The sequence below is a fragment of the Cohnella sp. GbtcB17 genome (assembly GCF_019091135.1).
In the GTDB taxonomy this organism is placed as follows: Bacteria; Bacillota; Bacilli; order Paenibacillales; family Paenibacillaceae; genus Cohnella.
Genome location: NZ_JAGXJW010000061.1, coordinates 1 through 47,068 on the forward strand (window position 1 = coordinate 1; position 47,068 = coordinate 47,068).

General features: G+C 58.9%; 30 protein-coding genes and 1 pseudogene. 6 read left to right on the forward strand and 25 right to left on the reverse strand.

Annotated elements, in window-relative coordinates; genetic code table 11:
* Nucleotides 1–240 (forward strand): annotated as a pseudogene (locus tag KVT38_RS26835) (NADP-specific glutamate dehydrogenase); the annotation flags it as partial.
* Between the two features lie 305 nt (nucleotides 241–545).
* Here the strand turns inward: KVT38_RS26835 and KVT38_RS26840 are convergent.
* The 15 genes from KVT38_RS26840 to KVT38_RS26910 all read right to left on the reverse strand — a co-directional run bounded on the left by KVT38_RS26840 (nucleotide 546) and on the right by KVT38_RS26910 (nucleotide 25,710).
* On the reverse strand, nucleotides 546–2,924 hold the full coding sequence (locus KVT38_RS26840) for a glycoside hydrolase family 95 protein (RefSeq protein ID WP_217596828.1): 2,379 nt from the start codon (nucleotides 2,922–2,924) through the stop codon (nucleotides 546–548).
* 173 nt (nucleotides 2,925–3,097) lie between these two features.
* The gene (locus tag KVT38_RS26845; protein ID WP_217596829.1) at nucleotides 3,098–4,726 is read right to left on the reverse strand and encodes a response regulator; all 1,629 of its coding nucleotides are present in this window, start codon (nucleotides 4,724–4,726) and stop codon (nucleotides 3,098–3,100) included.
* On the reverse strand, nucleotides 4,701–6,470 hold the full coding sequence (locus KVT38_RS26850) for a sensor histidine kinase (RefSeq protein ID WP_368859168.1): 1,770 nt from the start codon (nucleotides 6,468–6,470) through the stop codon (nucleotides 4,701–4,703). Before KVT38_RS26850 ends, KVT38_RS26845 begins: the two co-directional genes overlap by 26 nt.
* 15 nt (nucleotides 6,471–6,485) lie before the next feature.
* The gene (locus KVT38_RS26855; protein ID WP_217596855.1) at nucleotides 6,486–8,219 is read right to left on the reverse strand and encodes an extracellular solute-binding protein; all 1,734 of its coding nucleotides are present in this window, start codon (nucleotides 8,217–8,219) and stop codon (nucleotides 6,486–6,488) included.
* 119 nt (nucleotides 8,220–8,338) lie between these two features.
* Complete coding sequence (locus tag KVT38_RS26860; RefSeq protein ID WP_217596830.1) at nucleotides 8,339–9,754, reverse strand: family 43 glycosylhydrolase; 1,416 nt, start codon at nucleotides 9,752–9,754, stop codon at nucleotides 8,339–8,341.
* Nucleotides 9,755–9,784: 30 nt separating this feature from the next.
* A complete protein-coding gene (locus KVT38_RS26865) occupies nucleotides 9,785–11,983 on the reverse strand; it encodes a hypothetical protein (RefSeq protein WP_217596831.1) in 2,199 nt (732 codons plus the stop codon).
* A gap of 33 nt (nucleotides 11,984–12,016) precedes the next feature.
* Nucleotides 12,017–13,549: a carboxylesterase/lipase family protein gene (locus tag KVT38_RS26870; RefSeq protein ID WP_217596832.1), complete on the reverse strand. Its 1,533-nt coding sequence runs from the start codon at nucleotides 13,547–13,549 to the stop codon at nucleotides 12,017–12,019.
* A 94-nt stretch (nucleotides 13,550–13,643) separates the two neighbouring features.
* On the reverse strand, nucleotides 13,644–15,434 hold the full coding sequence (locus tag KVT38_RS26875) for a type 2 periplasmic-binding domain-containing protein (RefSeq protein WP_217596833.1): 1,791 nt from the start codon (nucleotides 15,432–15,434) through the stop codon (nucleotides 13,644–13,646).
* 45 nt (nucleotides 15,435–15,479) lie between these two features.
* Nucleotides 15,480–16,445 (reverse strand): carbohydrate ABC transporter permease, encoded by a 966-nt coding sequence (locus KVT38_RS26880; protein ID WP_217596834.1) that lies wholly within the window; start codon nucleotides 16,443–16,445, stop codon nucleotides 15,480–15,482.
* Nucleotides 16,442–17,356, reverse strand: coding sequence for an ABC transporter permease subunit (locus tag KVT38_RS26885; protein WP_217596835.1), 915 nt, complete (start codon nucleotides 17,354–17,356; stop codon nucleotides 16,442–16,444). Before KVT38_RS26885 ends, KVT38_RS26880 begins: the two co-directional genes overlap by 4 nt.
* 295 nt (nucleotides 17,357–17,651) lie before the next feature.
* On the reverse strand, nucleotides 17,652–19,511 hold the full coding sequence (locus KVT38_RS26890) for a beta-L-arabinofuranosidase domain-containing protein (RefSeq protein ID WP_217596836.1): 1,860 nt from the start codon (nucleotides 19,509–19,511) through the stop codon (nucleotides 17,652–17,654).
* Nucleotides 19,512–20,081: 570 nt separating this feature from the next.
* Nucleotides 20,082–22,520 (reverse strand): glycoside hydrolase family 31 protein, encoded by a 2,439-nt coding sequence (locus KVT38_RS26895; protein WP_217596837.1) that lies wholly within the window; start codon nucleotides 22,518–22,520, stop codon nucleotides 20,082–20,084.
* A 45-nt stretch (nucleotides 22,521–22,565) separates the two neighbouring features.
* On the reverse strand, nucleotides 22,566–23,387 hold the full coding sequence (locus KVT38_RS26900; RefSeq protein WP_217596838.1) for a carbohydrate ABC transporter permease: 822 nt from the start codon (nucleotides 23,385–23,387) through the stop codon (nucleotides 22,566–22,568).
* 1 nt (nucleotide 23,388) lies between these two features.
* Nucleotides 23,389–24,258 carry a carbohydrate ABC transporter permease gene (locus KVT38_RS26905; RefSeq protein WP_217596839.1) on the reverse strand — a complete coding sequence of 290 codons (870 nt, stop codon included), beginning with the start codon at nucleotides 24,256–24,258 and terminating at the stop codon, nucleotides 23,389–23,391.
* A gap of 84 nt (nucleotides 24,259–24,342) precedes the next feature.
* Entirely contained in the window at nucleotides 24,343–25,710 is a 1,368-nt protein-coding gene (locus KVT38_RS26910; RefSeq protein WP_217596840.1) for an ABC transporter substrate-binding protein, read from the reverse strand.
* A gap of 186 nt (nucleotides 25,711–25,896) precedes the next feature.
* On the opposite strand from KVT38_RS26910, the gene KVT38_RS26915 reads away from it, so the two are divergent.
* Nucleotides 25,897–27,744, forward strand: coding sequence for a sensor histidine kinase (locus tag KVT38_RS26915; RefSeq protein ID WP_217596841.1), 1,848 nt, complete (start codon nucleotides 25,897–25,899; stop codon nucleotides 27,742–27,744).
* 11 nt (nucleotides 27,745–27,755) lie between these two features.
* Nucleotides 27,756–28,517, forward strand: a complete 762-nt coding sequence (locus KVT38_RS26920; protein WP_217596842.1) for a response regulator transcription factor — start codon at nucleotides 27,756–27,758, stop codon at nucleotides 28,515–28,517.
* Between the two features lie 71 nt (nucleotides 28,518–28,588).
* Here KVT38_RS26920 and KVT38_RS26925 read toward each other — a convergent pair whose 3' ends face one another.
* The 3 genes from KVT38_RS26925 to KVT38_RS26935 all read right to left on the reverse strand — a co-directional run bounded on the left by KVT38_RS26925 (nucleotide 28,589) and on the right by KVT38_RS26935 (nucleotide 32,551).
* Complete coding sequence (locus tag KVT38_RS26925) at nucleotides 28,589–29,584, reverse strand: glycoside hydrolase family 43 protein (protein ID WP_217596843.1); 996 nt, start codon at nucleotides 29,582–29,584, stop codon at nucleotides 28,589–28,591.
* Nucleotides 29,585–29,602: 18 nt separating this feature from the next.
* Entirely contained in the window at nucleotides 29,603–31,126 is a 1,524-nt protein-coding gene (locus KVT38_RS26930) for a glycoside hydrolase family 43 protein (protein WP_217596844.1), read from the reverse strand.
* Between the two features lie 207 nt (nucleotides 31,127–31,333).
* Complete coding sequence (locus KVT38_RS26935) at nucleotides 31,334–32,551, reverse strand: Gfo/Idh/MocA family protein (protein ID WP_217596845.1); 1,218 nt, start codon at nucleotides 32,549–32,551, stop codon at nucleotides 31,334–31,336.
* A 132-nt stretch (nucleotides 32,552–32,683) separates the two neighbouring features.
* On the opposite strand from KVT38_RS26935, the gene KVT38_RS26940 reads away from it, so the two are divergent.
* Complete coding sequence (locus tag KVT38_RS26940) at nucleotides 32,684–33,598, forward strand: helix-turn-helix domain-containing protein (RefSeq protein WP_217596846.1); 915 nt, start codon at nucleotides 32,684–32,686, stop codon at nucleotides 33,596–33,598.
* A 716-nt stretch (nucleotides 33,599–34,314) separates the two neighbouring features.
* Here KVT38_RS26940 and KVT38_RS26945 read toward each other — a convergent pair.
* The 6 genes from KVT38_RS26945 to KVT38_RS26970 form a co-directional block, all read right to left on the reverse strand.
* Nucleotides 34,315–35,064: a DUF4367 domain-containing protein gene (locus tag KVT38_RS26945; protein ID WP_217596847.1), complete on the reverse strand. Its 750-nt coding sequence runs from the start codon at nucleotides 35,062–35,064 to the stop codon at nucleotides 34,315–34,317.
* A complete protein-coding gene (locus tag KVT38_RS26950; RefSeq protein ID WP_217596848.1) occupies nucleotides 35,045–35,608 on the reverse strand; it encodes an RNA polymerase sigma factor in 564 nt (187 codons plus the stop codon). Before KVT38_RS26950 ends, KVT38_RS26945 begins: the two co-directional genes overlap by 20 nt.
* 151 nt (nucleotides 35,609–35,759) lie before the next feature.
* Nucleotides 35,760–38,777, reverse strand: a complete 3,018-nt coding sequence (locus tag KVT38_RS26955; protein ID WP_217596849.1) for a right-handed parallel beta-helix repeat-containing protein — start codon at nucleotides 38,775–38,777, stop codon at nucleotides 35,760–35,762.
* Between the two features lie 139 nt (nucleotides 38,778–38,916).
* Entirely contained in the window at nucleotides 38,917–40,638 is a 1,722-nt protein-coding gene (locus tag KVT38_RS26960) for a type 2 periplasmic-binding domain-containing protein (protein ID WP_217596850.1), read from the reverse strand.
* 105 nt (nucleotides 40,639–40,743) lie between these two features.
* The gene (locus KVT38_RS26965; protein ID WP_217596851.1) at nucleotides 40,744–42,366 is read right to left on the reverse strand and encodes a response regulator transcription factor; all 1,623 of its coding nucleotides are present in this window, start codon (nucleotides 42,364–42,366) and stop codon (nucleotides 40,744–40,746) included.
* Nucleotides 42,363–44,129, reverse strand: a complete 1,767-nt coding sequence (locus tag KVT38_RS26970) for a sensor histidine kinase (RefSeq protein WP_217596852.1) — start codon at nucleotides 44,127–44,129, stop codon at nucleotides 42,363–42,365. Before KVT38_RS26970 ends, KVT38_RS26965 begins: the two co-directional genes overlap by 4 nt.
* Nucleotides 44,130–44,328: 199 nt before the next feature.
* Between KVT38_RS26970 and KVT38_RS26975 the strand changes: the two genes are divergently transcribed.
* Both KVT38_RS26975 and KVT38_RS26980 read left to right on the forward strand, forming a co-directional pair.
* Nucleotides 44,329–45,180, forward strand: a complete 852-nt coding sequence (locus KVT38_RS26975) for an ABC transporter permease (RefSeq protein ID WP_217596856.1) — start codon at nucleotides 44,329–44,331, stop codon at nucleotides 45,178–45,180.
* Between the two features lie 32 nt (nucleotides 45,181–45,212).
* Complete coding sequence (locus KVT38_RS26980) at nucleotides 45,213–46,091, forward strand: carbohydrate ABC transporter permease (RefSeq protein ID WP_217596853.1); 879 nt, start codon at nucleotides 45,213–45,215, stop codon at nucleotides 46,089–46,091.
* Between the two features lie 60 nt (nucleotides 46,092–46,151).
* Here KVT38_RS26980 and KVT38_RS26985 read toward each other — a convergent pair.
* On the reverse strand, nucleotides 46,152–47,068 hold a 917-nt coding region (locus tag KVT38_RS26985; RefSeq protein ID WP_306795366.1), incomplete at its 5' end, for an alpha-L-rhamnosidase-related protein.

Here is a 47,068-nt window from a genome sequence, read left to right on the forward strand (position 1 = left end):
GCCAAGGCGCCCAACGCCGGCGGCGTTGCCGTATCCGCGCCCGAGATGGCGCAGTACAGCGCCCGGCTGTCCTGGACGATGGAAGAGGTCGACGCCAGGCTGCAGACGATCATGCACAACATTTACCGCGAATGCATCAACGCCGCGGAGCGGCACGGCATCCCTGGCAATCTCGTCATCGGCGCCAACATTGCGGGCTTCGTAAGAGTGGCCGACGCGATGATCGCGCAGGGCGTATAAGAAAAAGCCGCCCGACGCGTTTGTGTTTGCTCGCAACCGCATGGCAGACAGACAGAGGATCCGTTATTCCGGTTCCGATCGCGATTTGCGGCGCGCCCGCGGACTCAGGGGACGCTATCGCAGGATTGCCGCCCTTTTTCGGACCGGATCCGGTGGAATAACGCCCTTCCAGTCCGCAGCTATTGCAATTGGGACTCAATTTTACGAAATAGCGTGTCCTGAGTCCGATACGCTCCTCTACGTTTCTATTAACACAAAAAAGCAAGCCGGCCGGCTTGCTTTTTTGTGTCGTTCAAGGCTGCGGACTATTGGATCCGGTAGCGCGCGCCCTTCCGGGCCGCAAAACGAACGATGCCGTCGCCGGCGGAAACCGTCCTAAAGGCCTCGTCGTCGCTGGAGAGCGCCATGCTTTCGGGCAGCCTGATTGCACAATCGCCCTCCGCGCCAGCGTGCAATTCCGCTGATTTTAACCTGCCGTCCGCCCATGCAAACGAGACCTCGAAGCCGCCTCTTGCCCGGAGGCCGCTGACGTCGCCCGCGGTCCATGCTTCGGGCAGCGCGGGTAAAAATTCGATATAGCCTTGATGAGATTGCAGCAGCATCTCCGCGATCCCCGCCGTAGCCGCAAAGTTGCCGTCGATCTGGAAAGGCGGATGGGCGCAAAGCAGGTTCGCATAGACGCCGCCGCGCTCGCCGTACATCGACCCGCCGCCGTCCACGAGCCGCAGCATGCAGTCGACGAGCGCAAGCGCACGATTGCCTTCTTTTAGCCGCGCCCACAGCGCGATTTTCCAGCCGAGACTCCAGCCGGTTCCGTCGTCTCCCCGAATATCTAGCGATCTCCTTGCCGCGGCAACCAGCTCCGGCGTATCGCGCTCCGTCAACTGCCGGCCCGGATAGACGCCGAACAGGTGCGAGACATGACGATGGTGCTCGTCCTCGTCCTCGAAGTCGACGGACCATTCCTGCAGCCTTCCCCGGCCGCCGACCTGCAGCGGCAAAAGCCGGTCCCGATGCCGCAGCACCGTCTCGCGGAACGCCTCGTCCTCGCCCAATATTTCCGAGGCTTCCGCCACGTTGGTGAAGAGATCCCAGATCAGCGACAGATCCATCGTCGAAGCCGGGCTCACGCTGGCCAATCCGTCCGGCGTACGGAACTTATGCTCGGGGGACGTCGACGGCGACGTCACGAGCCTGCCCGCTTCGTCCTCGAGCAGCCAATCCAGGCAGAACTTCGCCGCTTCCTTCATGATCGGATAAGCGGTACCGCGCAAATACGCCTCGTCGCCGCCGAACGCGAAATGCTCCCACAGATGCTGGCACAGCCAGACGCCGCCCATCGGCCAGATCGTCCATTCCGCCTGACCGTGGCGGCCGTAATCGCCGACCGGCGACGTCTGGCCCCAAATGTCCGTATTGTGATGCGCCACCCAGCCTTCGGCGCCGTAATGCCGCCGGGCCGTCTCCGCGCCGTTGCGGGCCAGGACGCCGACGAATCGCAGCAGCGGCTCGTGGCATTCGGCCAGATTGGCCGTCTCGGCCGGCCAATAGTTCATCTCCGCGTTGATGTTAAGCGTCCAGTTGCTGCTCCACGGCGGCCGGGTCTCGGCGTTCCAGATGCCCTGCAGATTGGCCGGCAGCGTGCCCGGGCGGGAGCTCGCGATCATCAGGTATCGGCCGTACTGGAACAGGAGCTCCGCGAGCCCCGGATCGTCGCCCTTGGCCTGCGCGATCCGGCGGTCGGTCGGCAGATCCGCGGCGCCATCCCGCCCGTTCGACTCCAGATTCAGGCGAACGCGTCCGAACAGGGCACCGTGATCGGCGACGTGGCGCGCCCGGAGCTCGTCGTCGCCGCGCGCCAGCGCCGCTTCCGCGGCGGCTGCGGCCGTCGCCGCGGCTGCCGTCGTGTCGCGGTCCGGCAGGCTGAACGAATCGCGGAACGTGGTCGCGGCGGCGAATACGAGCGTGACCGAGGTCGCGCCTGCGATATGCACGCCTTCCGGCGCGAGTGTCATCGTCCCTCCCTCGTGCCGCACGGCGAGCCGTCCGACAAAGCGCATCGCATCCGACGAGTCGAAGTCGCCATAACGAATCGGCTTGTCCTCGTCGTAATAGCTCGGGGACACATGCTCCGGCGCCAGCCCGAGCAGCTCCAGCTGCCCATCCCGGACGGCGGTCCGGCTGCGCAGCGGGCTGCTCAGCGCGGCGCGCAGGCCGATCGCGCCCGGCACGCTCGACGTCAGCCGCACAACGATGGCATTGTCGGGGTGCGAGGCGAACACCTCGCGCTTAAAAAAGGTTCCGCCGACGCGATATTCCGTCGTCGCGACCGCTTCCTCCAGATTCAGCGAGCGCGAGTATTCATGGGCCAGGTCGCCGTGCTCGAACTGCAGGCGCAGCTCGCCGAGCGGCAAGTAAGACTGCGTGTAAGGCCCCATCATATCTGCGGCTCGCAGGTCGGCCTCCCGGTAGCGGCCTTGGGCGATCAACGCGCGGACGTCTTCAAGCGCGTTCAGCGCCTTCGGGTTGTGCCAGTCCCGCGGCATCCCCGACCAGAGCGTCTCTTCGTTAAGCAGCAGGCGGTCGGATTCGACGCCGCCGAATACCATCGCCCCGAGTCGTCCGTTGCCGACGGGCAGCGCGTCCGTCCAGAACCGGGCCGGCTTTTCGTAATGCAGATTCAAAAGGGGTTCCGCCTTTCTATCGGATTTGCCAGCTTCAATTCGCCAATTCGCAAACGTATTGGAAACGTTCTCTATTCATATTAGCATCTGAAATGAAAACGCAAATGGCGTAAGCTTGCACATTTGTAGCTCATTTTGATATTTTGGCGTACGTGAACCGCCTAGCCGGTCCGTTATCTTCTGGCGACGTCCCGGTATTCCTGCGGCGTTACGCCGGTTGCTTTTTTGAAGAAACGTGTGAACGACTGGGAGGCTTCGTAGCCGACCCTCACCCCGATCTCCAATACCTTCAGGTCGTCGCCGCGCAGCAGCGTCTTCGCCCGTTCGATTCGCGCGGCTTCGATATACTCGGACAAATTGACGCCGCAAGCCTGCTTGAACAGCCGCGACAAATAAGACGGATTGAAGTGGATATATCCGGCGAGCCGGACGAGGGACAGGTCCTCGTCCAGATGCTCCTCGATGTAGGCGCGGACCTTGTGGATCGCTTCGGCGGCCCGGTTGCTCTCGCCGGTGCTTCTTAGCTCGAACAGCGCCCCGGCCGTCGCCCGAAGAAAGGCGAACGCGTCCTTCCAGGACGCGAATTCGTCGCGGCGCATGAGCGCAGGAAAGCGCTCGACCTGGTTTTCCAGCTCCCATCGGTTGATGTAGGACAATAGAATAAGGGAGATCGTATAGTACAGCTCCAGCAAATAAGGGGACCCGTTGTCCGGCTCCGATTCGGTCAGCTCGTCGAAAAGCTGGAGGAACTCGTCGCGTCTGCCCGCTTCCAAATGCGCGGATAACGCATCCGACTTGTCCCGCGGCGAACGCTCCTTCGCGCAGCAGGAAGTCTCCAGGCTGAGCGTCCGCACCATCTGCGCGCCGTCTCCGGCTCTCGTCTGCCGTTGGCTCCGCATCTTGTCGTACGCCGCGGACAGCTTCGTCCATTCGGAGGGCCGGTCCGCCAGCGTGACCGCGACGGACAGGTCCAGGCTGCGCAGGCAGGCTTGCTGGATCAGTTCGAACTGCCCGACCAGATACGAGGAAAAGGACGCCTCATCCGTCTCGTCCACCACGTCTGCGCCCGATTCCGCCCGATCGGCGGACGGCTGGATGAGCCAGACGACGTCGCCGAAGCGATCGATCATGCCGAGGCTCAGCACATGGCTGTCCAGCAAGCGCTCGGCCAGCAGCGTGACGGCCATCGCCGATTCATGCCGTTTCGCATAGGACGACGCAGCCGCAGCCGCGCTGGAGAGATCTCCCTGCGCCAGATAGACCGGCCGGTCGGCGTCGAGCGGAATGTTCAGCTTGCCGAAGTCCGCCGCCAGATTGGCTGCTTCATTCGCACCGTGCAGCAAATGTCTGAAATATTCGCCGCGCGCGAGCACCTCGAGCGTATTCAGCTTCTCCTGCGCCCGCTGGACGAGGTCGTTCACGCGCAGGCTGTCGTTCAGCTCCGCGACGGCTTGGCCGACCGCTTGAATAACCTTGGGGTACCCTTCGCTCTTGAGCAAATACTGGACGCCGGGCGTCTGAATCGCCTGGTACACGGCATCGAAGTCGCTGTAGCCGGTAAGGAAGATCAATCGGCAATGCGGCCAATGCCGCTTGATGGCGGACATGAGCTGCATGCCGTCGATGCCCGGCATCCGGATATCGGACAAGACGATGTCCACCCGCGTCCGATGCAGCCAATCGAGCGCCTCCCTGCCGGAGTACGCCTTGCACAGATCGAGATCGAGTCCGCAGCGGGACAATGTCTCGTACAGGCCGTCGGTGATCATCTCTTCGTCATCCACAATCAGCAACCGGTACATTCGCCTGTCCCTCCCCCGGAAAATATAGCGTCACTTGCAACCCGCCCAGCTCGCTTCGCGCGACCCGAACGCCGCCCCGCTCGCCGAACGTGATCGCGAGGCGCCGATGAATGTTGACCATCCCCGTCGTCTCGGCCGTATCGTCGCGATTGGCGAGCGTCTTCGCGAGCTCGAGCAGCTTCTCGTCGGACAGCTCGCTGCCGTTGTCCTCGACGACGATCCGGCATTCGCCGTCTCCGCCCTCGAAGCGCACGACGATTTTTCCGTTCTCCTCCTTGCGCTCCAGACTGTGCTCGAACGCATTCTCGATGATCGGCTGTACGATCAGACGCGGCACCTTCATCTCCGCGAACGCCTCCGGCAGCTCCTCGAATCGCGCGCGGATACGCCGGGAAAACCGAAGGAGCTGAATGTCCGTATACGTGCGCGCATGGTGGATCTCCTGTGCGAGCGAGATCTCGTCGGAGGCGCTGCGCGTCACGAAGCGAAAGTATTCGCCGAGCTGGATCGTAAATTGCTCGACCCGCTCCATGTCTCCCGTGCGGGCCATCGTGCTCAGGATAAACAGACTGTTGAACAGAAAATGAGGATTGATCTGCGACTGCAGCTGCTTCAGCTCCGAGCGCTGCGCCATCAGCTTCTGCCGGTAAGCTTGATCGATCAGAGACCGGAGATTGGCGACCATCTGATTGAACCGGCTGTACAAATAGCCGAATTCGTCCTTCGACGTATGCAAAATGACCTGCTCAAGGTCGCCGTTCTCGACGCGGCGGAAGCTCTTCACCAGCCGGAGCAGCGGCTTGTGGATGAACTTGTAGGTCGACATCGCATAGATGGCGACGATCACGAGCGCTGCCGCGGCGAACAGCCACGCCCATCTGTAAAACTTGTCGAGCGGCTTGCGAATGACCTGGGACGGGATGAAACGGTAAATGGCCGTATCCAGCTTGTCGGAGCCGGCGAAAATCGTGTAATACGATTGTCCGCCGAACGACCGCGCTTCGCCGTATTCGTTTCCAGCCTCCCGCTGCCTAACGTACGAAGACGCCTCGTCCAGAAACGACGTCACGGAACCGCTCGCCAGCCGGATGCCCCCGTTCGCCGTTACGAGCAGCGTTCCGCTGCCGGGATACGTATTGAACTGGGTCAACGCCTCCGTCAGCTTCTGCTGGTCCAGCTCGATCTCCACGACGAACAGCGGCTGTCCCATCCGGTTGGCGCTCGGCTTGGCCGCGCTGAGATACAGCCCGTTCTGCCACTCGTTAATCCGCGTGTTCCGGCTGCCGTAAACGGCGAGCACCGCATCGTAAAGCGTACGGTCGAGCGGATCTACGCCGTTGACGGACGAGATGATCCGCCCGATCGGCTGTATATATACGCTGACTTCCTTGATGTATTTGCTGCTGTTCTGAATCAGATAGAGCCGATTGCGCAGCGAATTGATCTTGTCGGTCTTCTCGATGACGCCCATCCGGTCCCAGAGCAGCGTCAGCTTGTTCAGGTCCTCGTCCTCCAGCAAGCCGAACTGCAGCAGCTTGATCCGCTCGATCTCGTTCTCGAGATCGGTCAGATAGAAGGCGGTCTGGGAGGCCGCCGTCTTGGAGATGTCCTCGCTCGCCGTATGGACCGACCACTGATACAAATAAACGCCGAGAACGATCAAGGGCGTCAAAATAAGCAAAAACGTAAAGATCAAGCGAAGAAACAAGGTGTTGCGAATCGAAAACATCGGCGTCTTGAACACGGCGGCCTTCACCCCCTACTCTGTCGAATCGATTCGGACCTTTCCCTTGACGCTTGCATAATACGCGTTGACTTCGCTCGTAATCTGCTCGCCGCCGAGCTTGTTCCAATCCTGCACGAACTTGTCGAACTCGCCGATCGGCGCGCCCAAGATGATGCGGACGAACACCTCGTTTTGCATTTTGTCCAGCGTCGTCTGCCGCTCCACCATCGTGGCGGTCGGCGGGCCTTCGAATTTATCGAATAAAAACTGCTTGTTTTTGTCGTATTGATCGACGACCCCCTCCGCGCCGTCCGGACCGTAGATGCGTTCCCAGCCCCAAAGCGCGAAGCCTGCCTTGGAACCGCTCGCATAAGCGTCCAGCTTCTGCTGCACGGCCAGCGCTTCGCCCGTCAGCATCTGCTTGTTCCCGGTGCGGCGCACTTCGTCCAGTGTCCGGAACAGCTCCAGATTTTTTTTCGTCGGCGCAGGCTGGACCAGTGACAGCTGCCACACGCTCTCCGCGTCCGGCGGGGCATAATAGTATTCGTTCTCCTGGGTTTTGCCCCAGTTTTTTTCGATATGCATGTTAAACAGCTTGATGACGGCTTCGGGATGCTCGGCGCCTTTACGGACGGCAAAAAACTTCGTCGTGCTGAATTTGAGCGGCACCTTCGCCGGGCCGCCGGATGCCGATACGATTGGAAAAGCGCGCCACTGCGCGTCCGGATCGGCGTTTTTATTCAACTGGAGCGGCCAGATCGAATTCCACTGCTGTCCATACTCCAGCCCGATTTTTCCTTTTGCGACGAGCTCCGACACCTTGGTGCCTTCCTTGACGCCGAACTCTTCGTCCAGCTCGCCGTTTTTGTACATCCCCTGCAGGGCGAGCAGCGCCTGCTTCATCTCCGGCTGTACGCTGCCGTAGACCAGCTTGCCGGAAGCGTCCTCCAGCCAGATGTTCGGGTACGCGCCGTAGCCGGCCGCGAAGCCCTCCAGTCCCATCGACCCGCCCCACAGGTCCTTGGTGACGGCGAGACCGTACGTATCCCGCTTGCCGTTGCCGTCCGGATCCCGCTCTGCGAACGCTTTCGAAATGGCAAGAATGTCATCCATCGTTTTCGGCGGCTGCAGCCCCAGCCGATCGAGCCAATCCGTGCGGATCCAGACGAACTGCGCCTGCTCGATCGCGGAGCCCGTCTGCGGAATGGCCATCAGCCTGCCGCCGAACGTGGCCGCATCGAACGGGCCGGTGCCTTCCTCCGACAAAATCTTCTTGAGCTCGGGCGAAGCGTAGCGCGCGTACAGATCGGTCATGTCCTCGATCTCGCCCGTGTCCGCGAGCTGCTTCAGCTGGGAGGCGTTGACCGGAATAATATCGGGCAGATCGCCGGAGGCCAGCATGACGTTCATTTTTTGCACGTACGGATCCGACGTATCGTTCCCTTTGACAACCCAGTTGTACTTGATCTTGATGCCGAGCCGGTCGGCGTAAAGCCGGCTCCACCGGTTGTCCTCGAACTTCTCGTCCTTCAGCACGCCGAGCACGTTGTTCTCCACGATGTCGCTCAGATTGCGCACGGTCGTGATCTCGATCGGCGGATCGTAGCTGCCGAGCGGTCCGGCCGCAGATTCGGCCGGCGTCCCGTCGGACGAGCGAGGGACGGCAGCGCTGCCGGACGCGCCTGCGCCTCCGCCGATGCGCTCACCTGCGCCGTCGCATGCCGCCAGCGCCGTCAGGAGCAGCATGACCGAGCCCAAAGCCGACATGGAACGCGCTTTGCTTATGTTCACAGCCATCCCCCTCTTCTTCGGCTCAGCCTCGCAATGTTTACGCTCTCATTATAGGCGGGCGAGCATGGCTCGGACAATGTATATCTAAACCAGTCCTACGCGAGCGCAAAGGAAGCCAGACTGGCGCCCCCCGTCCCCTTGTAGGTCAAATAAATCGCTTGAACGCCGTCCGGTATGGCGATGTCGGACTCGTAAGCGGTCCACACATTCGTAAAATCGACGGGAATGGTGCCGAGCACCGGGCCGTCCCACGACGTCCTGACTTCAAAGGCGCCTCGGCAATAACCGCGCACTTTGATGCGGACGGAGCGGACCCCCTCGCAGCGGAAATATTTGAAGCCGGCCGTCGCGCCGTCTCTCAGGTTGGCGATATAGCCAATCTCCTCGTCCCCGTGCTTGCCGTCCTCGGTAATCTCCGGACAGCGGCTGTCCATCCATTCTCCGGGAGCGCCCGTATACAACGCTTCGTCCCGGCAAAACAGCTGGCACGCCAGATAGGCCGGATATTCGCCCCGTCCCTCGAGCGGTCCGCCGTTCGGGCCGCAGGAGGTCATCTCCGCTTGAACGATCGTGCCGTCCTCCCGGAATTCGATCGGCTCGATGCAGCCCTGCCGGCTGAAGTTCGTTCCGTTCGTATGCCGGTGATAAAAAACATACCATTGGCCCCGGATCCGGGCGATACCGCCGTGATTGTTGCCGCCGTAATACATAGGCTTGTCCGCCGGCTTGTACGTATCGATATGCAGATCGTTGTTGCTGACGACGACGCCTCCATAGACGAAGCCGTCTGTCGGGGAACTGCTCGTCGCATAACAGAGCTCGTGCATAACGACCGAGGAGTAGATCAGATAATACGTATCCTCTTTTTTCCGGATGGAGGGCGCCTCGAAAAAGGCATGGCCTTCAAAGCCGCTGCCGACGCTGTACGGTTCGCTTGGCAAGACGAATGTCGGCTCCCTGGAGATGGTGAGCATATCCGGACCGAGCACCGTCGCCATGGCGCCGTGCCGGGAGCGGTCGCCGGGCGCGCTGAAGCCTGTATACAGGTAGGTCGTATCCCCTTCCGTCAGCACGGCCGGATCGAATTGCGGCTCGTCGCCCTCCCGCTCGCCCAGGCGCGTGCCGTCGGCGTACCGGACATAGCCGTAAAACGAATACTTCCCCGCCGGCGTATCGCACACCGCGACCGATACGACGGGCACTTTGTCGAGCACATAATAAAGATAATACCGCCCGTCGGGACCGACCGTGACGTCCGGCGCATATAGACACATGCGGCCGTCGGGATTAAGCGGATCGTCGGTCTTGCGGTAGATCACGCCCTCGTACCGCCAATCGGCCAGATCGTGCGCTGGCGCGGACCAGCACACATAGTCGTTCAAGCAATAGGCGTGGCCGTTAAACCTGTCGTGGGAGCCGTATACGTACACTCTGCCGTCGAACACGTAAGGTTCGCCGTCCGGCGTATATTCCCACGACGGAAGATAAGGATTGAAGCCTTGTTTTTTCAATCGTTGTCCACTCCGATCCGATAGGTTCGTTCAAGCTTCCCGAGCAAAGGCGTCATAGATGCGCTTTCTTCGGGCTCTCTCTTCCGGCGGAAGCTTCTGCGCATCCGCGATCTCATAGACGCCGAAGGCGTCGTACAGTCTCGATGCCGGGTCGACCTCCACGTAGGTGCACCAGGGCAGCCAGTGGTAATGGCTGCGGAGCGTTTGACTCGCGAAGTTGCCGCTCTCGTGCCCCAAGCCCGGCATGGCATAGCCGATGCTGCCGTCTACATCGGTGGACTGTCTCGTGTTCTTATGAATAAACTCGGCAAAATCGAGAAAATGCGCGTCCCCGGTCATGAGGTACAGCCGGTAATACGCGAATACGCAGGCGGCCATATAGACATCGGCGCCGCCGCCGATCGTGATGATGCTCTGGCCGCTGATTGAAAATTGGTTGAACGGATGCTTGGGCCACGGGGCGATCACGGGGAAGCGCCAGGCGTAGGTCCATGTCTCGGTATAATCCGCGGCCCCGATCGCACCTTCGAGCCAGTCCGGCTGTCCGGTCAGATCGTATAAGGCAAGGAAGCCGAACAAAGCGTAGATGCCGGCTTCTTTGTCCTGAATATCCGCGTTGTCGCACGTACCGCCCCGGTACTCCAAATTGCGATAATTATGTTCGAACGACCACCGGCCGGCCCGGATCGCGGCGGCTTTGTACCGTTCGTCGCCGGACGCGAGATAAAACTGGACGAGGAACCGGATGACGCTGGGCGTGTTGGACTTCGAATCCATGCGAACGGTCCCGTCCGCATGATACGCCCGGTAGAAGCTGCCGTCCTCGTTCTGGGCGTTCACGAGCCAATCGGCCGTCCGTCGGCAGAACGCCAGCCATGAAGGACGTTCTTCCCCTTTTCTGCGCAAATAAAGATAAGCGTCCAGAATCGCTTCGATCCCGTCGGCCAGCATGCGGATATAGTGCGGATAGGGCTCGAACCCCCGCAGCGTCGGATTGTAGCACATCCTTGGCAAGCCGGATTCGGTCATCGCGGTCCTGACCCAGAAATCGATCACGCCCACGCCTTTCTCGTACGCTTCGGGCACGTTCTCCTTGTCGCCGTAGCGGAGCAGCTGATAGCCGATGCCCGGCTGCTGGCCGACGAACCCGAACTGGAAGGAGACGCTCGACACATCCATGTCGGGCAATTGGCAAGCGAAGGGCAGCCCGTATGCGTCGCCGTAGGGCCGCGTATACCGGATCAGGATGTTCATGCCGTTGTGAAAATGGCGCTCGTTGTCGACCTCGAACAGCTTGTCGCGCAGCCGGTCGTACGTCAAACGCCAAATTCCCTTCATCATCGGCTGAAATCCGGCGTAATGGCCGAAGTGGACGGCAACGGCGTAGTTTTGCTCGAACCCGGCCTCCACCGGATGGTTGACGCGTTGGAAGCCTTGCGGCTTCTCGCGGTAATCGAGGCCCGCGTAAGGATTGTCGACCGGCAGCTGGCCGTCGCTGCCCGGATAGACGTAATCGATCGACAAGCCGGCGGGTGCGGTCCCGAGCGCTTTGCGAATGCCGTAGCCGTAATACATATAGTTCAGCGTCTGGCTCTTTGGCCTGCTCATCCCGATGGAGCCGACGGTGCATTTCGGGTCCGTTATATTTTCCGATCGCACGATATCCGTGCTCGGCAGGGTCGCGTCCGCCGCCCAGCGCGACAGCGAAGCCGCTTCACCCGTCGCGATATGCTGCATCGCGAACAGCGGGAGGGCGAAACGCGTCTCCGTCCGCCAGAAATATTCGTTGTCCGGGTCTTTGCCGATCGCGGTATCCGGCGCGAATTCATTTTGCTTGTACCAGACGCCGGGCGCGAAGCAATCGTAGTCGCGAATGTCGTCCGATTCGGCCGACGTGAAGGAGACTTTCGTGGAAAAACCGAGATCGTCTCCCGCCTTCGACACCTGGACGTTCCGGCTGATCTTGAAGCCCGCCCCCGCGATCTCATAGACATCGTGAAAGGCAAATACCGAACCCGAGGGCACGGTCAGCGTGCCGCGTGACGCGATCCTGCCGTCGGCTTCGGCGATATCGGCATAGGCTTCGTCGTAAAACTCGCTCGCCGCGAACGCGGTTTTAACCGTGACGAACATCGGCCGTTCGTTGGAATAAAGGAGCCGGCCGTCTTTGCGAACCTCGATGCCGCCATTGACGAAAAGCATGTCATAGCCGCCGCATGCCAGTCTCATGGAAAGACTCCTTTCGTTTGCCCGCGTCGGCGCTCACGGCTTCGACGGATTTTTGTTGAAATATTGTCTCACTAGAAACTGCACGAGCTCGCCGGGCGCTTCCCGGGTGAATTCGGCGCGATCGGCGAAGCGCATGCCGTAAGGCGCCTCCGGGGTATAGACCTCCCACCGCGGCAGCTCCTCGCCGATCGAATCCTGCCCGTTCGGATCGCCGCTGCAAATGAAGTTCGCCCAGTAATCGCACATCTGCCGCGCCAGATCGTAGTGCTTGCCGACGAACGGCCGCCAGCACTTGGCAAGCGTCTCGAAGAAAAACCACAGATCGACCGAATGAAACGTGCCGGGGTTATCCCATCCCGGGATGTCCGCGTCGAAGTTGTAATAATAGAGCGGAAGGTTCGCGCCGGTATCCGAGTTGGCCTGACCTGCTATCCGTATCGCGTATTCGATGCCGCTCACCGATGCTTTTTTAACGGCCTGCTCCAGGCTGCCCGAATCCGCATCGCACAGCGAGAGGAACGTCTGCGCATCTTCGCCGAAAAGCGCTTCTGCCAGGCGCTCGAATTCGTCCAGCGTGCCGGCCTCCGGCGCGCTTATAAATTCGGAGGAGGTGTGGCCGAACAGCACCGGCACCGGCCAACGCTCGTTCCGAAGGAACGCTTCGAACGCATCCCCGACATTAAACCTGCCGTCGGTCACGGTGCCCCAGAACCGCCCCGAAGCCACATATTTGTCGCGCACGAACGCCGCATCGAGCTTGCGGGCTTCGGCAAGCGAGGACACGCCGAGCTCTTCGAAGAAGCGAACGCCGTCCGCCTCGGCCTCCGCGAATTCACGAAGAAACCGTGGCGCGCCGTTGCCCGGATAAAGCCTCGTGAAAACCCCGCTCTGCACGATCGCCCGTTGGAACAGACCTTCGTTCTGCGGGGACGCGAGCTGGTTCATGACGCTGCCGCCGCCTGCCGATTGCCCGCCGATCGTCATTTTGTCCGGAGCGCCGCCGCACGCCGCGATATTGCGCTTGACCCATCGCGTCGCCGCCTGCTGGTCCAGGTGTCCGAAGTTCGCCGGCGCTTCCGGCGCTTCCGCCGTAATCTCCGGATGGCACAGAAAGCCGAACGCATTGAGCCGATAGGCGATCGTGACGACCACGATGCCTCTGCGCGCGATCCGCTCGCCGTCGAACACCATCTCGGCCGTATGGCCGACCTGCAAGCCGCCTCCGAAGTACCAGACGAATACCGGCAGCTTCTCGTCTTGGCGCTTGGCCGGCGTCCATACGTTCAGGTACAGACAGTCCTCATCCATGGCGATGTCGGGCTCGACCGCCCATTCCCGGGTATAAATATTGTTGTCGTCGAGCTCCTGCCGAACCTGCATCGGGACCGGCGCGAAGGCATACGCCTCGCGCACGCCGTCCCAATCCGGGGCCGGCTGCGGCGCGCGCCAGCGATTGTCTCCTACAGGCGGCGCGGCAAACGGAATGCCTTTGAAGCTCGTGATCCTCGGATCCGCGGCCGGCAGTCCCCGCAGCGTCCCGTTTTCCACCTTCGCGACTCTTAACATCACTGTTCTCCTTTCCATTTCCCGAAGTCAACAAAATACGGAGGAGGATATCTTTCGATATCCGTCCCCCTCCGAATTTGCTGCGAATCGATTTTTATTTGTTTGCGGTCGCTTCGGCGCGCATTTTTACGATCTTCTGCGCCTTGACCGTATCCGCGGCCAAAACGTCCTTCCAGCCGAGGCCTTCGACATCCTTCTGCATCTTCGTCCACAGCTGGTCGAACTCGGCCTGGTTTTTCGCGAATACCATCTTCCACGACGTGTTCTTCACGTAGTCGGAGATCTGGCTGCGCTTGTTCTTAATGTCCGAGGAATCGGTTCCGAGACTCGTATTGATATTCGGCACGATATCGATCATCTTGTTTTTCAAATAATAATCCGTCGCGTTCTCGGCATTGTACGTCTTCTGCCAGTCCGTCGTCAGCACGGTCTTGTTCGCTTCGATCGTCGCGCTCCAATAGTTGCTGTTATAGAACTCCTTGGTGTCCGGATCGTACGTGAAGTCGCTCATGATCATCGTGTTGAGCTTGCTTTGTCCGTCCTGATAACCGCCGCCGCCATATTCGTCCGGAACCGGCGTATTTTTCTGGAAGGCGGTCTGGCCGACTTCGGTCAGCTGGAATTTGCCGTCGGCCGTCTTCTCGTAATTGAAGCCTTCGAAGCCGTTCACGTAATAGCGCAGGCCTTCCGGAGAAACGAGCCAATCCATGAATTCCATGATGCGGTCCGCGTATTTCGTTTTCGCGCCGATCGCGAACGCTCTTCCGTTGCCGTAGTAGGCGTCGCTGTTTTGAATGATATGGGTGTCGGCGATCGGAACCGCTACGTTGCCGTCCCCGTTTTTGCCGCGCTCGATCGAATTGTAGAATCCGCGCTGCCAGGAGTACCACAGGAGCAGCACCTGCTTGTTGGTCAGCTTCTCGGCGACCTTGTTCCAATCCTGGGAAGGCGAGTCGGGATCGACCAGTCCCATCTGATTTGCTTTAAAGTAAAATTGCAGAATCTTCTTGTACATGCTGTTGTCGTCGACGAGCGGGACGATATCGCCTTTGGCGTTCAGTTGAAGGGTCGTCGTGCCGTCCGGCTGTTCGAATCCGTACCAGCCGCTGAGCCAGCGCACATTTTCCATGCTGCCGCCGTCCCAATCCTTCCACAGGGAGATCGGCACGATCGGCTTGCCGTCCGGCGTCTTCGGATACTTCTCCTGCATCTGCTTCAGCACGTTCAGCAGGTCGTCCAGGTTGTTCAGCTTCGGCGCTCCGACGCCCTTGTAGTAATCCCAGGGCATGATCGGGCTGGAGTAGGGAATCTCTTCGGAGAAGGTCGTTGGCGACGTGTCCGCCTCGAACGTGGGCAGGCCGTAGATTTTGCCTTCCGGATTGACCTTGTCGAAGCCCGCATTATACGGTTTGAAGTGGTTGTCGACATATTGGGACAAGTACTTCGTGTTCTTGATCTTGTCCGTCATATCCATGACGAGACCGGCCGGGATGAGCTCTTCCAGCTGGCTGTTGTCGACGATGACCAGATCGCCCAGATCGCCCGCTGCCGTACGGGTCTTGTACAGCTGATCGCCGGCAACCTGCGGGGCAAGGATATTAAGCGTGATGTTGAACTTGTCCTTGACGAGCTTGCCGTACCACCCGGTCTGTTCGCCCTGGTAGTTGGCCGCGTTGTCGAATACGGTGATCGTGATCGGCTTGCTGTGATCGATCGCCCCGGCGGACTGGGATGCGCCCGAGCTGGCGGCGGAACCGGACGGTTCGCCGGACGCCGCGTTATTTTTGGAGCCGTCGCTGCATGCGGTCAGCGCCGCGGACGCCAGGAACAACCCTGCCAACGATACGGCCATCGATTTCTTGGCCCATTTTCTGCTGTCGCTCATGTGAAACCCCCATTTGGTCAAATTATTATAATGGCGCAAGCGAGGTCAGCCCTTTACCGCGCCGATCATAATCCCTTTTACGAAGAACCGTTGGAAAATCGGGTAAATCAGCAGGATCGGCGCCACGACGATAATGGTGACCGTCATCCGGATGGACGTCGTCGTCTGCTTGGTCGAGAGACTGGACATCGCCGTCGAGCCCGCGTTTTGCAGATTGACCATCGTCGACAAGGAGCTTGCCTGGTTGATGTAGTTGTACAAAATGAACTGCAGGCTGTAGAGATTGCTGTCGGTCACGAGGAGCAGCGTATCCTGGAAGGAATTCCACTGATCCACGGCCGCGAAGATGGCGACCGTCGCCAGGATCGGTTTGCAGATCGGCAGCATGATGCGGAAGAAGATGGTCATCGTCCCGGCCCCGTCGATGCTCGCCGCCTGCTGCAGCTCCTTGGGCGTCGACTCCACGAACGTTTTGACCAGTATAATGAAGAAGGGAGCTACGACTGTCGGCAAAATATAGGCCAGAAAGTTGTTGGTCAGGTGCAGCGACCTCATCGTCAAATACCAGGGAATGATGCCGGCGCTGAAGAACATCGTGATCACCGTGAAGCGGTACCAAAACTTCCGCGCCCACATGTCCTCCTGCGAGAACATGAAGCCCAGGAAGGCGGAGGCGCCCACCGTCAAGCTCGTGCCGATGACCGTTCTGCCCAGCGAGATGAGCGCTGCGTGGCCGAGTCCCGGGATCTTGAACACGTCGATGTAATTCTGGAAGTGAATATGCTTCGGGAAAAAGACGACGTCGCCTCTCGCGCTGATATCGTTCGCGCTGATCGTGTTGATGATGATCGAGTAAAAGGGATAGACGCAGATCAGCGCGAACAGGGAGAACAGCGTATAGATGACGACGGAGATGAACTTGTCCGTCGCGCTGAGCTTGTAGCGCGTCTTCTGATCCACTCTGCTTTGGCGGACCGGCTCAAGTGCCGGCTCTGCCGCATGCTCGCTCATACGATGCTCTCCCCTCTTAACATTTTGGACAGACCGTTCACCGAGAAGAGCAGCACGACGCTGATCAAGCTCTTCAGCATGCTGATCGCGACGGACACGGAATAGCTGCCCCCGCCCATGGCCAGGTTGTAGACGTACAGGTCCAGCACCTGAATGCTGTCTTTGTTAAACGCGTTCTGGAAGACGAAGTACTGCTCCAGCCCGTTGTTCAGGAAGCTTGCGATCTGCAGCATGAGCAGCACGAAGTACGTCGGCAGCATGCTCGGCAGAACGACGTGGCGGATCACCTGCATGCGGGTCGCGCCGTCGACGTGGGCCGCCTCGTAGAGGGAATCGTCGATCCCCATGATCGCGGCGATGTACAGAATGGCGGACCAGCCTAGCGCTTTCCAGGTTGTCCACATCCACATCGTGATCCATACGTGTTCGGAGCTCTGGAGGAACAGGATCGGCGCATCGGTCAGGCCGAGCTGCCGCAGCATGCCGTTAATGACTCCTTCGCTCGAAAACATGGAGAAGGCGAGCGAGTACACGAGCACCCAGCTGATGAAGTTCGGGAGCGTCGTGACCGTCTGGATGAACTTCCGGAAGCGGACGGCCTTGATCTCGGTCAGGAAGATGGCGAATACCATCGGCAGCCAGGAGAACAGCAGCGTCAGGCCGCTCATGCCGAACGTGTTTTTGATGACCTGCAGCAGCTGGTCGACCTTCACCTCGTTTTCGACGAGCGATCTGAACCATTGAAGCCCGACGAACGGCGACTTGGACAACGGAATCGGCGGCGTGTAGTCGAAGAAGGCGTATACCCAACCGTACAGCGGGTAGTAGGCGAAGATGAACAGCAGAATCATGAAAGGAGAGATGTAGAGAAATTTTCTGAACGACGTGCTTCTCTTGTTGTAAGTCAGCATGAGCACTCCGCCTCTCCTCTTCGATGGGTAAGGGCTTTCGCTTTCATATCGATCTCCTTTCCTTCGTGCGGTGCTGCGTTGGTTGCGCTTTCATGTTTCCATTATAGGCACCCGCCGCTGGCCTGAACTACGTGCATCTTTTTACTTGCTTAACGATCGTTTACTCGTTTGTAAGCGCTATATATTCCAAAGCAAAGAACCGCACATTTATTGTGCGGTTCGGTTCCTGGGCCGTAGTCGTAGCGCAGGCGCGGCACTGTTGTGCGGTTCCGGTGCGTCGCTGGCGCGGCGACGGTTATCCTTTCACCTTGTAGTAAATCTGGTACGGCTCGTAGCCGATATCCCGAATACGCCTCATTTGAATCGCGGGGTCCTGATTGACCGTTTTGAAAAAAAATCGCCAGCTTCCCCACTCGCGCTCGTTTTCCATCTCGATCTCGGAGGCGACTTCGTCTATGTCCGCATGCAATATTCGTTCGGTCTCGCCGATTCCCGCCAACACTTCCGGACCGTACCGGAAGGCTCCGACGGTCCCGTCGTCCGGCAACGGCACGAAGCGGATGCCCACCGGGAGGATGACGCTCACTTGGTCCCCGTCCATCCAGCTCCGGCGAATGACGTGGAACCGGCCGCTGTCCGCCGTCCTGCCCTGAAGGATGCCGTTGACGTATATCGTCGCCTCCGACATCACCCATTCTGGAATCCGGACGCAGATCGCAAATTCCTTCGTCCCGGTCGTGTGAACGATCATATCGTGCTTGCGATACGACGGGATATTCTCGTGAGTCGCGGTCATCTCATTGATGCCCTGAACGCCTGCCGTTATTGATGAGTTCATCAAACTCCCGCTCATGCGGTCCTGGGCTTGAACGATCTGCACGGGCTCTCCATCGATGTCCGCGTTCAGCTCGGAGTTGAAATATTGGCAAATATAGAGATTGTCGTCTTCTTGATAATACACGCCCCGATTCCAGGCCGCGTTCGCCTGGACCATCGTCCCGTGGCAGCAGAAGAAGCTGTCCGTCTCCTTGCTCCAATCCTTGCGCAGACCGGCCTTCATCGGCAAAAAGTACGTGAGCAGCCCTGTGGAAGGATCGTCATGCTTGTTGCCTGTCAGCGGATATTCCCGATAGTACGCCTGGGCCATAATGCCGTTGTACAGGTTGTACTCGATATATTGCGCATAGGCAGGATCGCCCGACTGCCTGAAAAGGAACTCGGCCAGGCGGATCATATTGTAGACCGTGCAGTGTTCCTGGTTTTTATCCCCGAGGCGCGCCTTCATTTTCTGCTTGGGCATCCACACCTCGCCGGCCGTCTGTCCGCCGGTCGCCAAGTATCCTCTTTCCGTAACCGCGCAGTTCCAATAAGCCTTGACGATGTCCAGCCATCGCTCTTCGCCCGTCACCTCGTAGGCTCTGGCGCAGCCAAGCACTTCGGGAATGGTCGTATTCGCGTGCATGTTCGTCAGCGGGTCCTTGCCTTCAAGCAGAGGCTGGAACAAGCGGCTGCGATAATAGCGCTCGAGCAGCGTCGCGTACTTCTCCTTGCCGGTGATATGCAGAAGATCGGCCCACACCTCAAGCATCCCGCCGGTCTCCACGTCCAGAATGTCGTCGAATTGCTCTCTCGTGAATCGGCCGCTCCAATCCGCGAACCAATCCGCGAACGAATCCGCGATGACGAGCGCTTTTTCGTTATGGCCGTATCGATAAGCGTCGACAAGACCCATGAGCAGCTTGTGGAGATTGTACTGCGGCGCCCATATGCTTTTGCCGCTCGCGATCCAGTGCAAGTATTTTTCGGGGATGGGACCGGCCCATTGCCCTCCGTTATCCTGCTGGCACGCCGCCAATTCGTCGATGATAAGGTCCATCTTCACCTTCAGCTCCGGATCGCCCGTCTCGTCCACATAAAGGGCCGCCGCCGACAGCCAGTGGCCGAGGAAATGCCCCCGCAGCTGGCAGACCGGCGATTCCCACCCGCCATGCGCATCTTCCGGAATGCCCCGCCCCTCATAGCGGCCGGCCTCCAGCCGATAGTTGAATAGAAGATGATCGCTGTCAAGCTTCATCAAATATGCACGGTTCGCCGCCTCCCTTCGATTGATCTCCCCGTCTCGCATGCGCACGCTTTGTCCTTTCCATTCTTTCACGGACGAATTCCTCCCTGTTTCTTTTCTTTTTCCTTCTAACGCATCTACGATCAGCTAGGTACCTTCGACTTCATAAATGTTTGCGCTTTCATTAATTGTAGGACGCAGGCGATTGCGCATTCAAGGTACAAGTTTTAACTTCGTTAACCTACGTTTACGTTTCCGCATGGCAGGGTCCGGATTCGCACCAAAACTAAAAAAAGCCGCCTGCGGCCTTTGTTTGCGAAACGGCGCGCAGCATACGGACCGAGGAGCCCTTATTTTTGTTCTCATCGCGATTTACCGCCTGGTCGCGGACCCAGGAGCCTCTATTGCGGGATTGGAGACCTATTTTAGTCTTGATCTGGGCGAATAACGACTCTCCAGTCCGAAATGATCGCACTTGCACCGATTTGTACGAAATAGCGTCATCTGAGTCCGGTATCGAATGTCTGCAAAGCGAAGAGGCGCTGTACAGCGTTACTTGTCGGGACTGTGGCCTGTTTCGGGCCGAAGAGGGCAGCATTACCTGCCGTTTTATACTTTCTATTATGTGCAAAAAAACGACCTCGCAAGGTCGTTTTTTCATGTTCAAAAAACCGCTTCTGCCGGACTTCCCGTGTAGCGGAGCGTTCGAACGGCAGGCGCAGGCGGGAGAGCGGTCCCGAAGGACGGCTCGAACAGCTGAACGACAATTTCCCGCTCAGCCTTCATCCCGGGATAAGCGCCTCTTCTCTCTCCGACCGTCAACGTCCTGCTTTCCTCATCCCATAGCAGCGGCGTAGTCGCATAAACGCCCTTCTCGTAATCGTAGCTGTCCCCTTCGTCTTCATACAGCTCGAACGATCCGCTCCGACCGGCGTAAACGCGAACGTACAGCCGCCCGCCGAACTTGTCGTCCGCGGCATGCTGGATCTCATCGCCCATCGGCACGATGGAGCCGGCGCGGACGTACAGCGGAATTCGGGCGAGCGGCGCCGCCGCCTCCATCAACGCTCCGCCCTCGAAGGACGCGCCGTCCCAGAAATCGTACCACAGGCTCCCGCTCGGCAAGTACACGGACCGGGTCTCGCTTCGCCCCTCCAGCGGCTGCGATCCGCTGTCGTAGTACATCGGCTCGGTGACGGGGTTCACCAGCAGCGCCGGACCGAACATATACTGATCGCCGATGTCGTACACGCGGGCATCGTGCCTGAAATCGAACGGCAGCGCGCGCATGAGCGTATAATCGTCCCGATAGACGCGAAAGGCAAGCGAATAAATGTAAGGCAGCAAGCGATAGCGAAGAGACAGAAACGCAGCCAGCGCCTCGTAAAACGGCTCGCCCGGCTCCCCGAACCGCCAGATCTCGCGCGGCGTGTCCGTGCCGTGGGAGCGGAACATCGGCAGAAACGTGCCGTACTGGAACCAGCGCACGTACAATTCGCGGTAGCCCAGATCGTCCACGCCCGCGTCGTAATCTCCGCTCCAAAACCACTGATCGGGCTTGTCGCGGACGAAAAAGCCGCCGATATCGAGCGTCCAGTAGGGCGATCCCGTCGCGCAGAAGTTAAGCCCGTCGGGGATTTGCTTGCGCAGAGTGTCCCAGTTGGCCGAAATGTCGCCCGACCAGGTGATCGTCCCGTAGCGGTGCTGTCCGGCATAAGCGGACCGGGTCAGATTGACGACACGCTTGCGCTCGTTCGTTCGGCGCTGCCCCTCGTAGATGCCGCGGGAATGCAGCAGCGAGTAGGCATTGATGAACTGCGGATCGATATAAAGCTTGGCCTCCTCGGTATTAATGCGCAAGCGCTCCTCAGGCTCGGGTCTGACCGCGCCCTTCCAGTCCGCTTCGAAGGGCTCGGTACAGTCGCACCACCACGCATCGATGCCGTGGACGAACAAGCCTTCGTTCGCCTGCTTCCAATAGAGCGCCCGGGCTTTCTCCTGGAAAGCGTCGTACGTCGCCCGATTGGCGAGCAGTCCGCCCTGCTCCGCCATCTCCCGATGATTGTCGCTGTCCGGATTCATGATCGGCCAGATCGACACCATCAGGCGCGCGTTCATGCCGTGCAGCGCCTCCATCATTTTCCCCGGCTCGGGAAACCGCTCCGGGTCGAGCGTCTTCTGGCCCCACAGCTCGCCGGTCCACGACTTCCAATCGAGCACGATGCAGTCGAGAGGCAGGCCGCGCGCGCGATACTCCCGCACCGTCTCGATCAGCTCCGCCGAAGACGCATAGCGTTCCTTGGATTGCACATAGCCGTAAGCCCACTTCGGCAGCATCGGCGCCTTGCCCGTCAAATAACGGATGCCGCGAACGACCTCGTCCAGCTCAGGACCTGCTACAAAGTAGTAGTCCATTTCCGCGTCCGCCTCGGTGGACAGGTAAGAGCCGAACGCATCGTCGTGAAACATCATTAAAGAGTAGCTGTCCACCACGATGCCGTAGCCGCGCGTCGATACGAGCACGGGAACGACGGCTTTCATATTTTGCTGGTACAAATACTGATGCTGGCCGCGCAGGTTGAACATGCCCTCTTCATGCGAGCCCAATCCGTACAACGCTTCTCCGTCCGCCCAATCGAATGCGAGCTTCGTGCGATAAGCCTGTCGGTCTATCTCTCTTCGCACCTGCGACGCGCGGACCCGCAGTCCGTCCGCCCCTTGACCGGTCTCCAGCCTGGCGTCTTCGTCGAACACGGCTCTGACGACGTCGACCGGCACAAGCGTCTTGCCGCCGCGCGGAGGCTCCTGCGCCAGCAAGTTCCCCGCCGCGTCGCGGTAGACGAAGGCGCCGGTCCGCTTGTCGATCCGGATTGCGATGCTCGAGGTCGAGAATGAAAGCCGATGCTCGTCTTCCTCGACCGTGTAAGGCACGGCGTCGTCCGGCTCGCGAACGATCATCAAGCTCCGTCCGGCGCGGAACGTCGGCTCCAGCGTGTATTGAATACGGATCGTGCCGCTTGCGTAAGGCGTGAGCTTCATCCTGCCGTTCGACGTCTCGAGCACGAGTCCGTCGGGCCGCGCCTCATAACGCCGAATATTCATCGTAGCCCTCCCGTTGTCCGCTCTCTTTTCTCCCGCGGCACGCCTCTAGCCTTTGACTGCCCCGGAAGTCATCCCCGCGATAATAAATCGCTGACCCAGCAAATAAACGATCAACACCGGCAAAATCGTTAAAATAATGTCCGCGCTGACCAGATTCCACGATTGCTGGAACTGCCCGAAGAAGTTGTACACCGCCAGCGTCATCGGCCACTTCTGCGCGCTGTTCAAATAATAAAGCGGCAGCAGAAATTCGTTCCAGGTGTTGAGGAAAGCCAAAATAAAAACGGTAACCGCAGCCGGGCGGAGCACTGGAAAGATAACTTTGAAAAACAGCCGCACCGGCCCGCAGCCGTCGATGACGCCCGCCTCGTCGAGTTCCTTCGGCACGCCGCCGACAAAGCCGAACAAAATAAAAATGCTGAACGGAATCTGCGTAACCATGTACAAAACGACGATGCCGGCTCGCGTATTCATCAAGTGCGTCCACTTCATGACGTCAATCAGAGTGAAGTAGTTGAGCGGCAGCGCGATGCCCAAGATGATAAAAAAGTAAAGCATACGGTTCAGGCGGGAACGGTTCCGCGAAAGCGCGAAGGCCGCCATCGCCGAAAAGAGGATGCAAAATATCGCGGCAAGCCCCGAATAGGCGAAGCTGTTCAAAAACGAACGGCCCAGCTTGCCTTTCTCGACGACCGTCGCAAAATTGTCGAAGCGAAACGAACGGGGAAGCGCAAAGCTCATCGAGCTGGCTTCGGCTCCCGTCTTGAAGGCATTGATGACGATGAGCAGAATCGGAATGAGCGCGATCAGGCTGATCGCGCCGATCGCGACGTTGGCAACCGCGGCCTGCAGCCTTTTACTTTTCATATCAGCCTTGTTCCTCTCTGGACATAAGCTTGACGGCGAAAAATCCCATGAGGGTCATGATGACGAACAGAACGGTGATCAAGGCCGTGCCGACGCCATAGCTCCCGAGAGAAAACTGGCTGAACACCTGCGTATACACCACATCGGTCGCATACCCGGGACCTCCGTTCGTGAGGACGTATACCGTGTCGAATATTTTCAGACCGTACAACAGGTTGAGCACCGTCGTGACGGTCAGCGAAGGCATTAAAAGCGGCAGCGTGATATACCGAAGCTTCTTCCAGAAGCCGGCGCCGTCGATATCCGCCGCTTCGTAATAAGAGGAAGAGATCGCCTGCAGGCCGGCCAGCAGGATGACCATGATATAGCCCGCGCCTTTCCAGACATCGACCGCGATGACCGATTTGAACGCCCATCTGACGTCCGACAGCCAGTGCTGCGTCCATGACGATAGACCGATCGCCCTCAGCGCTTCGTTGATCAGGCCGTGCTGGGGCTCGTAGATCGACTTGAAAATGATGCCCACCACCAGCATCGGAATGACCGAAGGCATAAAAAGAACGACGCGGTGAAAGCTTTTCATCCGGATTCCCCGATTGACCATCAGCGCAAGCAGCAAACCGATAATCGTCTTGAGCACGATCGTGGCGACCGTAAAGACCGCCGTATTCCGGATGCCGTGCATATAATTCTCGTCGGACGAGAAGATCGTCCTGTAATTGTCGAGGCCGATGAAGTTGATCGCCTTGGCGTAGCTGTTCCAGTCCGTAAACGATAAATAGATGCCCATCAGGCTCGGAACGACGGCAAACGCGACGTAAAAGATCAAAGCGATCGCAATGAAATAAAAAGGATACATTCGTTTGCTCATGAGTCATACCCCGTTCGTGGACGGCCGCGGGACGGGGCCCGCTGTCGCGTACAACCGCGAGTCCCCGTCTATCGTGCCGACTTCTTACTTCCAGTTCGAATCGCCGGCCGTCTTCGCTTGCTGGTCTCTGCGCTTGTCGATGTTTTTGAGAATATCCTTCGGCGTCATTTGCTTGTTCATCATGGCCGCCATATCTTTGCCGATGTCCATCCACTGCGGATTCACGTAATTGATCGCGGTCTGGTACACGGTACCCGACGTTTGACCGTAGGTGTCGAAGAAGGCGCGCTGTTCGTCGTTGAACTTGGCTTTGACATCCTTGAAGTTCAGCGTCGTGAACTTCGGTTCGTTGTCGAGCAGGAACTGCAGATTGTCCGGCTCCGTCAGGAAGCTGAAGTACTGCTTCGCTTCTTCGATATGCTTGGAGCTGCTGGAGATGAATTTGCTCGGTGCGGCCGGATTGACGTTCAGGCTTTGGTTGTCCATGAGCGGAATCGGGAAAAATCCGTAATCGGAAGCTTTGCTGCCCGGCACGGCCTTCTCGATCTGAGCCGGAAGCCCGATATTGTAGAGCGTCATGGCGTATTTGCCGTCGGCCATGTTTTTCTCCGTGTCGGCGTACGTATTGGAGAAGGCGTATTCGCCGAAGTATCCCTTCTGCACCAGCTCGCTGAACTGGGAGAGCGACTGCTCGAGCACGGCGGCGTTCTCGAACTTCTCTTGATTGGCGATCAGCTTGTCGGCAAGTCCCGCTTCGAGCTGCTCGTACCGCACACCAATTTCGGGGAACCAGAGCACATGATGCCAGCCGTCGGAGACTGGCTCGTAGATCGGCGTCACGCCGGACGCTTTGATCGCCTCACAAGCTTTAAGGAATTCTTCGTAGCTCTTGGGTGCGCTCAGACCGAGCTTGGCGAACAACGGCTTGTTGTACACCATGATCCAGCTCGCGCTCGGGTCCCAGATCGTGAGGGCGTACACTTTGGAATTCCAGGACGTCTGTTCGACGAAAAGCGGGTCTTCCCGTTGCACCCATTCCTCCCCCGACAGATCGACCGCGTTGTTCTCCACGTCGTACAGCGGGCCGAGATCGAACTTGCCGCTCTGTCCGCCGAAAATGTCGGGCGCCTCGCCCGACGCCAGCTTCGCCTTCAGCACGTTGCTGTACTGATCCGAAGGCACGATCTGATAGTCGATATGAATGCCGGTCTGTTCCTCGAATTTTTCGGCAAGCTTCATCTCCGCGTCCTTGATCCAGTCCTGGCTCGCCAGATACGACAAGGTGATATCTTTCTTCGCCGGCGCGGAGCTGGCGGTCTCGCTCGCCTGGCTCGGCGCGCTCGTCGGCGAACCCGACGCTTGTGGCGACGAATCGCCTCCGGAATTGCCACAGCCGCTCAGCAGCCCTCCGGCCAGACCTGTCAGCAGAACAAGGCTAAGTGCTTTTTTCATGCCTACTCCCCTTTTTCGATTCGAGTGTAAACGCCTTCAACTTCGCCCCCTCATTATAAGTGAAGCGCTCACATCCTCTCCATGCAGTCGTTTGTGCGTTTCTTTGTACATTTTTTCCGAGGGTTGACAACCCGTTCCACGCCGATGCAAAATGGTAAAAATGCATGCGACGGGAGCGGGATATTCGTGAAGCTGATTCGCCGGCCTCGCTCGATCCGTTCGATACTGTTCCTTACCTATTCGTCGATCATCGTCATCGGCATCGCGATCTTGTTCGCGCTTTTCTACGTCTGGTCCTCCAACCTGCTGAAGCAAAAGGCGTTTAATACGCTGACGGAAATGTCGTCGACGCTCCAGACGCAGCTCGATCTGGAGATCCAGAAGCTCGACTCCGTCTCCGTGAGCATTTTATACTCCAACCTGATTACCGACCGCATCTCGGCCTACGAGACGCCAAAAGGCACGGCGCCGGATCCGCTCTCCTCCGAGCAGAGCGGCAGCCGGTACAACAAGACGGATACCTCGCTTTACGATATACTTGTCGCGCTCGTCGGCCCTTCTTATCCCGTACAGCAGGTGTACCTGCACTTGTTTTCCGGCATCTCGATCGGCGTCGGGCTGGACAACAGCCAGAAAAAGACGGACGTCGCGAGCCAGCCGTGGTTTACGGCCGTAGAGAGCGATAAGAAGGCGAAGGTGCTGACCCTTTCCCAGACCGGCAGCAGCAGTCTCGGGTTAAAAAATAACGTTTTTATTTCCCTCCTTCGCCATTTCTCGGACAAATACAATGCGCCGAAGGGCATCGTCGAGGTCAAACAAAGCTACGGCAAAGTATTCGGCGGCGTCATCCGCCAGGCCAAGGACAACCCCTCGCTCGAACAGATTCTCATCTATACGAACGACGGAGAGATCGTCTATCCCTACGAACACGCCGAGCAGGACAAGCAGATCGTCCGACAGCTCCTGAATCGGTCGATCGGACCCTCCGATGCCGAGCGGCCCGCCTATTTGACCAACCCGCTGACCGGCGATACGGACCTGCTCACCATCAAGCATTCCGACCTGACGAACTGGAATATTGCCGTCATGATCTCCAACAAAACGTTGCTCTCGCCGCTGAACAAATTTACGAGGCTTGCGATTCTGGCGACGCTCGTCATCTTGCTCTTCCTGATCGCGCTGTCGTATGTCGCCTCCAAGCGAATCACGCGTCCCCTTGGCGCGCTGAACAAGACGATCAAATCGATCAGCCTCGAATCGCTTGTCGCCGGCACCCCGGCCGAGCTCAACAGCGGACTGAACGAATGGGACCGCCTGAATGCATCGTTCGTCAAAATGAACGCCAGGCTCAAGGAATCTTTCGACCAGCTGCTGCTGTCCCGCACGCACGAGATGCAGGCGAAAATGACAGCGCTTCAGTCTCAAATGAACCCGCATTTCCTGTACAATTCGCTGGCGACCATCAGCGCTATGGCCTACGAGCAAATGAACGAACAGATCATTGCGATGTGCGACAACTTGTCGGACATGATGAGATACATCTCGGCCGACGAATCCGCGCTGGTCGACATGGAGACGGAGATCGGCTATACGGAAATGTACCTGAGCTGCATGAAGCTCCGTTACGGAGACTTGCTCGCCTGGACGATCGATCTGCCCGCCTCGATTCGAACGATACGGGTTCCCAGGATCATGATTCAGCCGCTCGTGGAAAATGCGATCAAATACGGAACCAAGTCCAGCCCGCCATGGGAAATCTCGATTCGGGGCATCGTGGCGGACCGCCGCTGGCTCATCGAAGTCACGGACAACGGTCCCGGCTTCGGCGAGGAGGAGCTGTCGCGATTTTATGCGCAGGTGGAGGAGATGGAGCGAAGTCAGGTGTTGCCTGCGCTGAAGCTGCAGGGCATGGGACTGCTCAATCTTTTTATTCGATTGAAGCTGCAATACGGAAGTCAGATGCACTTCGATATTCGCAATTTGCAAGAGCGCGGGACGACCGTCACGATCGGCGGTCCCCTGAATACAAAATAAAGGCGGTGGAAGTGCTGAACCCGATCCATGTCATCGTAGCGGAAGACGAGCCGCTGCTGCTGCGCACGCTCGCAAGTCAAATTCAAAAAACCGACGCGTTGTTCCAGGTCGTGCACGCCGCCGGAGACGGCGAGAGCGTGCTTCGCTTCATGGAGCGCGTTCAAGTCCCGGATATACTGTTTACGGATATCCACATGCCCGTACTGGACGGCATCGGCCTCATCCGGGCCGTCGAACGCGACTATCCCGCCGTCAAAAAAATCGTCATCAGCGGCTACAGTGAATTTGAATATGCCCATCAAGCTTTAAAAATGAACGTGATCGATTACTTGCTCAAGCCGCTGAAGATTCGGGAGCTGGAGAGTCTGCTCTCGCGTTTAAAAACATCCATCGAGAGCGACAGGGCGGCCTTGAAGTCGCCCAGCGTGCTCGCCGGACGCCAGTATTCCGCCGAGGAGATCGTGAGGACGGTCGCGGACTTTATTAAAAACAACTATTCGCAGGAGCTCAGCCTGGAGGAAATCGCCAGACAGTTTAACGTAAACGCGTCCCACCTGAGTAAAATTTTTCTGAAGTACAACGGCGAAGCCCCCTCGAAGTACATTATGTCCTTGCGGATCAACGAAGCCAAACAGCTGCTGTCGCTGAAGAAGGGGCTTTCCGTCAAAGAAATCGGCGAAGCGGTCGGTTATCCGGACCCCTACTATTTCAGCCGCATTTTTAAGCAGTCGACGGGCATGACGCCAACCGAATACAAGAGCAGGCTGCCATAGAAGCGTACGGCTCCTCGCCTCTGCCGATCTCCCTTTAATCGCCGGCGTGCGGACGGGTTTTGCGATACATTCTACTTTTCTTGTTCCGGGTAAGGATCGATCGTCCGGATCGTCCCGTCCTCTTCGTAGTGCAGCACGGCATACTTGACGCAGCGCTTGTGATTAATGCCGCCCGACAGGGAGCTGTCATGGTAGAATAGATACCACTTATTCTCAAATTGGACGATGGAATGGTGGGTCGTCCAGCCGATCACGGGCGTCAGGATGGTGCCTTTAAAGGTGTAGGGCCCGAGCGGATCCCGGCTGACGGCATAGACGAGCTTGTGCGTCGTCCCGGTCGAGTAAGACAAGTAATACAGACCGCCGTATTTGTGCACCCAGGGCCCCTCGAAGTAACGCCGGTCCTCGTCGCCTGCGAGGATCGGATTGCCGTCTTCGTCAACAATCTCGATCTCCTTCGGAGCGCCCTGGAGCGACAGCATATCGTCGCTCAGCAGCGTCGCGCGCGGACCGAGCGCAGGCGCGCCGGGCGCGGGCTCCTTGTCGTCGGGCCGGAATTCGCCCGTCTGCCATTTTTCCAGTTGACCGCCCCACAGTCCCCCGAAGTACATATAGCTGCGGCCGTCATCGTCGACGAGCACCGCCGGATCGATGCTGAAGCTTCCCTCCATATAGGTCGGCTGCGCGCGAAAGGGTCCTGCCGGAGATGGGCTTGTCGCTACGCCGATCCGAAAAATCCCGTCATGGTCGCGAGCGGGGAAAAAAAGATAATACATGCCGTTCTTGTACGCGGCATCCGGCGCCCACATTTGCTTGGACGCCCATGGAACGTCCCGAATATGCAGCGCTTCGCCATGATCGACGACCGGAGAAGCGAGGTTGTCCATCGACAGCACATGATAATCCTCCATCCGGTATTGGTCGCCGTTGTCGTTGCTCTCGCCGTCATGATCGAGATCGTGCGAAGGGTAAATATAAATTCGCCCGTCGAATACATGCGCGGACGGATCCGCCGTGTAAATATGAGTAACGAGCGGTTGGTTCGGTTGCGGGACCGCCTTGGTCATCTGTCGTTCGCTCCATTCTTAATCGCGTTCGCCGCCCTTGGCGTAACGGAAATAATCGAAATCCGCAAACCCGCCGCTAACGCGGGTCGCATAGTTGAACAAGCCGATCCGATAGCCCATAAAGTGATCCAGCGTATACTTCATTTGGAGCGGGCGGCCGATGGACCTCCAGGCTTCGCCTTCGGCCGAATAAGCAAAGACTGCCGTATCCGCGCTCTCCCTGAAGTCAAATTCGATCTTCAAGCGGATGCGCTCGCAGGCATATGGCAAGCTTTCCACGATCTCCTCGCTTCCGTCCTGTCCGCGCACGCACATCGCGACGAATCGCTCGCCGTTCTCGCCGGCCCAAATGCCGACGGTGCCGAAGCCGCTCTGCAGCGCGACAAGGCCCGCGCGATCGCCCGGCTTCATCCCGGCCGCGTCCAGCAGCGTCTCCGCAGCGCAGGTCGGCCCTTCCGTCCGCTGCGTCAGCGTATTGCGCGCCAGCTCGATTCGGTTTGCGATCGCCCCCGTCGTCAGCCGCAGCCAGCCGGGGCGCGCGGTCACCGACCATAGCCTGTCGTCGGGATTGTGGTTCCATTGCCAGTTCAGCGCCAGCTTGTTGTCGCCATAGTCGAATTCGTCGCCGGTCACGAGCGGCCGGGGCGCGATGTCCGGCATCGGCGCCTCTAACGTGCCGGGCACGCGGCCGTCCGCGCCGAATATCGGCCAATCGTCTTCCCAGCGCACCGGCACGAGGCACGGAATACGGCCGACGGCGTCGCGGTCCTGGAACAGCATGGCGTACCACTTCCCTTCGGGCGTGCTCACGATCCCGCCTTGGGCGACGCCGCAGTTCCGATAGCCCAGGTCATCGTCGAGCGCGACGCGGCGCTCGTAAGGACCGAGCAGCCGGCGCGAGCGGTAGACGAGCTGCCTGCGCCGCCGGTTGCCGACGGTCGGCCATTCGATAAAAAACAAATAATAGAAGCCGTTCAGCTTGTAAGCGTGACAGCCCTCGCAGCGCAAGCCGATGCCTTCGCGCTCCGTCTCGAACAGCAGCCGGTCAAGGCCCCCTTCCTTAGGCGCCGAAGCGGTCTCCGTCAGCTCACGGATGCGAATATCGCCGTTGCCATATATGACATAGACGCGTCCGTCGTCGAAGAGCAGGCTCGGATCGTGATGCAGCCCTTCGATGACTGAGCGCTCCCATGGACCGCGTTCGATATCCGCCGTGCGGTACACGTAAAACCGATTCATGTCGTTGCTGCTGAAGGCGACGTAGTAAATGCCGTCGTGATAGCGCAGGCTTGCCGCCCAGGATCCGCTGCCGTAGATGCCTTTGCCGTCCATCAGATTGTGCGCGTCGTTGTCCTCCAGCCTGTCGAAGACATAACCCGCGAGCCCCCAGTGCTTCAAATTCCCGGACTTCATAATCGGACAGCCGGGCATCGAATGCATGCTCGTGCTGACCATGTAGTAGACCGAGCCGACCCGGATAACGCTGACGTCCGGAACGTCGGCCCACAGAATCGGGTTGGCGACGGTTGCCTGTGTCTGCATAGCGACCTCCCTTTAAACCCATTTTTGTTTGCGCTTTCATAAATCAGTATAGGAGGTTTAAAAATATGCCTGCAATGCGCAAGTCTTTACTTCGTTACCTATCGTTGACGAATTGGCGGCTTCTTCGCCGGCGTCGTTACGCGCCGCTCATTCAAAACGGGAGCCGCGTATGCAGCTCCCGTTTTTTAAACCGCCAGACTTGACGCCTCAGGCGCGGAACGTCGAAGCCAGCATCGGCTCGGCGCGTTCGATCCATTTGCCGTTCGTAAAGTCGGGGAAGGCGACCGGCGCGCCGCCGGCGTGAACCGATTGCTCGGACAACGCCGTCACCGCCATCCAGGTGGCCATATCGTAAACGTCGATCGGCGGGCTCGTCCGCGACTTCACGCTGTCCAGAAAATCGCGGAGCACCAAATAATCCATCCCGCCGTGACCGCCCTTGACGCCGTCCTTCAAAAAGCGCTGCCATACCGGATGCTCGTACCGCTCCAGGTACGAATCGAACGGCTCCCACTCGTGCGCTGGGCCGGCGCCGTCGATATAGATCGCGTTGCCGTCTTCCATCCAGACACCCTTCGTGCCCTGCACCTGTCCGGCCCTGGAATAGGGCCTCGGCAGCGATGTATCGTGCGTCAGCAGAATCGTCTCGCCGTGGGCGCACTTCATCATCGTCGTGACGATGTCGCCGAGCTCGATCGGCGAACGCGCCGCGCGGTGATCCGGCCCGAGATTTTCGCTCGCCCAGGCGTTGATGCCTCTCGCCTTGGAAGCGATCGAGGATACGCTCACGATTCGGTTGCCGCGGTTGATATTGAGGCAGGCGGCAGGCAGGCCGAGCCCGTGCGTCGGGTACAGATCGCCGTTGCGGTTCAAATAGTTGTGAATGCGATAATGCCGGTTTTCGATCCCCGTCGCCACTTCCTCGCGCAGATCGTGCAGATAGCCCCCGCGGCAATGGATCAATTCGCCGAACAATCCTTGCCTGACCATGTTCAGCACGGCCATCTCGCTGCGTCCGTAGCAGCAGTTTTCCAGCAGCATGCACGGTACGCCGGTCGCCTCGGACGTCCGCACCAGCTCCCAGCATTCCTCGATCGAGGCCGCGCCTCCGACCTCGGACCCGACATACTTCCCCGCTCTCATCGCCGCGATGGCGATCTCCGCGTGGCTCGTCCAGGAGGACGCCACGATGACGGCTTCGATGTCTTCCCGCGCCAGCAGCTCTTTATAATTCCGGTACAGCGCAGGAACCGGGTGCGAAGCGCTTTGCGCATCCTCTGCCGCTTGCCGCAGCCGATCCTCGTACAGATCGCTGACCGCCGCGACTTCGACGCCGTCCATTTCCCGAAGCAGGGCGAACAGGCTTTTCCCCCGTTGTCCCAAACCGATGACGCCGATCCGGACGTTCGCGGACGATGCTTGCATGGCTCCATCTCTCCTCAAGACCATTGTGAATTCCTGTTGAATACGTTTATGCTATCATGAGGATTATCGCTTGTATTTGTCGTTCCTCGTGCTCGTGTTGTGAATTTCCGTTCGATCGAGAGGTGAGAAAAGATGAAGCCCGGATTTAGGCAGCCCCGCACCCGGCTTTTGGATGTCCGCGAATTTGCGCCAAGCGTCCACTACGCCGAATATCAGCGCATTCCGCCCGCGAGTGGCTATGTACGCCGTCTGTACGACAGCGAGCTGATGTATGTCTACTCGGGCGGCATTCTGGTGCACTTCGAGGATGAAGCTTCTCCGCTCGCTTTGTTCGCGGGGGACCTGCTCGTGCTCCCGCCGGCCGTCGCGCACCGGATCGAGCTGACGGGCACGCCGGATACCCGTCTGCTCGGCCTTCACTTCGATCTGTACGACGAGGTGGAGATCGAATTCGAGCATCAGCTGGCCATTCAGGACGGGGACGGCGGGGAGGATCGGATCGGCTATTGGCCGGTTACCGGAGCCGGGAGCCTCGTCTTCGCCCGAAGCTACCGTTCGGCGCCAATGGAGCTCGCATCCTGGCTGGAACAAGCCGCCGAAGCCTACCACGCGAGCCGCCCCGCCGCTTCGCTCGCCTGCCGCGGCTATATGCAGCTCGTGCTGGCTGCGCTCGTCGGCCTCTCGCTCGAGCCGCAGAGCCCGACCGTCACCGCCTATCAGAAGCGGCTGCTCGAGCTGCGAGCGGACCTGCAGCAGAGTCTCCAGCTGCCTCATACGAATAAGTCGCTGGCGCGGCGGCTTAACGTCAGCGAGGACTACTTCATTCGCCTGTTCAAGCAGCTGTTCGGCGAGTCGCCGCAAAAATACGTGCAAAGGCTGCGCCACCAGGCGGCCAAACGCTATCTGCTCGAGACGGACGAAAAAATCGAGCGAATCGGCGCTTTGGTCGGCTACGACGATCTGCATAACTTCAGCCATGCGTTCAAAAAGTGGCAGGGGGTCTCTCCGCAGCAGTATCGGAAGCGGTTCAGGGGCGGGGTGTATTGACTGTTCGCCTTGTTTGCCTACGCGATCCCGCGATTTAGCGCTGTACAGCGTCTCTTCGCCTCGATTGCCGACGCGATCCCGCGAAGTAGTGCTGTACAGCGTCTCTTCGCCTCGGTTGCCGACGCGACCCCGCGATGTAGCACTGTACAGCGTCTCTTCGCCCAGATTGCCGACGCGTCTCGGTGATATAGCGCTGCACAGCGTCTCTTCGCCCAGATTGCCGACGCAACCCCGCTATATAGCGCTGCACAGCGTCTCTTCGCCCAGATTGCCGAGCGCGTCTCCGCGATGTAGCTGAGTAAAGCTTCCTCACTACGTGCTCCCGCTATGTAACTTTCGAGGCAATCCGACACGCATTGCGGAACACGCTGGTGGCGCCTTAAGCTTCAGTTCAAGCAAAGCCGGCACTACAGCTGTTTCCGATTGGTTTGATTTGCGATTTTTGGATGTTTACGAGACCGATGGCGCTATTGTGTGCATTGCGCGAGCGGCGGATGGGCGAGGGATGTCCGGTGCAGACGAGCATAGCGCAATTTTGCGCTATGCTTGGGTATCGAGCGAGCGGCGGACCGGCGAGTGGGAAGTGAACAGGCAAAAATAGCGCAATTCTGCGCTATTCTGTGATTCATATGTGCGGACGGAGAACGTGGAAAGTCAGGACATACGAGAATAGCACAATTTTGCGCTATCCTCGCGTGCCCTCGTAAGCCCGAAGCTTAACGCTTCGCCGATTCGGCGATCTTCATCGCTTCTTCGGACGTGACGTGACCGACGATGCCGTATTGGATGCCGTCCTCCATCCAGTACAGCTCGGTGAGCGTCGGCTGTGCGAATACGAAGCCGTCATTACCGTTGACTTGCGTCGCCGTAAACATGTCCGCAGGGAATGCGGCAGCCATACGGCTCGCGGTGAACGTGATCGTCTTGTCGCCCGATGCGGAAGCGTAAGAGAAAATCACGTCCCTAAGCGGTTCGCCTGCCATTCCCGCCCCCTGAATGTCTTTGAGCGTAAATCCCTCCGGCCCGGCCTCCGGTGCAAGCATACTCGCGCCAAACGCAGCTTTTGCTTCTTCGGCGGTGGCGTAGGACGTCGACACGAGCTGGGACAGCTCGGAGCCGGCAGCGCCAGCATTACCGGCACTTCCTGCATTATTTCCGGCATTTCCTACATTCCCGGCATTGCCTGCGTCGGTCGATGGCGAGGCTCCGATCGGGCTCTGCGCCGGCGCAGGAGCGGATGTGTGCTGAAGCGTCGGCAGCCCCACCATTAGAAATACCGCCAAAGCCGCTGCCGCGACACCTGCCGCCCATACGTTCCTGGAGCGGCGTCTGCGTCCCGTTTGCGCCGAGGCCGCCTTCTGCCGGATGTTCTGTTTAAGCCGGTCCGTCAATTCCAAGTTGGAAAAGAGCACATCGTCAGCCTCCTTGGCCAAATGCAAACGCAATTCACGATCCATATTCGTCATGTGTAGTCTCCTCCTTGTTCATCGCCCGGGCCAGCGCCTCGCGCGCCCGATGCAGCCTGTTGCGTATCGTTCCTTCGGGAGAAGCCGTCGCTTCCGCAATCTCCTTGGTCGTGAGCTCCAGATAGTAGTACAGGTACAACGCTTCCTGGAACGGAATCGGCAAGCGAAGCACGTGCTGCAGCACTTCGCTTTTCTCCAGCCTTTGCAGCGCCTCGTCCTCTACGTTAAACGTTCTGTCCTGTTCCAATCGGATCGGGTCGGTCGGCTGTTCGGTGTACATCCGTACACCCGTCTTGTCCCGGCACACATTGACGCAGATCGTCGTCAGCCAGGTCTTTACGGCGCTGTCTCCCCGGAAGGACGACCAATTCCGATAAGCCCGTAGGAATACCTCCTGGCTGATATCCTCCGCAAGGTGCCGATCCCCTGTATAAAAATAAGCGGTACGCATAACCACTGTTCCAAACGCTTCCATAAGCTGCTCCAGCGCTTCGGCGGGATCCTTCGAGAAGCTTTCTTTGGAGCTTAAGCCGGCCGGCTTCATGCGATCGTCACCTCCACCCTATTAGACGGCCCGAGTTTGATTTTCGCTGCATCGGATGTTTATACCAAAAACGCAAAAAAGGAATGAAGCTAAATGCTACTGCTTCATCCCAATTTGCGTTTTATTTAGATGTTTAGGAACGCAGCTTCGCTTAATCGTTTTTCATCAATTCCAGATCGTCGAAGTATACGGCCCCGCCGGCCGAGCGTTTGTACAGCTCCAGCTTGACCTTCGTATCGGTGGCGCCCGTTGTAAACGTGTAGGACTTCCGTTGGTAATCGGCCGAACTCACCGGAATCGTGCGCAGATAGCTGCCGAATTCGCTGATGCTGAATTCGCCGCTCGCGCCGTCCGTCGCCTTGGCATAGACGGAGATCGTATAGGACGTATTCGGCTCGAGACCATAAACATACTGCTGGATGCCTCCGTACTGCGTCGTCAGCACCGCGGCATAATCGCCGCTGCGCGCCTGCTGTCCGACGATCGCGGCATTGTTGAAATGCGCGTTCCAGCCGGTGAAGTCGCCGGTCTCGAAGCCCGGATTGGCGAGCAGATTGGACACCGGAGCAGTAGCCGGCACGATGCGGAAATAATCGAAGTTTGCGATCAACCCCGTTCCCGCGCAGACGATCAGGCCGATCTTCGGATCGTCCAAGGCGACTGTCCGGGCCGTGCCGACCTGGGTATACGCAAGGCCATCCGCCGAGTAATAGCCGGTGTAAGTGTCGCCGACTTTTTGAATGCGCAAGTACGACACCGGCGAGGCGTTCGTATCCGCCGTCTCCTCATGGACGCGGCTGCCGCCTTGCTTGACGTCAAGCTGGAACTGGTTGCCCGCGCCGTACAGCCGGGTCATCCGGATGTACGTATCGTCGTTGACGTAGACGATCAATCCGCCCTGCGACCAGGTCGATGTCGGCTTGCCGTCCAGCTTCGTATCCAGGGTCCAATCGCCGTCCGGCGCGCCCGTCAGCAAAATGTTTTTCGCATCCGCCGTGCCGTTCGCGATATCGCCGTTCTCGGCGACGATCCGCATATAGCCGGGCTGCGCGCCAAGCGACCACTTCGCCGGGTTCTCGCGGATCCAACGCCACTGGTCGTCTAACGCGCCGGCGTTGAACTCGTCGTCCGAGCCGATCGGATACGTGGTGCCAGGCCCCGAATTCCCGCCGGGCGACGCGCTGAACTGGATCAGCTCCATATCGTCGAACAGCACGCTGCCGCTGCCGCCCGCCTTGTACAGAAAGATCGTGGCGCTTGTGCTGCTATTCCCCGTCGTGAAGGTCAGCTCTTTGCGCCCGTAGCTCGTCGCGCTTATGTGTACGTCTGCCCCTGAGGCGCCGCCGAAGTTTTTAACGCCGAACACGGCATCGCCTCCGCCCACGCTTTTGCCCCAAGCGAACAGCTTGTAGATCGTGTTCGGCTGCAGCCCGCCGACCACTTGCTCGGCGCCTGCGTAATTGCCCGTCAACTTGGCCGCATAGGTCCCGGCATGGGCTTCGCCGCCGCTCACGACCGAGGCGTCGTTGTAGGCATTCGGCCAATAGGTGAAGTCCCCCGTTTCGAAGTCGCCGTTCTTCAGCAGATTCGTCTCGGGCGGTGGCGAAGGCAGCTCCGGCAGATTGTCCGGGTCGAGTCCCGCGCCTGCGTATGCCCCCATATTCGGCGCCGTCGTGCCGGACACCGAATTGCCGAAGAAATCGCGCCCGCCATTGTTCGCCATCAAGGCGCCTGCGCCGATCGCCGGGGACGTATCGAGCAGCTGGTAGCCCACGGCGCTGGCCAGTCCGTTGCCCGCCGAACCGGGCGAAGCCAGCATCGGGTCCGATACGATCTTGTACGGATCGGCCGGCTCGCCCGCCGGGTGATTGCCGTAGAAGACGTTGTGCTCAAACACGTTGTTCGTGCTGCTGCCGAAGCTGTACCCGCCCGAGCCCAGGTTATAGATGATATTGTTGTAGAAGGACGTATTTTTGGCATAGCCGCCCCAATCCGAATGATTGATGACCTTGGCCTGGGAATACCGGGGGAGATACACGGTATTGTTGTACACCTTCGTATTGTTCGGCGTGCCGTTAAAGTTGAATACCGCGCCGCCGTCGTTCTGGCTGATATTGTAGCGAACGATCGTGCCGTTATTGTAGTTGGCGGCCGACGTGCCGTCATTGCACACCAGCACCATGCCGCCGGCGTTGTTGTGGCTGTAATTGTACTGGATGATCGTGCCTTCGCTGTTGTAATCCGAATCGAACGCCTGAGCGTCGCCGCCCGCTCCGGTATTGTACACCTCGTTGTACTGAATGATCGCGTCCTTCGTTCCCCACGTCCACAGCGCGACGTGATAGCCGGTAGCGCGAACGTGCGTATCATGGACGACGTTGCGTTCGATGAGACCGTTTGTCGTGTTCAATATAAAGGCGCCGTCGGCCGCCACGTCGTAGATCAGATTGTTCGTCACCTTCAGATCCGAGGAGTAGGTCCGCTGCGCCCCGTTCAGGTAGACGCCTACGCTGTCCACCGTATAGATTTTGCAGTTGTTCACCGTGACGTCCGTCACATGATAGTCCCAGGCCGTTCCCCAGACGATAATGCCGCCGTTGTGCGCATAATCGTTCGAGACGTCGCCTTTCACGTTGTGGATGTCCAGATTCTCGAACAGGAAGTGGCGGTAAACCTTCGGATTGGAGAAGCCGCCGCTGGTGCCGTCCACGTGGATCCCCCTGCGTGCCGCTTTGGTGGCCGAATCGTTGGTAATCTCCAGATTGCGGACTTCCCACTGCTCCTGATTGTAAAAGTAAACGGCCGCATCGACGCCTCCGCCGGCGATCAGCGGCTTGGCGCCTTCGCCGTACCTGTCGATTCGAATCGGATGGCCGTCCGTTCCCGAACCCTTCGGCGACAGCTTGCCGTTCCATACGCCGCCCGCCTTGAACAGGATCGCGTCGCCCGGCTCGAAAACGGTGGCATTCACTTTGTCCAGCGACTGCCACGCCGCAGCCGGACTGGTGCCCGCATTTGTATCGTTTCCGCCTGCCGAATCGACATAGTAAACGCTTCCAATTTCATCCGCGGCAGCGCTTCCCGCCCCGGGTACGCCCCATACCGCAGCCAGCAGCAGCGCCAGCAAGGCCGCGATCGTTCTGAAAGACGTAAGCTTGCGTATCATCATCAACACACCTCGTTTCGCAGAATGGATATAGCGCGAGCTGCCATAGACGATTGTAGGAGATCGCAGGCGATCATAGGCGGTCCCTTCGACGACGGGCGCGAGTCCCGGTCATGCCGGGACCCCGTCTCGCCAAAAGCGCTTATTTCGACTTCTGATACCACTCGTTCGCTTCCTTCGTTTCCTGCTCGCCGCCGATCTTGTTCCACTCCTTGACGAACGTATCGAAGGCATCGAGCGGCTTTTGGCCGTAGATAATGCCCAGGAACGTCTCGCCTTCCAGCTTGGCCAGAATGCCGCCCTTCGTTTGCATCGCTTTGGTCGGCGATCCCGTGAACGCATTGGCCATATACGTGCCGGCGCTCCAGCCGTCGTCCACGTATTCGGCCGCCTTCAGCGTTTTCGGATTGTTCCGCAGCACCCGCTCCTCCTCCGCCGTGCTCGGCTCGGCGCCCCGGCTCATCTTGGCCAGCAGCTTCAGGTTGGTGAACGGATCCTTCGGTTCCATCAGCACATACTTGGCCGGACCGACCTTGCCGCCCGGGATGTCCGCCTCGTCCACGGATACGGTTCCGTCCGCTTTGACCGTGTAGTCGTAGTTCTCGTACCAGCCGTTCTCGAATTCGCTGCCCTGCTTTCCTTTTTCGAATATGCGGTTCAGGTACAGGAATAGCGCGTCGGTATGCTCGAAGCCTTCCCTGACGATCAGCCCGCCGCGCAGGAACGTCGTGTCGCGGGCGGCGGCCTTGCCGTTCAGCGTCGGCAGCGGATACGGATTCATCGTTGCGCCGGGCACGTTTTTCTCCAGATCCGGAATCGGCCAGTTCGGCAGCCAGTACGGTGCCACGACGATGCCGACGCGTCCCTGTCCGATCAGCTCGGCCAGCTTGTTTTCGTCGTGCAGGCCCGCTTCTTTGGAAATATAGCCTTTATCGTACCAGTCCCGCAGCCGGCTGAGTCCTTCCTTCATCTCCGGCAGCGTCGAGCCGTGAACGACCGCTCCGTCCTTCTCCAGCCACTGGTTGGGAATCGTGCCGGACGGTCCGAACACCCAGGTGCTCTCGCCAAGCCAGCCGTTAAAGATGCTGGGGCTCGAACCGCCCGAACCGAGACTGACGCCAAGCGGGATGATGTTGCCGGCGCCGCCCGGTTTCTTATCCAGCATTGCCTGCATGAGCGCTTCCAGCTCTTCGAAGGTTGTCGGAGCCTTCATGCCCAGCTTGTCGAGCCAATCCTGCCGGACCCACATGACGCCGTTGTCGTTCCCCGCAAATGCGAAGTTGGGCAGCGCCATCTTTTTGCCGTCGAAGGTCACCTGGCTCCACATGATCGGATTGGAGCTGTAGATTTGCTTGATCGTTGCGGAGGCGTATTTCTCATAGTCCGCCGTGATGTCCTTGTACCTGCCGGATTCGATCAGCTCGTTGAGCAAGGTCAGATCCTCGGTCATCAGCACGTCCGGCAGCTTTTCGTTCGACGTCAGCATCAGCCGCATTTTTGTCGCGAATTGATCGCCCGGCACCTGCCACAAATACTTCAGATCGATGCCCAGCTTGTCGTGGGCCCACTTCGTGTGCACGTTGTTTTCGGCGGTTTCCCCGTTTTTGTACTTCATGGTGGAGTCGGTCGCCTTCACCGTCGTGATCGTCACCGGCGGATCGAACTTGTACGTCCCCTGTTGAATGGCCAAGGCGACGGTGTCCTCCGATGCCGAGGCGGACTGCGAAGGCGAGGACGAAGGCGAGGCTCCGCCGGTCTTCGTCGCGGCCGCGTCGTTCCCGCTGCCGGCTTTGTCGGAACAGGCTGTCGCGATCGTCAGCAGCGCGGTCAGCGCAAGCGACAGCAAGGTCAATCTTTTGCTCATAGGCGTTCCGGATCCTCCTGTTCGGCTTAGTAAGTTGCAAACCCATCATATTACAGCGCTTACAACCGAGTAAGAGACAATGTTTTAAGGTAGCCTGCGAAAATCTTAAGGTTCGGCCAAGTGCCGTTCCCTGTACTCTTGCGGCGTAATGCCGTAATGGGATTTAAAAAGCTTGCTGAAATAAGGCGGATTCTGGAACCCCAGACAGCTGGCCAGCTCATAAATCTTGATCTCCGTCGTGCGCAGCAGCATGCCCGCTTTCTCCATCCGGTACCGCATAATGTAGTCGCTCATATTTTCCCCCGTCTCCTGCTTGTACAGCGAAGATAGGTAGACGGGATGAAGGCTGACATGATCAGCGATCGTCTGCAGGGACACATCCTCGGCGATGCGCTCTTCGATAAACCGGTGGATCTTGACGATCAGCTGATATTTGGCATCCTTGAATTCCCGTACGCTGCCGGCCTCCAGACGATCCAGCATCCTGAACGCCCATGCCGCCGCCTGACCGGACCGGCTCAGCTTAAGAGGATCCGTCGCCAGGTCCGCATCGTCGCTCGACAACTCCGCAAGCGTCTTGCTCTGCAGATGAGCGATATAAAGAAATGCGTTCGTCAGCGCGCATACGATCTCCAGCATATGCTCCTCGGTATCCAATTCCCTGGACTTCAGCTCCTCGAAGACGGCGGCCAGCTTGGCGCGCGCGTCCGCCCAACGGCCTGCCTCGAGTAGCTGCTGCAGACCCGGAGGACTGTACAAGGCATGCAGCGAGCTGGATAGGGATCGCGCCTCCCCGGCACGAAAGACGACGCCCCGCTCGCTGCGCGGCACGGTGCGGAAGGCGCTCACGGATTGGCGGTAGCGCTCGGCGATCTCATCGGGGAAAAGGCACGATCCGCCGATCAGGACGGACACCCGTCCTTTGAGATATTCCGCGATCTTGGCCTCCAGCTCGCGCGCCGCCGTCTCGATCGCAAGATCGTCGAGGACGCCGTCCGAATGGCCGCCTGCTCCAGGCTCTGCCTGCAGCAGCAGACACAAATAGCCGTAGTCGTCCTTGCACGACCATACTCGGTAGCCTGCTTCCAGGATCTCGCCGGCGATGTTGTGAACGGCATATTCGTACAAGAGGGCGTCGGCTCCGGCCGCGCCGAAGCCTTCGTCGAGCCTGACCAATAATAGCGCGCACGCCTTGCCCGTCTCCAGCCGCAGCCGATACTCGTCCATCCGCTCGGCCAACGCAGTTTCGGGCATGGACGCCCCTGCCAGCAGTTCGGTCAGCAGCTTCTCCCTCAGCAAGGGCAGATGCGCGAACAGCGTCTGCCTGGCCCGCTCGAAGGAGACGATCTCCGCCCACTCCCGCTCGATGGCGGCTTTGACGCCGGCGACCTCGTTTATCAGCTCCTCGTCCTTGATCGGCTTGAGCAAGTAACGCTCGGTCCCGTACCGTATCGCTTCCCTCGCATACTCGAATTCGCCGTAACCCGACAGCAGAATGCACTTGGTCCGCGGATAGCGCTCCTGAATATGCCTGCAAAGCTCGAGCCCATCCATGCCCGGCATTCGGATATCGGTCACGACGATATCGACGGCCGCCTGCTTCAGCATTTCCGCCGCTTCCAGTCCGGACGACGCCATCCGCACTTCTTCGATCCCGATCTTCTCCCAATCGTTGGCCGCCATGCTTTTGAGCAGCATCGGCTCGTCGTCGACCAGCATCAGCTTCATCCCGCGCGCTCCCCTTTCTCTTCGCTCTCCTCTTGTTCGCTTCGCCAGCGCAGCGTCACGCGCAGCCCGGACAGACGCTCCGAAGGCTGCAGAAAGACGCCCGCTCCCGGACCAAAGCGCTGCCTGAGCCGCTGATGCACGTTCCACAGCCCGCAGCCCGTGCTGCCGTCCATCGGCTGCTCCAGCCGCTGCATTAATCGATCCATCGCGAACTGTGACATGCCGCCGCCGCTGTCCTCGACATGCAGCTCGATCCAATCCGCCTCCCGGCATCCGGCGATCCGAATCGTTCCCGTGCCCGGCGTAGGCTCGATGCCGTGCACGATGGCATTTTCCACAACCGGCTGCAGCACCAGTCTCATCACCGGCTCCTTAAGCAGGTCCGACGGGATGTCGATCTCGTAGCCGATCCGCTCCAGCCGGTACGTATAGATCTCCAGATAATGGGTGACCAGCTCGACCTCCTCCTTGAGCGGCGGCAGCTGATTTTCGACTCGTGTCATATAACGATAATAGCCGCCCAGATGATAGGCCATCTCTTTAATCTTGTCCGTGAGGCCGACCTTCGCGCACCCGGCGATAAAGGAGAGGCAATTGTACAGAAAATGCGGATTGATCTGGGATTGCAGCTGCTTGAGCGTGGCCAGCCGCGACCGGTTTTGTTCCTCGTACACATTTTGTATCAGGTGCTGGATTTTCGATCCCATGTCGTTAAAGCGCTGCATCATATAATCGAATTCATTGTGGAACCGCTTGTTGATTCTGTACGAATAATCCCCCATCTCGACGTGCTTCAGGCCTTTCATCATCATCGTCACCGGCTTGAGCACGTTCGAATAGAGCAGATAGGCGGCCGCCAGACCGAGGACGACCAACACGGCCATGCTGGCATAAAACAAATCTCGACTCTTGACGATCGGCGCGTAAAACACCTCGGTCGGAACGTAATCGATCAGATAGGCATCCAGGTCGGACAGGTAGGTATAGCTCAAAAAGAGGCGCTGCCCTTGAAAAGACACGTTGCGGTGCCCGCCGTCGCCCAAGCCTTCCTTCAGCAGCTCGGCTCCGAACGTCTCGAACGCGCCGTCGCTCGCTTCCGCGTTGGAGAAGGCCCGGCCGCCCGACGTCAGCAAAAAACTCGAACCGGGGCTGTCCAGCTTGTAATGCTGCAGCATCTTGCGAATATTGTCCAGCCCGAACCGCACCTCGAACACTGCGTTGACCGAATCGGGGTCGGAAGCAGAATCGGCTTTGGATAAATACGGATCCCACATAAACAGCTGGTAGTAGGCGGTACCAGGCGATGCGCCCGGCTGAAAGGTCCATGTCCCGTTGGGGGCCTTATCCAGCACGCGCGGATCGTAGTTGTCGCTCAGATCGGTCGATACGCGGGTTTGGACCGTCGGCAGATACACAGCCAGCTGGTTGGACCAATTGCTGGACAGGCTCTGCAAATACAACTTCTCTTTGACATGCGTCCGATAGTCCAGCATCCGGTAGTAGTCTTTGGTCAGCATGCTGATCTGAAGGTCGAGCAGGGACGAATCGCGCACCAGAATGCTCGAAGCGAGCGCCAGCCGCTCGATATTGGATTCGATCTGATACTTGAGAAACGTCAGCTGGCTCTCGTTGTAATTCGTCATCTGCGTGTCGATCGCATGGAAGCTCGTTCTGCTGAAGTAGGAGTACAACAGAATAACGAGAAGCAGCAAGACGAGGATGACCCCGTTCATCTTGAGAAAAACCGGCCTGTGACGCTTCATACGCCCATCTCCCTTAATATTTTGACAGCGATCTTAAAAATGGATTCTGTAAAAAAAAACGCTTCCAGAATAGAATGTGTCTATTATACATGCCGAAAGGAGAATTCGCTTGGAAAATTCTTACACAACCTCTTTGCCTGCAGCGCCCGCGAAGGCGAGATCGAAGCGTCCGTTTCTCAAAACCTGGAGACTGCACGTGATGCTGCTGCCCGCCGTACTGATCGCGTTCGTCTTCAAATACGCGCCGATGCCCGGGATCGTCATGGCCTTCCAGGAATTCAAGCCCTGGCTCGGCGTATCGGGCTCCTCCTGGGTCGGCTGGGAAAACTTCAAGCTCATTTTTACGATGCACGATTCCGTGCAGGTCATCTGGAATACGATCATCATTTCCATGATGAAAATCTTGTTCGGCCTTGCCGTCCCTGTCGTATTCGCCCTGCTGCTGAACGAAATCCGCCAAACCGCCTTAAAGCGGTCGATTCAAACGCTCGTTTATTTGCCTCACTTCATGTCCTGGGTCATCCTGGGGGGAATCCTGCTCGACCTGCTCTCGCTGGAAGGGATCGTCAACCGGCTGTTCGCCTTCCTTCATCTGGAGCCGGTCCTCTTCCTCGGCAACGGCAACTGGTTCCGGACGACGGTCGTCGTGAGCGATTTGTGGAAGGAATTCGGATTTTCGGCGATCGTGTTCCTTGCCGCCTTGTCCGGCATTAACCCGGCTTTGTACGAAGCCTCGGAGATCGACGGCGCAGGCCGGTTCCAGCAGACCATGTATATCACCTTGCCGGCCTTGCTTCCGATCATCGTCGTCGTCTTCACCTTGTCGCTGGGCAACGTGCTGAACGCCAACTTCGATCAGGTGTTCAACCTCATCAATCCGCTCGTCCTGGAGAAAGGCGATATTATCGATACTTATGTGTTCCGCACCTTTCAGGGGGGGCAATACAGTCTCGCGACCGCAGCGGGCATCTTTAAATCGGCGGTGGGCTTTATCCTTATCAGCGGCGGTTACTTCTTTGCGTACAAGGTAGCGAATTACCGCATCTTTTAACCTTTCAGAACGAGCAACGGAGGATCGAGCCTATGTATTTTAAAAGTCCGTCATACCGCGTGTTTTCCTATTTCAACATCACGTTTCTGCTCGCGATTTCCCTGCTGTGCGTGCTGCCGATGCTGCATATTTTCGCCGTTTCCCTAAGCGGCAAGTCCGCCGCGGATTCCAATCTGGTCGCCTTTATTCCGATCGACTTTTCGGTCGAGAGCTATGCCAAAACGTTCGAAAACGCCAATTTCCTGTCCGCGACGGGCGTCTCGATCCTGCGAAGCTTGACCGGAACGGTTTTGGGCATGATCGTCGTCATGCTGGCCGCCTTCTCGCTGTCCAGGTCGAACGCCGAATTCAGATCGCGCTCCTTTTACGTCTGGTTTTTTCTGATCATTATGATATTCGATGCGGGTCTGGTGCCTCACTATATGCTCAATCAAAAGCTCGGGCTCGTGAATTCCTTTTGGGTGCTCATTCTGCCGGGTCTTGTCAACGTCTGGAATATGATCTTGATGATGAACTTCTTCCGGGCGATTCCGAAGGATTTGGACGAAGCGGCTATCGTGGACGGAGCGACGCATTTCCGGATTTTCGCCGCGATCTATTTGCCCGTCTCGCTGCCGGCGATCGCCACGCTGTCGCTGTTCACCCTGGTCGGCCACTGGAACAGCTGGTTCGACGGCATGCTGTATATGCGCAGCGCAGACCAGTGGCCGCTCGCTACGCTGCTGCAAACGATCGTCGTCGTGCAGGACTTCAGCAAGACCGGCATCAATCCCGAGCAGCTGGAGATGCTGTCCAACAGGAGCGTCAAGGCCGCTCAAATCTTCATCGCCATGCTCCCGATTCTCGCGGTCTACCCGCTGCTTCAGCGGTACTTCGTCAAAGGCATCGTATTGGGCGCCGTCAAGGAATAGTCCGCGCAACTCAAACAGCCACCGATTTAGGCTCGGTGGCTGTCGCGGATCGTCTATGCTTTAATTTTTTACCGTAAACCGATACTTCCCAGAGCCGAGGCCGAGCGCCAGTCCCTCCGCCGTCTCCGCCACGTTCGAGATTCCTTCCGCCGCGTCAAGCGGCTGCTGCGATTCCGTCGCGTTCGCCTTGCTCGCGCCCGGCAGCAGAACGTTCGCGGCAGCGTTGGCAGGCACCACGATCTCATAGTCGATCCCGCCGTCCGGTCTGCGCCGCCAGGCCGACCGGATCTCGCCGTACGGCGATTCGAGCGACGCTTCGGCGAACTTCAGCGAGCCGCCCGGCACCGGCCGAACGCGGACTCGCTTGTATCCGGGCTCCGACGCTTCCGTATCGATGCCTGCGACCGACCCGAACAGCCAGTCGCCGATCGCGCCGTAGGCATAGTGATTGTACGAGTTCATATCGTCGCTCCAGAAGCTGCCGTCCGGCTTGATGCCGTCCCAGTGCTCCCAGATCGTCGTCGCGCCCTTGACGACCGGGTACAGCCAGGACGGATATTCGCGCCGCTCGAGCAGCTTGTAAGCCAGGTCGGCGTGTCCGAACCGCGTCAGCACATGACAAAGGTAAGGCGTGCCGACGAACCCCGTCGTCAGTTGGCTGCCCGCTTCCTCGATCAGCTTGGCGAGCCGGTCCGCCGCCTGCTGCCGGGTTCCTTCCTCCAGGAGGTCGAACATCAGCGCGACGGCATAGGCGGTCTGCGTCGGCGAAGCGAGGCGCCCGCTAGGCGTGACGTATTCCTCGCGAAAGGCGCGCGCGACGTTGTCGCGCAGCTCCGCGTACTTGGACGCGTCGTCCGCGAATCCGAGCACGCCCGCCGACTTCGCCAGCAGCCCCGCCGAGTACGCGAAGAAGGCCGTCGCGATCCGCTCCCACGGCGTCGCGCCGATAAAGCTGTTCTCCTTGGCGTCGATGCCGG

Bases quoted from the DNA above. Each gene is read 5' to 3' on its own strand.
- KVT38_RS26845 (WP_217596829.1), bottom strand. From the start codon at position 4,726: ATGTACCGGTTGCTGATTGTGGATGACGAAGAGATGATCACCGACGGC.
- KVT38_RS26855 (WP_217596855.1), bottom strand. From the start codon at position 8,219: ATGTCGGCTTTGGGCTCGGTCATGCTGCTCCTGACGGCGCTGGCGGCA.
- KVT38_RS26865 (WP_217596831.1), bottom strand. From the start codon at position 11,983: ATGAGACTGGCATGCGGCGGCTATGACATGCTTTTCGTCAATGGCGGC.
- KVT38_RS26870 (WP_217596832.1), bottom strand. From the start codon at position 13,549: ATGTTAAGAGTCGCGAAGGTGGAAAACGGGACGCTGCGGGGACTGCCG.
- KVT38_RS26875 (WP_217596833.1), bottom strand. From the start codon at position 15,434: ATGAGCGACAGCAGAAAATGGGCCAAGAAATCGATGGCCGTATCGTTG.
- KVT38_RS26880 (WP_217596834.1), bottom strand. From the start codon at position 16,445: ATGAGCGAGCATGCGGCAGAGCCGGCACTTGAGCCGGTCCGCCAAAGC.
- KVT38_RS26885 (WP_217596835.1), bottom strand. From the start codon at position 17,356: ATGCTGACTTACAACAAGAGAAGCACGTCGTTCAGAAAATTTCTCTAC.
- KVT38_RS26895 (WP_217596837.1), bottom strand. From the start codon at position 22,520: ATGAATATTCGGCGTTATGAGGCGCGGCCCGACGGACTCGTGCTCGAG.
- KVT38_RS26900 (WP_217596838.1), bottom strand. From the start codon at position 23,387: ATGAAAAGTAAAAGGCTGCAGGCCGCGGTTGCCAACGTCGCGATCGGC.
- KVT38_RS26905 (WP_217596839.1), bottom strand. From the start codon at position 24,258: ATGAGCAAACGAATGTATCCTTTTTATTTCATTGCGATCGCTTTGATC.
- KVT38_RS26910 (WP_217596840.1), bottom strand. From the start codon at position 25,710: ATGAAAAAAGCACTTAGCCTTGTTCTGCTGACAGGTCTGGCCGGAGGG.
- KVT38_RS26925 (WP_217596843.1), bottom strand. From the start codon at position 29,584: ATGACCAAGGCGGTCCCGCAACCGAACCAACCGCTCGTTACTCATATT.
- KVT38_RS26930 (WP_217596844.1), bottom strand. From the start codon at position 31,126: ATGCAGACACAGGCAACCGTCGCCAACCCGATTCTGTGGGCCGACGTT.
- KVT38_RS26935 (WP_217596845.1), bottom strand. From the start codon at position 32,551: ATGCAAGCATCGTCCGCGAACGTCCGGATCGGCGTCATCGGTTTGGGA.
- KVT38_RS26940 (WP_217596846.1), top strand. From the start codon at position 32,684: ATGAAGCCCGGATTTAGGCAGCCCCGCACCCGGCTTTTGGATGTCCGC.
- KVT38_RS26945 (WP_217596847.1), bottom strand. From the start codon at position 35,064: ATGACGAATATGGATCGTGAATTGCGTTTGCATTTGGCCAAGGAGGCT.
- KVT38_RS26950 (WP_217596848.1), bottom strand. From the start codon at position 35,608: ATGAAGCCGGCCGGCTTAAGCTCCAAAGAAAGCTTCTCGAAGGATCCC.
- KVT38_RS26955 (WP_217596849.1), bottom strand. From the start codon at position 38,777: ATGATGATACGCAAGCTTACGTCTTTCAGAACGATCGCGGCCTTGCTG.
- KVT38_RS26960 (WP_217596850.1), bottom strand. From the start codon at position 40,638: ATGAGCAAAAGATTGACCTTGCTGTCGCTTGCGCTGACCGCGCTGCTG.
- KVT38_RS26965 (WP_217596851.1), bottom strand. From the start codon at position 42,366: ATGAAGCTGATGCTGGTCGACGACGAGCCGATGCTGCTCAAAAGCATG.
- KVT38_RS26970 (WP_217596852.1), bottom strand. From the start codon at position 44,129: ATGAAGCGTCACAGGCCGGTTTTTCTCAAGATGAACGGGGTCATCCTC.
- KVT38_RS26975 (WP_217596856.1), top strand. From the start codon at position 44,329: ATGCTGCTGCCCGCCGTACTGATCGCGTTCGTCTTCAAATACGCGCCG.
- KVT38_RS26980 (WP_217596853.1), top strand. From the start codon at position 45,213: ATGTATTTTAAAAGTCCGTCATACCGCGTGTTTTCCTATTTCAACATC.